Annotated in this window: 50 protein-coding genes (1 of these 50 cut by a window edge); 18 read left to right on the plus strand and 32 right to left on the minus strand. The window is 70.5% G+C overall.

Annotated features, from left to right (window positions below; genetic code table 11):
* Positions 1–1,225: 1,225 nt before the first annotated feature.
* Positions 1,226–1,855, plus strand: a complete 630-nt coding sequence (locus ACFXOM_RS22810; protein WP_384938366.1) for a hypothetical protein — start codon at positions 1,226–1,228, stop codon at positions 1,853–1,855.
* Positions 1,856–2,092: 237 nt separating this feature from the next.
* Here the strand turns inward: ACFXOM_RS22810 and ACFXOM_RS22815 are convergent, their stop codons facing one another.
* From ACFXOM_RS22815 to ACFXOM_RS22825, 3 genes are all read right to left on the minus strand, one after another.
* On the minus strand, positions 2,093–2,713 hold the full coding sequence (locus ACFXOM_RS22815) for a hypothetical protein (protein ID WP_384938365.1): 621 nt from the start codon (positions 2,711–2,713) through the stop codon (positions 2,093–2,095).
* Between the two features lie 105 nt (positions 2,714–2,818).
* On the minus strand, positions 2,819–3,529 hold the full coding sequence (locus ACFXOM_RS22820; RefSeq protein ID WP_384944196.1) for a ribonuclease HII: 711 nt from the start codon (positions 3,527–3,529) through the stop codon (positions 2,819–2,821).
* 74 nt (positions 3,530–3,603) lie between these two features.
* A complete protein-coding gene (locus ACFXOM_RS22825; RefSeq protein WP_384938361.1) occupies positions 3,604–4,230 on the minus strand; it encodes a TetR/AcrR family transcriptional regulator in 627 nt (208 codons plus the stop codon).
* Positions 4,231–4,355: 125 nt separating this feature from the next.
* Between ACFXOM_RS22825 and ACFXOM_RS22830 the strand changes: the two genes are divergently transcribed.
* A complete protein-coding gene (locus ACFXOM_RS22830) occupies positions 4,356–5,909 on the plus strand; it encodes an MFS transporter (RefSeq protein WP_385039008.1) in 1,554 nt (517 codons plus the stop codon).
* A 113-nt stretch (positions 5,910–6,022) separates the two neighbouring features.
* On the opposite strand, the gene ACFXOM_RS22835 is transcribed toward ACFXOM_RS22830, so the two are convergent.
* The 4 genes from ACFXOM_RS22835 to ACFXOM_RS22850 form a co-directional block, all read right to left on the minus strand.
* Entirely contained in the window at positions 6,023–7,807 is a 1,785-nt protein-coding gene (locus ACFXOM_RS22835; RefSeq protein WP_385039011.1) for a DUF4153 domain-containing protein, read from the minus strand.
* Positions 7,808–8,007: 200 nt separating this feature from the next.
* A complete protein-coding gene (locus tag ACFXOM_RS22840; RefSeq protein WP_385039014.1) occupies positions 8,008–8,910 on the minus strand; it encodes an ADP-ribosylglycohydrolase family protein in 903 nt (300 codons plus the stop codon).
* Positions 8,911–8,922: 12 nt separating this feature from the next.
* Positions 8,923–9,582, minus strand: a complete 660-nt coding sequence (locus tag ACFXOM_RS22845; RefSeq protein ID WP_384938353.1) for a histidine phosphatase family protein — start codon at positions 9,580–9,582, stop codon at positions 8,923–8,925.
* A 355-nt stretch (positions 9,583–9,937) separates the two neighbouring features.
* Positions 9,938–10,543, minus strand: coding sequence for a YdbC family protein (locus tag ACFXOM_RS22850; protein ID WP_384938351.1), 606 nt, complete (start codon positions 10,541–10,543; stop codon positions 9,938–9,940).
* Between the two features lie 307 nt (positions 10,544–10,850).
* Here ACFXOM_RS22850 and ACFXOM_RS22855 point away from each other — a divergent pair, with 307 nt between their 5' ends.
* Entirely contained in the window at positions 10,851–11,381 is a 531-nt protein-coding gene (locus ACFXOM_RS22855) for a TerD family protein (protein WP_384938349.1), read from the plus strand.
* A gap of 146 nt (positions 11,382–11,527) precedes the next feature.
* On the opposite strand, the gene ACFXOM_RS22860 is transcribed toward ACFXOM_RS22855, so the two are convergent.
* Together ACFXOM_RS22860 and nrdR are read right to left on the minus strand one after the other, a co-directional pair.
* Entirely contained in the window at positions 11,528–14,425 is a 2,898-nt protein-coding gene (locus tag ACFXOM_RS22860) for a vitamin B12-dependent ribonucleotide reductase (protein ID WP_384938347.1), read from the minus strand.
* A gap of 157 nt (positions 14,426–14,582) precedes the next feature.
* Complete coding sequence (gene nrdR / locus ACFXOM_RS22865; protein WP_384938345.1) at positions 14,583–15,095, minus strand: transcriptional regulator NrdR; 513 nt, start codon at positions 15,093–15,095, stop codon at positions 14,583–14,585.
* 492 nt (positions 15,096–15,587) lie between these two features.
* Between nrdR and lexA the strand changes: the two genes are divergently transcribed.
* Positions 15,588–16,382, plus strand: a complete 795-nt coding sequence (gene lexA / locus ACFXOM_RS22870) for a transcriptional repressor LexA (RefSeq protein WP_384944201.1) — start codon at positions 15,588–15,590, stop codon at positions 16,380–16,382.
* 117 nt (positions 16,383–16,499) lie between these two features.
* On the opposite strand, the gene ACFXOM_RS22875 is transcribed toward lexA, so the two are convergent.
* The 5 genes from ACFXOM_RS22875 to ACFXOM_RS22895 form a co-directional block, all read right to left on the minus strand.
* Positions 16,500–18,470, minus strand: coding sequence for an ATP-dependent DNA helicase (locus tag ACFXOM_RS22875; RefSeq protein ID WP_385039017.1), 1,971 nt, complete (start codon positions 18,468–18,470; stop codon positions 16,500–16,502).
* A 143-nt stretch (positions 18,471–18,613) separates the two neighbouring features.
* Entirely contained in the window at positions 18,614–20,416 is a 1,803-nt protein-coding gene (locus ACFXOM_RS22880) for an IucA/IucC family protein (RefSeq protein ID WP_385039020.1), read from the minus strand.
* Between the two features lie 57 nt (positions 20,417–20,473).
* The gene (locus ACFXOM_RS22885; protein WP_384944205.1) at positions 20,474–21,271 is read right to left on the minus strand and encodes a GNAT family N-acetyltransferase; all 798 of its coding nucleotides are present in this window, start codon (positions 21,269–21,271) and stop codon (positions 20,474–20,476) included.
* Positions 21,272–21,352: 81 nt separating this feature from the next.
* The gene (locus ACFXOM_RS22890) at positions 21,353–23,344 is read right to left on the minus strand and encodes an IucA/IucC family protein (protein WP_385039023.1); all 1,992 of its coding nucleotides are present in this window, start codon (positions 23,342–23,344) and stop codon (positions 21,353–21,355) included.
* Positions 23,341–24,747: a diaminobutyrate--2-oxoglutarate transaminase family protein gene (locus tag ACFXOM_RS22895; RefSeq protein ID WP_384938333.1), complete on the minus strand. Its 1,407-nt coding sequence runs from the start codon at positions 24,745–24,747 to the stop codon at positions 23,341–23,343. Before ACFXOM_RS22895 ends, ACFXOM_RS22890 begins: the two co-directional genes overlap by 4 nt.
* A gap of 295 nt (positions 24,748–25,042) precedes the next feature.
* On the opposite strand from ACFXOM_RS22895, the gene ACFXOM_RS22900 reads away from it, so the two are divergent.
* The gene (locus ACFXOM_RS22900; protein WP_384938331.1) at positions 25,043–26,263 is read left to right on the plus strand and encodes a trypsin-like serine peptidase; all 1,221 of its coding nucleotides are present in this window, start codon (positions 25,043–25,045) and stop codon (positions 26,261–26,263) included.
* A 260-nt stretch (positions 26,264–26,523) separates the two neighbouring features.
* A complete protein-coding gene (locus ACFXOM_RS22905; RefSeq protein ID WP_385039026.1) occupies positions 26,524–27,693 on the plus strand; it encodes a trypsin-like serine peptidase in 1,170 nt (389 codons plus the stop codon).
* 96 nt (positions 27,694–27,789) lie between these two features.
* Here ACFXOM_RS22905 and hflX read toward each other — a convergent pair whose 3' ends face one another.
* The 6 genes from hflX to miaA all read right to left on the minus strand — a co-directional run bounded on the left by hflX (position 27,790) and on the right by miaA (position 35,719).
* Positions 27,790–29,280 (minus strand): GTPase HflX, encoded by a 1,491-nt coding sequence (gene hflX / locus ACFXOM_RS22910; protein ID WP_384938328.1) that lies wholly within the window; start codon positions 29,278–29,280, stop codon positions 27,790–27,792.
* 171 nt (positions 29,281–29,451) lie between these two features.
* Entirely contained in the window at positions 29,452–30,897 is a 1,446-nt protein-coding gene (locus ACFXOM_RS22915; protein WP_385039029.1) for a M1 family metallopeptidase, read from the minus strand.
* 153 nt (positions 30,898–31,050) lie between these two features.
* The gene (locus ACFXOM_RS22920) at positions 31,051–33,135 is read right to left on the minus strand and encodes a RelA/SpoT family protein (protein ID WP_384944210.1); all 2,085 of its coding nucleotides are present in this window, start codon (positions 33,133–33,135) and stop codon (positions 31,051–31,053) included.
* A 180-nt stretch (positions 33,136–33,315) separates the two neighbouring features.
* Entirely contained in the window at positions 33,316–34,197 is an 882-nt protein-coding gene (dapF, locus tag ACFXOM_RS22925; RefSeq protein ID WP_384938323.1) for a diaminopimelate epimerase, read from the minus strand.
* A gap of 24 nt (positions 34,198–34,221) precedes the next feature.
* Positions 34,222–34,674: a hypothetical protein gene (locus ACFXOM_RS22930; protein WP_384938464.1), complete on the minus strand. Its 453-nt coding sequence runs from the start codon at positions 34,672–34,674 to the stop codon at positions 34,222–34,224.
* Between the two features lie 106 nt (positions 34,675–34,780).
* Positions 34,781–35,719 carry a tRNA (adenosine(37)-N6)-dimethylallyltransferase MiaA gene (miaA, locus tag ACFXOM_RS22935; protein WP_384938322.1) on the minus strand — a complete coding sequence of 313 codons (939 nt, stop codon included), beginning with the start codon at positions 35,717–35,719 and terminating at the stop codon, positions 34,781–34,783.
* 181 nt (positions 35,720–35,900) lie between these two features.
* On the opposite strand from miaA, the gene ACFXOM_RS22940 reads away from it, so the two are divergent.
* Together ACFXOM_RS22940 and ACFXOM_RS22945 are read left to right on the plus strand one after the other, a co-directional pair.
* Positions 35,901–36,203 carry a hypothetical protein gene (locus tag ACFXOM_RS22940; RefSeq protein WP_384938320.1) on the plus strand — a complete coding sequence of 101 codons (303 nt, stop codon included), beginning with the start codon at positions 35,901–35,903 and terminating at the stop codon, positions 36,201–36,203.
* 23 nt (positions 36,204–36,226) lie between these two features.
* Positions 36,227–36,508 carry an antitoxin gene (locus ACFXOM_RS22945; protein ID WP_384938319.1) on the plus strand — a complete coding sequence of 94 codons (282 nt, stop codon included), beginning with the start codon at positions 36,227–36,229 and terminating at the stop codon, positions 36,506–36,508.
* Between the two features lie 90 nt (positions 36,509–36,598).
* Here ACFXOM_RS22945 and ACFXOM_RS22950 read toward each other — a convergent pair whose 3' ends face one another.
* Both ACFXOM_RS22950 and miaB read right to left on the minus strand, forming a co-directional pair.
* Positions 36,599–37,312: a hypothetical protein gene (locus tag ACFXOM_RS22950; RefSeq protein ID WP_384938317.1), complete on the minus strand. Its 714-nt coding sequence runs from the start codon at positions 37,310–37,312 to the stop codon at positions 36,599–36,601.
* A 57-nt stretch (positions 37,313–37,369) separates the two neighbouring features.
* Positions 37,370–38,857, minus strand: a complete 1,488-nt coding sequence (gene miaB, locus ACFXOM_RS22955) for a tRNA (N6-isopentenyl adenosine(37)-C2)-methylthiotransferase MiaB (protein WP_384938315.1) — start codon at positions 38,855–38,857, stop codon at positions 37,370–37,372.
* Between the two features lie 95 nt (positions 38,858–38,952).
* Here miaB and ACFXOM_RS22960 point away from each other — a divergent pair, with 95 nt between their 5' ends.
* Positions 38,953–39,945: a TAXI family TRAP transporter solute-binding subunit gene (locus ACFXOM_RS22960; RefSeq protein WP_384938313.1), complete on the plus strand. Its 993-nt coding sequence runs from the start codon at positions 38,953–38,955 to the stop codon at positions 39,943–39,945.
* A 194-nt stretch (positions 39,946–40,139) separates the two neighbouring features.
* On the opposite strand, the gene ACFXOM_RS22965 is transcribed toward ACFXOM_RS22960, so the two are convergent.
* Entirely contained in the window at positions 40,140–41,534 is a 1,395-nt protein-coding gene (locus ACFXOM_RS22965; protein ID WP_384938312.1) for a sensor histidine kinase, read from the minus strand.
* Positions 41,535–41,548: 14 nt separating this feature from the next.
* Positions 41,549–42,250 carry a response regulator transcription factor gene (locus ACFXOM_RS22970; protein WP_384938310.1) on the minus strand — a complete coding sequence of 234 codons (702 nt, stop codon included), beginning with the start codon at positions 42,248–42,250 and terminating at the stop codon, positions 41,549–41,551.
* 251 nt (positions 42,251–42,501) lie between these two features.
* On the opposite strand from ACFXOM_RS22970, the gene ACFXOM_RS22975 reads away from it, so the two are divergent.
* From ACFXOM_RS22975 to ACFXOM_RS22990, 4 genes are all read left to right on the plus strand, one after another.
* Positions 42,502–43,287 (plus strand): amino acid ABC transporter ATP-binding protein, encoded by a 786-nt coding sequence (locus ACFXOM_RS22975; RefSeq protein WP_384938308.1) that lies wholly within the window; start codon positions 42,502–42,504, stop codon positions 43,285–43,287.
* Positions 43,288–43,368: 81 nt separating this feature from the next.
* Positions 43,369–44,217 carry a glutamate ABC transporter substrate-binding protein gene (locus tag ACFXOM_RS22980; RefSeq protein ID WP_385039032.1) on the plus strand — a complete coding sequence of 283 codons (849 nt, stop codon included), beginning with the start codon at positions 43,369–43,371 and terminating at the stop codon, positions 44,215–44,217.
* An 88-nt stretch (positions 44,218–44,305) separates the two neighbouring features.
* Complete coding sequence (locus ACFXOM_RS22985; protein WP_385039034.1) at positions 44,306–44,971, plus strand: amino acid ABC transporter permease; 666 nt, start codon at positions 44,306–44,308, stop codon at positions 44,969–44,971.
* Positions 44,968–45,879 carry an amino acid ABC transporter permease gene (locus tag ACFXOM_RS22990; RefSeq protein ID WP_385039037.1) on the plus strand — a complete coding sequence of 304 codons (912 nt, stop codon included), beginning with the start codon at positions 44,968–44,970 and terminating at the stop codon, positions 45,877–45,879. The genes ACFXOM_RS22985 and ACFXOM_RS22990 overlap by 4 nt, the downstream gene beginning before the upstream one ends.
* A gap of 82 nt (positions 45,880–45,961) precedes the next feature.
* Here ACFXOM_RS22990 and ACFXOM_RS22995 read toward each other — a convergent pair whose 3' ends face one another.
* Positions 45,962–47,098: an IS30 family transposase gene (locus ACFXOM_RS22995; protein WP_385039053.1), complete on the minus strand. Its 1,137-nt coding sequence runs from the start codon at positions 47,096–47,098 to the stop codon at positions 45,962–45,964.
* 654 nt (positions 47,099–47,752) lie between these two features.
* On the opposite strand from ACFXOM_RS22995, the gene ACFXOM_RS23000 reads away from it, so the two are divergent.
* From ACFXOM_RS23000 to ACFXOM_RS23015, 4 genes are all read left to right on the plus strand, one after another.
* Positions 47,753–49,417, plus strand: coding sequence for an FAD-dependent monooxygenase (locus ACFXOM_RS23000; RefSeq protein WP_384938301.1), 1,665 nt, complete (start codon positions 47,753–47,755; stop codon positions 49,415–49,417).
* Positions 49,418–49,464: 47 nt separating this feature from the next.
* A complete protein-coding gene (locus ACFXOM_RS23005) occupies positions 49,465–49,536 on the plus strand; it encodes a putative leader peptide (protein WP_309544753.1) in 72 nt (23 codons plus the stop codon).
* 205 nt (positions 49,537–49,741) lie between these two features.
* Positions 49,742–50,269 (plus strand): cysteine dioxygenase, encoded by a 528-nt coding sequence (locus ACFXOM_RS23010; protein ID WP_384938299.1) that lies wholly within the window; start codon positions 49,742–49,744, stop codon positions 50,267–50,269.
* Complete coding sequence (locus ACFXOM_RS23015) at positions 50,266–50,670, plus strand: rhodanese-like domain-containing protein (RefSeq protein ID WP_384938297.1); 405 nt, start codon at positions 50,266–50,268, stop codon at positions 50,668–50,670. The genes ACFXOM_RS23010 and ACFXOM_RS23015 overlap by 4 nt, the downstream gene beginning before the upstream one ends.
* 377 nt (positions 50,671–51,047) lie before the next feature.
* On the opposite strand, the gene recX is transcribed toward ACFXOM_RS23015, so the two are convergent.
* The 5 genes from recX to ACFXOM_RS23040 all read right to left on the minus strand — a co-directional run bounded on the left by recX (position 51,048) and on the right by ACFXOM_RS23040 (position 55,209).
* Positions 51,048–51,653: a recombination regulator RecX gene (gene recX, locus ACFXOM_RS23020; RefSeq protein ID WP_385039056.1), complete on the minus strand. Its 606-nt coding sequence runs from the start codon at positions 51,651–51,653 to the stop codon at positions 51,048–51,050.
* A complete protein-coding gene (recA, locus tag ACFXOM_RS23025; RefSeq protein ID WP_384938295.1) occupies positions 51,650–52,780 on the minus strand; it encodes a recombinase RecA in 1,131 nt (376 codons plus the stop codon). The genes recX and recA overlap by 4 nt, the downstream gene beginning before the upstream one ends.
* Positions 52,781–53,120: 340 nt before the next feature.
* On the minus strand, positions 53,121–53,315 hold the full coding sequence (locus ACFXOM_RS23030) for a hypothetical protein (protein ID WP_385039040.1): 195 nt from the start codon (positions 53,313–53,315) through the stop codon (positions 53,121–53,123).
* A gap of 276 nt (positions 53,316–53,591) precedes the next feature.
* Positions 53,592–54,734 carry an AI-2E family transporter gene (locus ACFXOM_RS23035; RefSeq protein ID WP_384938459.1) on the minus strand — a complete coding sequence of 381 codons (1,143 nt, stop codon included), beginning with the start codon at positions 54,732–54,734 and terminating at the stop codon, positions 53,592–53,594.
* 280 nt (positions 54,735–55,014) lie between these two features.
* Positions 55,015–55,209 (minus strand): DUF3046 domain-containing protein, encoded by a 195-nt coding sequence (locus ACFXOM_RS23040; protein WP_384938292.1) that lies wholly within the window; start codon positions 55,207–55,209, stop codon positions 55,015–55,017.
* A gap of 79 nt (positions 55,210–55,288) precedes the next feature.
* On the opposite strand from ACFXOM_RS23040, the gene ACFXOM_RS23045 reads away from it, so the two are divergent.
* Entirely contained in the window at positions 55,289–56,194 is a 906-nt protein-coding gene (locus ACFXOM_RS23045; RefSeq protein ID WP_384938291.1) for a hypothetical protein, read from the plus strand.
* Positions 56,195–56,213: 19 nt separating this feature from the next.
* On the opposite strand, the gene ACFXOM_RS23050 is transcribed toward ACFXOM_RS23045, so the two are convergent.
* Together ACFXOM_RS23050 and ACFXOM_RS23055 are read right to left on the minus strand one after the other, a co-directional pair.
* The gene (locus ACFXOM_RS23050) at positions 56,214–57,398 is read right to left on the minus strand and encodes a PucR family transcriptional regulator (RefSeq protein ID WP_384938289.1); all 1,185 of its coding nucleotides are present in this window, start codon (positions 57,396–57,398) and stop codon (positions 56,214–56,216) included.
* A 59-nt stretch (positions 57,399–57,457) separates the two neighbouring features.
* Positions 57,458–57,461: the 3' portion of an AzlD domain-containing protein gene (locus ACFXOM_RS23055; RefSeq protein WP_384938287.1), read on the minus strand. 305 nt of this gene lie beyond the right edge of the window; only the last 4 of its 309 coding nucleotides appear in the window; the start codon falls outside the window, past its right edge; it ends in the stop codon at positions 57,458–57,460.

The raw sequence follows: 57,461 nt of genomic DNA on the forward strand, positions 1-57,461 counted from the left end.
TCTCTCTTTTGCGTAAACAGGAAGAGGAGGAGAGAACGGGGGGAAGGGGAGGCGGGCGGCGCCCGTCCCCCCCCCCCCCCCCCGCCTCCCCCCTCCTCCCCCCCCCCCCCCCCCCGCCATTGGCGGACACGTTCCCCTCCGCCGTATCTCTGAAGGCGCGCGGGAAGGCACGGGGCCCCCACCGTGGTCGGAGGGTGTCGGCCCCACCACTCGCCCCGTACGGAACGCGAGCCGGTCGCGGTCTTCGGCGCGCTGCAGGACACGCGCTGCAGGCTGCGGTGGACGCCGGCCGGCCCCGCGGAGCCCCTGTCCTGCCCGCTCATCGCACGTGCTCCGGGTATCCGGAGACCGGCCGACGCCCTTTCTCCTTGCGTCCACTGAAGTTCTCGGCGACGCAGAGCCCTCCGACGGAGGTGACGTCATGACTCCCTGGTCGCACCCGCGTTCAGCCGATCACCGACCGCTCGCTCGAGTTCGCGAACTGGCGGCCACAAGCCACCGTTTCGCATCGAGTCGCCGAGGTGCCGGGCTTCGTGGCGGACCGGACCGTCGGACCCTGGGCCGGCGTCGGGGCGACGTTCATGTCGAACCCATCAGATTGATGCCGCCGAGTGCCTCGGCGGCGGGACCCGATCCGTGTGGAATCCCTGCCGTAGCACCTCACGAAGTCCGGTGGGCGAGGCCGAACCACACCCAGGCGCCCGCTGCGCTCCTGCACGCCGAGACATCGCCGAAGCCGCGGGCGACACCGAAGAACGTGGCGCGGAGATGACGGCACGACGGTCGGTGAGACGCGCTCCGGTGCAGGCGAGCGGCCCGGAGCCACCCGCGCAACGGAGGGCGCGTCTCGCCGAGCTCACGGGGAGTCATTTTTCCGTCGCCCGACGACCTTCGGCCGGGGTTCCAGCAGACAACAAGCCGACGTCACACACGGGTCCGAGGGCAACGGCCGGCCGCTTCGTCGGGTTCCGAACGCCCGTTTGCCTTGGTCCCCGCTGTTGGCAGGTGAATGGCGCGTAACAACAGGCCCGGAAGGGCAGGGATATGAGCACCATTTCATCTCATTCCAGTCAGCGGTCTCAATTGCTCGTTGCCGCCTGCCCGCCAGCCCGCAAGAATTGAAAGCGCCCCCCGCACGGCCCGGTCGTGGTCACTCAGGGTTGTGCCGCGGTGCGCCCTCACCCGACCCTGCCCGCACTGTGGGCGCGTATGCGAAGGGAGGACCGTGACCTTCGGATTCGCTCCGTCCGCAGCCGCTTCGCTCAACGGACCGGCCGACTCATCCAGCCGCCTCGCCAGGTTGCTCCAGCCCGCCGAGTGGACAGCAGCCGGGATACCGCTGCTGCGCAACCCCCGCGAGGTCGTGAGCGGCCTGCACGTCCGGCACAAACCGACGCCGTCCACGGCCGTGGTCGCTGTGCTCGACCATGAGGAACGGCTGATCGCGAGTGCCTCGTTCCTCCGGCGACCGGTACCCACCGACGGCTGGGAGTTCCGCAACGCGCTGTTGGCACATCTCCGCCGAGTCGTCCCGCACGACCTGCGTCGCCGCACTCCGGTGCGCACGGCCGTACTGCTTTACTGCCGCGAGGGCGACGAACGCTGGACGGACGAGGACGGGGCATGGATGTGGGGGCTCCGCGACGCGTGCACCCTGCACGGCCTGCGCTGTGGTGCGTACATCACCCTCACCCGCGGCGGTTGGCAGGTGTTGGGCGAGGGACGCGGTGGGCGCCGCCCCAACTCGGCGTCACGGCCGGGCACATTCGCGGACATCGTCGCAGATCCCGGTCCGGTACCACTGCGTACCGCAAGCGGTGCCGCCGAAGCGCTCCGCCGCACTGCGGCGCGGTGAGCCGCGGCACGCAACCGCAGCCCCTCCGCCGCTCCGGCAGGCACGCACCGGGCGTGCCTGCCGTGTGACGTACGGGGGCACGGTCAGTCGCCCGCGACACAGGGTCACACGGACAGCACCTCCGGACGCCGTCCCGGGCTCCGCCCGAGGCGGGGCCGTGGCCCGGCCGCGCCTCGGGCACGGAGCCCGGGGCGGCGTCCGGCCGGGGCCGTGTCCTCCGGCGCCGCGCCGTCCGCTTCAGACTGTCGCGCCGAGCACCGCGTTGATGCGTTCCGGGTCACCACACACGATGAGCAGCGCGCTCGCGCGGCTCAGGGCTACGGGCAGGGCCCGGACGGCGCCGTCATCACTGCCGCCGTTGACGGCGACGACGACCACGGGCCGGGCCGTGGCACGACTCACCGCAGCGGCGTCGGCGTAGAAGACGTCGTCCCCCGCGTCGTGCTGTGCCCAGTAGGCGGTCTCGCCGAAGGACAGCTCGTGCGCGGCCCAGGGATGCTGCTCCCCGGTGGTGATGACGAGGATGTCGCCCGGAGCACGACCGGAGTCGAGCAGCAGGTCGACCGCCTCGCCGGCGGCGTCGAGCGCACCCTCCGAAGAGGCGGGGATGAGCTGGATCTGCGGCACGGAACGATTCTCCGGCCGGGACGTCGAGGGTTGCGCAGCGGAGACGGGCACGCGTTGCGCAGGCGGTGCGGGCCGGACCGAACCGGGCCCCGGATGTCCGGGGCGGGGTGCAGCCGCAGTACGCGGACCGGGTACGGGGCGAGGGGTCGGCGCGGTACGGCCGGCGGCCGGAGTGACGCGGGGACCCTGGGCACTCTCGTGAATCTGAGGCTCCTCGGGGATGAGAGGCATGAGTGGATATCTATCAAACGCCGGTGCGGTCGACACCAGCGGGTGGGCACATGAGTACGACCGAGCTCGTCGGGCCGGCATGCGGCGGTGGTCAGCCGACTGCGTTCAGAAATCGAAGCCGAGTTGGCCCCCGCTTTCCAGAGCGCCCGCCTCCGCGGAGACCCGGACCTTCTTCAGGTGCCGCCACCGAGGCAGGGCGTCGAGGTAGGCCCAGGAGAGCCGATGGTACGGAGTGGGGCCGAGTTCCTGAAGCGCCGCTTTGTGCACCGGCGAGGGATAGCCCGCGTTCTCGGCGAACCCGAACGGTTCACAGACCGCTGACTCCCGAGCGAGGTCGGCCATCAGCTCGTCCCTGTGCACCTTGGCGATCACCGAGGCAGCAGCGACAGCAACGCACGACTGGTCCCCCTTGATCACCGTACGGACCGTCCACGGCCCACCCAGGTAGTCGTGCTTCCCGTCGAGGATGACCGCGTCAGGCCGCACCGGTAGCGCGTCGAGCGCACGCACGGCGGCCAGGCGTAGCGCGGCGGTCATTCCGAGATCGTCGATCTCTTCCGGAGAGGCATGACCGAGGGCGTGCGAGGTGACCCACTCCTGCAGCTGCCCCGCGAGCTCCGTGCGGCGCTTGGGACTGATCAGTTTGGAGTCGGTGAGCCCGGTCGGGGGCCTGCGCAGCCCGGTAACGGCGGCGCACACCGTGACCGGCCCGGCCCACGCCCCCCTACCGACCTCGTCGACCCCGGCGATGATCTTGGCACCGGTGGTAGCCCGGAGCGAACGCTCGACGGTGTGGGTGGGTGGTTCGTACGGCATGGCGCCAGACAGGTTACGCCGCTCCGACCGGCGACAACACCCCGGATCCCCGATCTTCGGTCCACCACCCGCCGTCACCCGACCCGGGCACGCACCAGCGGTACCACGACCCGGTCGACCATCTCGGCGATATCCCTCTCCCTCCATTCGCTTCCGCACACCTTGGAGCGGTACATCAGCATCGCCGGGATCACATCGAAAACCATGTCATCCATGGCATCGGACCGCACCTCACCCCGCTCAACACCTTGCTCTAGTACCTTCCGAAAGAGGTCTGCCGAGGGCTCGATGACGCCCCCGACGACCAACGACTGCACTCGCGCGGCGGTGGACGCATCACATTCGTGAAGCACTGAGCGGAGGGCGAACCCGGGCTTCGAGTACATCGCGGCCCGCACCCGCAGACAGAGCTGATAGAGGTCGTCGCGAACGTTCCCGTGATCGGGAGCGTCCCCGAAAGCGGGAAGCCCGGCCTGCAGGGCATCCACGACGAGGTCCTCCTTCGACGGCCAGCGACGGTAGACCGCGGCCTTGCCGGTCTGCGCGCCCGAAGCGACCCCTTCCATCGTGAGGCCGTTCCATCCGACCGTGCTCAGTTGCTCGAGCGCGGCGTCGAGGATCGCGCGCTCCAGCACGGGTCCACGGCGACGCAGGGGCGCCGACTGCGGCCTGGTGGCGGCCGCAGATCGCGAAGTAACCATCAACAACTCTCCATTGCCGCAGTGCGGCAGCTCCAGTGAACGCTTGCGTCCACTGTTGGGGACTCACTACCGTTGACGTCGCAGTGAACGCCTCCGTTCACTAACACACGTGTGGGGGATCCATAGTGACAACCTCTCAGCTGGGAACACCACGTACCTCGGGGGCAGCTCGCCGGGAGGGCCGTCCCGGAATCGCCCTGACCGTCATCGCCGCGTGCCAACTCATGGTGGTACTCGACGCGACGATTGTGAACATCGCGCTGCCGCACATCCAGGACGCGCTGCGCTTCTCCACCACGGACCTCTCGTGGGTCCTGAGCGCGTATACGTTGACGTTCGGCGGGCTCCTGCTGCTCGGTGGCCGCGCGGGGGACATCCTGGGCCGGCGGCGGGTGTTCATGACCGGCATCCTGCTGTTCACCCTCGCCTCGCTCCTCGGCGGCATAGCCCAGGAACCGTGGCAACTGCTGGCGGCACGCGCACTGCAGGGCGTGGGGGGTGCGATCGCTTCGCCGACCTCACTCGCACTGATCACGACGACCTTCCCCGAAGGTCCGGAGCGCAACAGGGCGTTCGGCGTCTTCGCAGCCGTGTCCGCAGGCGGCGGTGCCATCGGCCTGCTGGCCGGCGGCATGCTCACCGAGTGGCTCGACTGGCGCTGGGTGTTCTTCGTGAACGTGCCGATCGGCCTGCTGATCGCGTTCCTCGCCCCGTTGTACATCAACGAGTCGGAACGCCACCCCGGCCGCTTCGACGTCGCCGGAGCCCTCACTTCGACCGCCGGTATGGCCTCGCTCGTCTACGGGTTCATCCGTGCGTCGGAAGAGGGCTGGCGGGACGCTCTCACCCTGGGGTCGTTCGGTGCGGCGGTCGTCCTGCTCGCCGCCTTCGCACTCGTCGAGGCACGGGCCCGCGAACCGATCACGCCGCTCAGGATGTTCGCCGACCGGAACCGGTCGGGCACCTACGTCATCATGCTGAGCCTGGCCGCGGCGATGTTCGGCATGTTCTTCTTCATCGTGCTGTATGTACAGAACGTCCTCGGTTACAGCCCCATCTCCTCCGGTCTGGCGTTCCTCCCGGTCACGGCGGCGATCATCACCGGCGCCGGCATCGCGCAGCGGCTCCTGCCGGTGCTCGGTCCCAAACCGTTCATGGTCGCCGGCTCGGCGTTCACCGGAACGGGGCTCTTCTGGCTGACGCTGATCAGTTCGGACAGTTCCTACGTGAGCGGGATCCTCGGGCCCATGCTGCTGTTCGGCTTCGGCATGGGCCTCAACTTCGTGACGCTGACGCTCACCGCCGTGTCGGGCGTGGCCCAGCACGAAGCGGGCGCAGCCTCCGGGCTGCTCAATGCGACGCAGCAGGTGGGCGGGTCCCTCGGCTTGTCCATCCTGGTCACGGTGTTCGGCACGGCCAGCCGCGACGAGGCCGCGAAGCAGGTGCCGTCGTTCCTGGCGCAGGCGACGCCGGAGCAGCGCGCCGAGTTCGCGAGTACCCGTGAACTGCCGGCGCCCTGGGGTCACGACGTACTGACAGAAGGCATATCCACCTCGTTCGTGGCCGCGGTGGCCATGGTGTGCCTGGCCCTGGTCACGGCCCTGCTGGTGATCCGGGTGCGCAAGAGCGATCTCGAGGCCCTCAGCGGCGCTGCCGGAGCGAGCGGCCCCGTGGCCTGACGCCCGTTCGGCACCGGAGGGACCGGTTGCGCCCCGAACGGGACGGCACACGGGCCCCCTCCGGGGAGTGGTGTGTTCCGTCCCACGGGGGGACGGAACACACCACTCCCCGGTCAGTCCATGCCGGTTCCTGGGTCGTAGTCTCCGGCTCCTGCACCGCCGTCGTGCTCGTCGGAGAGTCCTCCGTGGCGCCCACCCGGCGGGCATGCCGCCGGTCCGTCGACGGCAGGTCGCTCGGCGAGAATCCTCCGGGCTCGCTCCTGTCCCCAACTGGTCGCGTACCACGGCGGCTTCGCATCCCTCAGATCGCGTTGGACGTCTTCCAGGGCACACGAGCGGAGCGGCTCGGGCAGCGTGTCGAGGGCGGGAACGGCGTCCGCGGACAAGCCCTTCAGGTAGCCGATGTCGATCTTCCCGGTGTTCTCGTAGCGCTGGACGTTGCGTTCGGCGACCAGAGCGTCGGGCGACGCGAGGCCGAAGGCCAGTACGGTGGCCGCACAGCTGGCCGCGACGGCACGCGGCAGCCAGCGGCCCCCGAACAGCCCGGCCGCGACGATCAGCACGATCACCATGCCCAGCCAGAGCTCCATGGCCGCCACCGAGATCCGCAGTCGGGTCAGCCCGTAGGCATCGACGTACAGGTCCATCCTGCGGAGCGCGGACGCCACGACGATCAAGGTGAGAACGCACAGCGGGCCGAGCACACCGTGCACCAGGGTGCGGTCGCGAGCACCGTCCCGCGGCGCCCACCGCAGGGCGAGGCCGATCACGACCAGGGTGAGCAGAGTGGCCCACAGGAGCTGCCAGAAGCCCTGGCGTGCGTATTCGGCGTAGGTCAGACCCGTCTCGCGCAGCACCTTGTCGTAGCCACCGAACAGGACGGCGAGCTGCACGGCGATGAAGACGGCGAAGAGCAGGTCGAGGACGATCAGGGGAACGGCCCATTCCATCCGTCCCCTGGCTCGACCGACGGAGAGGCTCAGCCGGTCCCAGCGGAGCGGGGCGGCCGCCGTGTGCGCCGCGGCCAGGGCGCCGGCCAGTCCGAGCAGGAAGAGGAGGACGCGCCACGGGGCGTCGGATGCGGAGACGTCCGGGGTCAGTTCTCCCAGCAGATCGGCGAAGGCGGCATCAGCGCCGGCGAACAGTGCGCCGAACACCAGGAGCAGCACGGCCGCCACCACGACGGTGCGTACGACGCCTCCCCAGCGGCCGCGTGACCCTCCGGTGTGCTCCCGCAACCCTCGAAAGCCCCAGACCGGGCCCGTGACCAGTGAGTCGAGCACGCCCACCGATCCGAACACGATCCCGGACCAGGAGCGGCCACCGTGGAGTGCGAGCGATCCGAGCGCCAGGGAGGAGACGACCGCGAGGAAGGTGGGCCAGCCCGCGTCCCGCAGTGCGGGGACGACCAGGAGCACGAGGCTGCCCGCCACCCAGACCGCCGTCCACGGCCGGAGGCGGCGTCCTGCCCGGGAAGCGGCGGCGTGGGCGGCGCCCGCGACGCCCAGGGCGACGATCAGCAGGTTCGGTCCGAGCCCGTCTCCGAGCAGCCAGGTGCTGAGCAGCGCGGTGCCCAGGGCGCACCAGAGCGTCGCCCAGCGCACGCGTCCGGCGGGCTCGGGGCGTATGGACGCGAGCCAGGGCTGGGGCGCCCGCACGGGCGGGGGCCACGGCTGGTCCGGGTGGGCGTGCGGGTACTGCGCCGACCCCTGTCGCACGTTCGGCACCGGAGGGACCGGTTGCGCCCCGCTCCCCTGAGGCGTCCCGGGACCGGATCCGTCGCCCCCGCCTCGGGCCGCGTCCCCGTCGCCCCGCTGCCCCTGCGGGACACTGTCGGACGGCTCCTGCGGTTCCGGCCCGGTGTCCGGCTCACCCGGTACGGGCGGTATGTCTGGCATGGGCCCCTCCCAGCCGGGACCGTGGGGGCCCGGTGGCCGCACATACGTCCCGGCGCCTCGTCGGCGCGCACCCGTCATGATCAACGCGGCGGCGTGGGCGAGAGGCTAGCCCGCCGGGGCGGGCGTCGATCGGGCGGCAGGTGCTCTGTGGCAGGACCGTGACAGTGGGGAGAGGCTCGGGCTCGAACGGGTCCGACGGGTCAGCGGGTGCGGTCGGGGACCCACTCGGGCAGTGCCTCGGTCCGCTCCAGCCATGCCTCGGGCGGCTGTCCGGCAGCCGCGACCACGCCCCCGGCGATCGCGCAGGTCGTGTCGACATCACCACCGACCTGCGCCGTCGTCCAGAAGACCTGCTCGAAATCCCCCAGCGCCCGGGCAGCTGACCAGAGCGCGAACGGAACCGTGTCCTGAGCGCTCGTCCTGCGACCGCTGCCCAGCACGGCGGCCACCGTTCCCGCGTCGCCGTAGTCGAGCATGTCGCGGGCCCGGCGCAGCCCTGCTCCCACCGCGCTGCGCGGTACGAGGGCGATCACTCCGTCCAGCAGTTGGACGGGCGTCGGCGGCCCCTCCGGGGCGGCGACGAGGGCGGAGGCAGCGGCGACGGCCATGGTCCCCACCACGGCCTCGCGGTGCTGGTGGGTGGTGTACGAGGAGATCTCCGCCTGGTGGGTCGCCTGCTCGGGGTCATCGGCGTACCAGGCACCGAGCGGGGCGATGCGCATGGCGGCCCCGTTGCCCCACGAACCCTGGCCGTTGAAGAGTGCGGAAGCCAGCTCACGCCAGTCACCGCCTTCCCGGATCAGCCGCAGCATCCGGTTCACCGCGGGTCCGTAGCCGCGGTCGAAGTCGTGGTGCTCCGCGAAGGAGCGGGCGAGCGCGTCCTGATCGATCCTGTCGTGGTGGGCGAGCACGGCCAGGACGGAGCAGGCCATCTCGGTGTCGTCGGTCCATTGCCATGGGCCTGGCGGCAGCTCGCGGCGCTTCAGGAGAGGATAGTTGGAGGGGACGAAGAACTGGGAGCCCAGGGCGTCTCCCACGGACAGCCCGCGCAGGCTGGCCAGGGCGCGTTCGAAGCGCCGGTCGAGAGAAGAGTCAGCGGTCATCGCACCGCCACTCTATCCGGTGGGCTCGTCCTCCCCGGGCGTGCGCCAACGCTCGAACGGCCTGTCCAGCCTGTACCGCCCGTCGTCGCCCAGCAGCAGCGTTCTCGTCTCGGCGTTGTCCGGGTTGGACAGGGACTCGAATTCGGCGACCGACCAGTGGAACCAGCGCATGCAGAACAGGCGCATGGTCAGTCCATGGGTGACGAGGAGCACGTTCGGCGGGTGGTCGGGCGCCTCGAAACTGCGGTAGAGGCTCTCCAGGAACGCTCCCACCCTGTCGTACACGTCGGCGCCGGATTCCCCCTGGGCGAAGCGGTAGAAGAAGTGCCCGTAGGCGTCTCGGTAGGTCTTCTGAAGGCGGACGTCCTCCGTGTCCTGCCAGTTCCCCCAGTCCTGCTCGCGCAGGCGCGGTTCCTCCCGCACTCGCACCAGGGCCGGGTCGAGGCGGAGCTCGCGAAAGGTCTCCAGGGTGCGGCGGTAGGGCGAGACGTAGACGCTGACCCGCTCCCGGCCGAACAGCTCACGAAGACGTTCCCCGGTCGCCGCTGCCTGGTCACGCCCGCGTTCGGTCAGTCGCAGTGCGTGGTCGGGCACCCGCTCGTACACCGAGTCGTCGGCGTTCCCTGCCGACTCACCGTGCCGGAGGAGGACGATGCGGCGTGGTCGTGTCACACCACAAACCCTAGATCCGGACGGTCCCGCCCGGGCAGTCGGTCCGCGTCCGGCCGATATGTCCGTCCGGCGGCGCGACACCTCCGGGGCGCGGTCGGAGAGGCGCTCACCACCACACCGGGACTCCTCGGTTGCCCGCCGGGGACCTCCAGGAGACCGGACCCCAGGTGTTCGCGGGGACCACTTGGCCCGGTCTCCCGCACGCCGTGACCCCGACCCGCACGCACGCCGGGGCGCTCCCACTCATCCGTGCTCCCACTCGTCCGTGCTCCCGCCCGCAGCCGAGCGCGGCGGGCGGGTCGACGTAGCGGGGGCCGGGCAGCGCCCTCGCCCCGCGCTCCCCGCGGGACGCCGATCACACCGTCCAGGAGGCTTCGAGGTCCACCACGTCGCCGGCCAGGGCAGCCACGTCGGCCTCGGTCTGCGCACGGAGCGACAGCCGCTCCACCCGCTCCGCCCGGTACTTTCCGTGCTCCGCGGCCGACTGCCACATCGACAGCACCAGGAACTCGTTCCCCGGTGCCTCGCCGAAGATCCCACGCACCATGCCCGGTGATCCTGCCATCGCCGGGTTCCACACCTTGGCCTGCATCAGCGAGAAGTGCTCGACCCGGTGCTCGTGCACCCGGCAGTGCGCCACCCGGACGACATCGGCATCGGTGAAGCGGGGCTCGAAGCCGGTCTTGACGTCGAAGCGGTAGTCGAACAGCTTCACCTGGGTGTTCCTGAACGTGCCCGACTGCGCCCCGGCGAGCCGATCGTGCGAGCGCGCCATGAAGGAGTCGTAGAACGCGCGGGTCTCCCAGAACGCGAAGACGTGCGCGACGTCGCGACGTCCTCTGCTCCACCCACCGCCCTGTCCCCGGAATCCCGGCTCACCCAGCAGCCCCGCCCACTTCCGCTGCCCCCGCTCGAAGCCCCGACGGTCCACGACAGTGCAGCGAATCCACTTGACCAGCACCGCGCCATCGTACGGCGCGGAACGCAACCGGGGCCGCTCTCCGCAGAACGCGATGCCCCCCGATCTCCTTTGGACACGGAATGATCGCCGCAGCCCCACCGGGCGAATCCCCCGTCCGTGCCTCCCGAGCAGGGCCGACACCGGGAACGCCCGGAGCGTCGGACCAGGACGGACCGCACCCACGCAGACCTCCTGACGCCATGACACCATGGCTCCATCCAGGGGGAGTTGGACCGGTGCCCCGGGTGAGCACCGTCGTCCGCCGACAGCTACCCCCGACGGCCGTCCACAAGGAAGGGAAGTTCGGGTGAGCAGTCTCAGCAAGGGGCTCCGCAAGGTCCAGGTGACGCTCCAGTGGGACCCCAGTCCCATCGGTGCCCCGGACCACGACCTCGACATCGTCGCCGCGACCTTCACGGCGGACGCCCCGCACGGCAAGCCCGTCTACCTGGTCCACTTCGGCAGCCGCTCGCCCGACGGGACCATCACCCTGAACAGGGACAGCCGGACCGGTCAGGGCTTCGGCGCGGACGAGGTGATGACCCTGGAGCTCGACCGGCTGGCGGAGGAGTACGCACGGGTCGTGGTGGGCGTGCTCATCCAGCAGCACACGGGGGAGAAGACCTTCGCCGACATCCCGAACACGGGCGTGCGGATAGCCGAAGGGCACACCGAGCTCGCGAGCGACGACCTCTCGGGCGTCCCCGGCGCCACCGCCGCGACGTTCGCGGAGTTCACCCGAGACGGCGCCGGCGCCTGGCAGTTGCGGACCGCGGTCCACGGGTTCAACACCGATCCGGCGGGCTTCGCCGATCTGCTGGGCACCGCCGCCTTCTGACACCGGACACGGTGCACGCAGCCCTGCGCGACGCCCGAGGGCGGGTACCAGTACCGGTACCCGCCCTCGGGTGGCGGGGGGGGGTGGAGCCGAGCGGTCGGCCCCACCTCCTCGACCGGGGAATCACCGCACGGTGACGCCGCGGATCAGCTGCAGCCGCTGGTAGAGCCGCAGCCCTCGCAGATGTAACAGGAGCCGGCACGCTGCATCTTCGTGCCGCACGAGAAGCACAGCGGTGCATCAGCGCTGATACCGAGCTGCATCTCGACGAGCTCGGCGGAGGTGTGCGCCTGCTTCGGGGCGGGCACCTCGGCCTTCGACGGGACCGCCTTCAGCGTCTCCTGCTCGCGCGGGGCGGACTGGGCCAGGCTCTCGATGTCCATGTCGACCTCGTCGTCGAGGGCGGGCTCGTACGAACCGGTCTCGAGGTGGCGCTGACGCTCCTCGGCTGAGTGGATGCCCAGGGCCGAGCGCGTCTCGAAGGGCAGGAAGTCCAGCGCCAGGCGACGGAAGATGTAGTCGACGATCGACTGCGCCATCCGCACGTCCGGGTCGTCCGTCATGCCCGCCGGCTCGAAGCGCATGTTGGTGAACTTCGAGACGTACGTCTCCAGCGGCACGCCGTACTGCAGGCCGACCGAGACGGCGATGGAGAAGGCGTCCATCATGCCCGCGAGCGTCGAGCCCTGCTTGGACATCTTCAGGAAGACCTCGCCGAGGCCGTCGTCCGGGTAGGAGTTGGCGGTCATGTAGCCCTCGGCGCCGCCGACCGTGAAGGAGGTGGTGATCCCGGGACGGCCCTTGGGGAGGCGCTTGCGGACCGGACGGTACTCGACGACCTTCTCGACCGCGGTCCGGATGGTCTCTTCCGCCTTCTCGGCGATCTCCTTCTTCTCTTCCTTCTTCTTGGCGGAGAGCGGCTGGCCGACCTTGCAGTTGTCGCGGTAGATCGCGAGCGCCTTGACGCCCATCTTCCACGCCTCGAAGTAGATCTCCTCGACCTCCTCGACGGTCGCCGACTCCGGCATGTTGACCGTCTTGGACAGTGCGCCGGAGATCCACGGCTGGATCGCGGCCATCATCCGCACGTGGCCCATCGCCGAGATCGAGCGCTCGCCCATGGCGCAGTCGAAGACCTCGTAGTGCTCGGTCTTCAGGCCGGGGGCGTCGACCACGTTCCCGTGCTCCGAGATGTGGGCCACGATCGCCTCGATCTGCTCCTGCTGGTAGCCGAGGCGGCGCAATGCCTGCGGGACGGTCCCGTTGACGATCTGCATGGAGCCGCCACCGACCAGCTTCTTGAACTTGACCAGGGCGAGGTCGGGCTCCAGACCGGTGGTGTCGCAGGACATCGCGAGACCGATGGTGCCGGTCGGGGCGATGACGGAGGCCTGGGAGTTACGGAATCCGTTCTTCTCGCCGAGGCGGATGACGTCCTGCCAGGCCTCGGTCGCAGCGGCCCACACCGGGGTGTCCAGGTCGTCCATGCGGACGGCCCGGGCGTTGGCGTCGGCGTGCTGCTTCATGACCCGCTTGTGCGGCTCGGCGTTCCGGGCGTAGCCGTCGTACGGACCGACGACCGCGGCGAGCTCCGCGGAGCGCCGGTACGACGAGCCCGTCATCAGCGAGGTGATGGCGCCGGCCAGGGCGCGGCCACCGTCCGAGTCGTACGCGTGCCCCGTCGCCATCAGCAGGGCTCCGAGGTTGGCGTAGCCGATGCCGAGCTGGCGGAAGGCACGGGTGTTCTCGCCGATCTTCTGGGTGGGGAAGTCGGCGAAGCAGATGGAGATGTCCATCGCCGTGATGACCAGCTCGACGACCTTGGTGAAGCGCTCGACGTCGAAGGACTGCTTGCCCTGGCCGTCGTCCTTGAGGAACTTCATCAGGTTCAGCGACGCGAGGTTGCACGAGGTGTTGTCCAGGTGCATGTACTCGCTGCACGGGTTCGAGCCGTTGATCCGGCCGGACTCGGGGCAGGTGTGCCAGTGGTTGATGGTGTCGTCGTACTGGATTCCCGGGTCGGCGCACGCCCAGGCGGCCTCGGCCATCTTGCGGAAGAGGGACTTGGCGTCGACCTCCTCGATGACCTCACCGGTCATCCGCGCACGCAGGCCGAACGTCCCGCCGGCCTCGACGGCCTTCATGAACTCGTCGTTCACCCGGACCGAGTTGTTGGCGTTCTGGTACTGGACGGACGTGATGTCGTCGCCGCCCAGGTCCATGTCGAAGCCCGCGTCGCGCAGCGCGCGGATCTTCTCCTCTTCCTTCACCTTGGTCTCGATGAAGTCCTCGATGTCCGGGTGGTCGACATCCAGGATGACCATCTTGGCGGCACGGCGGGTGGCTCCGCCGGACTTGATCGTTCCTGCCGAGGCATCGGCGCCGCGCATGAAGGAGACCGGCCCCGAGGCGTTGCCGCCGGAGGACAGCAGTTCCTTGGACGAACGGATGCGGGAGAGGTTCAGGCCGGCACCGGAGCCGCCCTTGAAGATCATCCCCTCTTCCTTGTACCAGTCGAGGATCGACTCCATGGAGTCGTCGACGGAGAGGATGAAGCAGGCGGAGACCTGCTGCGGCTGGGGCGTGCCGACGTTGAACCACACCGGCGAGTTGAAGCTGAAGATCTGGTGCAGGAGTGCGTACGCCAGCTCGTGCTCGAAGATTTCCGCGTCAGCGGGCGAAGCGAAGTAGCGGTGGTCCTCGCCGGCCTTCCGGTACGTCTTCACGATCCGGTCGATGAGCTGCTTGAGGCTCACCTCGCGCTGCGGAGTGCCGACAGCACCGCGGAAGTACTTGCTGGTGACGATGTTGACCGCGTTCACCGACCAGAACTCGGGGAACTCGACGCCACGCTGCTCGAAGTTGACCGAGCCGTCGCGCCAGTTGGTCATGACGACGTCACGGCGCTCCCAAGCCACCTCGTCGTACGGATGCACGCCGGGGGTGGTGTGGACGCGCTCGATGCGCAGCCCCTGCCGGGCCGCTGCAGCCTTGGACCCCTTGCCTCGGGAGCCTCGTGCCGGGCCGCTCGTCGTCTCTGTCATGCCGCCTCCCATATACGGGCAAAAACGCCCTGAAGTGCCCAGATCTTCCCGGGACACGTGTTTCTGTCTTCGCCTCGGGCGCCGCGCACAGCCCCCGTAGCTGGTCTCCTGCCGCTCTGCGGCCGATCGATGGACCCGTTGAACGGACCCCGGCCGGTCAGTCTGCGGCGCTGGCGGGCACGCGGACCTCCGGGGTCACGCCGGGCCCGCGCTCCTCTGCGGGCGGCCGCTGCTCACGGAGCTCCGTGATGGCGGCCTCGAAGTCTTCGAGCGAGTCGAACGCTCGGTACACGGACGCGAAGCGCAGGTACGCGACGAGGTCGAGTTCCTGCAGGGGGCCGAGTATGGCCAGTCCCACGTCGTGGGTGGTCAGCTCGGCACTGCCGGTGGCGCGCACTGCTTCCTCGACCCGCTGGCCGAGCTGAGCGAGGGCGTCCTCGGTGACCGGCCGCCCCTGGCACGCCTTGCGCACACCAGAGATGACCTTGGTACGGCTGAAGGGTTCCGTCACCCCGCTGCGCTTGATCACCATCAGTGAGGCTGTCTCCACCGTGGTGAACCGACGGGAGCAGTCGGGGCACTGACGGCGACGGCGGATCGACGTGCCGTCATCGGTGGTCCGACTGTCGACGACACGACTGTCGGGGTGCCTGCAGAAGGGGCAGTGCACGGCTCCCAACCCTCCTTCACAGCACGACTGAACAGCCCCGGCAGGGGTGTTCAGACCCCCCTCGAAGCAGCCACAAGCATAGGCGATGGCCGCAGCCTTACCGGACCCGGGACCACAACTTCTGGGCGGCCGGGGCAATCCAACCACTAGATCTGGGGTTTGGTCGCCTTTGCCGCCCCGGCGCGTCCTGCCGGGGCACACACATGCCCACGCAGGGCCGCGGCCGGCCACGAGCGTACGGGAGGCGCGCGGCTCACCGAATTCCGGGGCCACTGGTGACACACTGGGAGTAGGCCCTGCGGTTTCCCGCCCGGCGTCGAACGCTACCGTAACGGCCCGAATCGCCACGACGACCATCAGGCCCGTCCATACACCTGGTCACATACACACGTCAGCCGATCTGCGATTTTTCACTCGAACGTGTGTTTGGCGCAACCTTTCGAAAGCAACTACCGTTGTCCAGCTAGGGAGACCATCTCGAGAGGGGCCGACGTGACCACGACAGCAGACAGTGCCACCATCACTGCCCAGGACCGCTCCCAGAACCGATTCGAGCCGGTGCATGCCATGAACGACGCAGTCACGACCCCGGAGGGGGCCGAGCCATCGCGACCCACGCGCTCGCTGCCCGGTCGCCCTCCAGGCATCCGTGCGGACAGCTCCGGTCTCACGGACCGGCAGCGGCGAGTCATCGAGGTCATCCGCGACTCCGTGCAGCGCCGGGGGTACCCGCCGTCGATGCGCGAGATCGGCCAGGCCGTCGGGCTCTCCAGCACCTCCTCGGTCGCCCACCAGCTGATGGCGCTGGAGCGGAAGGGCTTCCTGCGTCGTGACCCGCACCGGCCCCGCGCCTACGAGGTGCGCGGCTCGGACCAGCCCAGCACCCAGCCGACCGACACGACCGGCAAGCCCGCGGCGTCCTACGTCCCGCTCGTCGGCCGGATCGCCGCGGGTGGCCCGATCCTCGCAGAGGAGTCGGTGGAGGATGTGTTCCCCCTCCCCCGGCAGCTGGTCGGTGACGGCGAGCTGTTCGTCCTGAAGGTCGTCGGTGACTCGATGATCGAGGCCGCGATCTGCGACGGGGACTGGGTCACGGTCCGCCGCCAGCCGGTCGCGGAGAACGGTGACATCGTGGCGGCGATGCTCGACGGCGAGGCCACGGTGAAGCGCTTCAAGCGGGAGGACGGCCACGTCTGGCTACTCCCGCACAATGCGGCCTATCAGCCGATCCCTGGCGACGAGGCGACGATCCTCGGCAAGGTGGTGGCGGTGCTCCGACGGGTGTGAGGACGTCTCGTCGGCTCTGACCGGGCCCCGGGACCCACTGCGCCGGTCCCGGGGCCCAGGGCTATCCCCGTGCTCCCCCGGCCCTGTCGCTCCTGCGCCGCGCACGCACCTGCTCCCTCACTTGCCGTCCTTCCTGGCGGCGGCATCGATCGCGGCGAGCGAGCGGCGCACTTGATTACGGTCCGTCGTGTACCAGAAGTCGGGCAGTGACGCCCGCAGGTAGCTGCCGTACCGCGCCGTGGCGAGCCGCGGGTCGAGCACGGCAACGACCCCACGATCACCCGTGGCACGGACGAGCCTTCCCGCCCCCTGCGCCATGAGCAGGGCCGCGTGCGTGGCGGCTACTGCCATGAATCCGTTGCCCCCGTTTTCCTCCACGGCCTTCTGGCGAGCGCTCATCAGGGGATCGTCAGGTCGCGGGAACGGAACGCGGTCCATCACCACGAGCTGACAGCTCGGCCCGGGCACGTCGACGCCCTGCCACAAGGAGAGCGTGCCGAAGAGGCACGTCTCGGGGTCCGCTGCGAAGCTCTTGATCAGCTCGCCCAGCGTTTCCTCCCCCTGGAGCAGGACGGGCTTGTCGATCCGGCCGCGCAGTGCCTCCGCCGCGGCCTGGGCGGCCCGCATCGACGAGAACAGACCCAGCGTCCGGCCCCCCGCCGCCTCCACCAGCTCGGTAAGCTCGTCGGTCATGTCACCGCGGGTGCCCTCACGGCCCGGTGTGGTCAGATGGCGCGCCACATAGAGGATGCCCTGCTTCGGATAGTCGAAGGGGGAGCCGACGTCGACCCCCTTCCACACCGGCTGCTCCTCCCCTTCCGTGCCCTCCGGCGCCAGCCCCAGAGAGGCACCGACGCCGTTGAAGTCACCGCCGAGCTTCAGCGTCGCCGACGTGAGGACCACCGACCGGTCGGAGAAGAGCTTCTCGCGGAGCAGCCCCGAGACGGAGAGCGGCGCCACCCTCAGCGTCGCCCCGAAGCGGTCGTGCCGCTCGTACCAGACGACGTCGTACTCCGAGCCGTTGGTGATCCGCTCGGCGACGTCGTGCACGGTCTCGACCGACGCGAGGGCCTGCTTGCGCACCACGTCCTCGTCCTGGACGGACTTGTCGCGCGTGCTGCCGAGCGCGGAGATGACCGTGCGCGCGGCATCGCGCAGTGCCATCAAGGCGTATCCGAGGTCCTCCGGGATCTCTTCGAGGCGCCCTGGCAGCGCCAGCTCCATGAGCCGCTCGAAGCCCTCGGCAGCGGTCTGGAGCTGGTCGGCCGCCTTCTCGTTGACCAGCTTCGACGCCCGCCGTACAGCGCGGTTGACCTGGCTGGGGGTGAGCTCGCCGGTGGCGACGCCGGTGACCCGGGAGACCAGTTCGTGGGCTTCGTCGACGATCAGCACCTCGTGCTGCGGGAGCACGGGAGCGCCCTCGATGGCGTCGATGGCGAGCAGGGCGTGGTTCGTGACCACGACCTCGGCCAGCTTGGCGCGCTCCCTGGCCATCTCGGCGAAGCACTCAGCCCCGTAGGCACACTTCGAGGCGCCGAGGCACTCCCGCGACGACACGGACACCTGGGACCAGGCCCGGTCGGAGACGCCGGGGGTGAGGTCGTCGCGGTCGCCGGTGTCCGTCTCGTCCGACCAGTCGCGCAACCGGAGCAGGTCCTGTCCGAGCTTGCTGGTCGGCGCGGCCGCCTCGAACGGGTCGAAGAGCCCCTCCTCCTCTTCCTGCGGGACCCCCTCGTGGAGGCGGTGCAGACAGAGGTAGTTCGACCGGCCCTTCAGCATGGCGAACTCGGGGCGGCGGCGCAGCAGCGGGTGCAGCGCGTCGACCGTCCGGGGCAGGTCGCGCTCCACGAGCTGGCGCTGGAGCGCGAGCGTCGCGGTCGCGATCACCACGGGCTCCCCGTGCGCCAGTGCGGGCACGAGGTAGCCGAGGGACTTTCCAGTGCCCGTGCCGGCCTGGACGAGCAGGTGGGACCCGCCGTCGATCGCGGCGGCCACGGATTCGGCCATGGTGACCTGGCCGGGACGTTCCACCCCGCCGACGGCGGTGACTGCGGCGTGGAGGAGGTCGGAGAGGGATGCCTTCGTCATAGGCGGTCCACCCTAGTCCGTCGCCCTGACAGTGCAGGAGACGATGACCGTACGTGGGCCCGTTCGAGGGGTCCGGCAGACCGCGGGGCGTCCTCCCGTTCCGTTCCCCTCACCGTCCCGCGGCGTCCCGTCCCGCGCGGCGGTCAGACGGTGGCCAGTGGATTGGGCACGGTGCCGTGGACGGCGGCGTGCGGACGCTCGGCACGGTCGCGGTAGCCGTCGAGGTGCAGCCGGTTGCGGTTCAGGCAGAGACGCTCGATGCGGGGGGCGAACAGGTCGAACAGCTCGTAGCGGTTCTTGAGCTCCGGGAATCGGGCGTGGTGCCGCAGGATCTCCGCACGTACGAGTGACCAGAACGTGGCCTCCGGCACGCCCAGTTGCTCCTCGCACAGCGGGGCCAGGTAGCGGAAGACCCCGATGAAGAGTCCTGCGTGGATGAACTGGGTGAGGAAGCCGGGCTCCTCGGTGAGCAGGACCTCCCGCACCTCGCTGGGCATGCCCTCGTGCTCGGGCAGCGACCGGGCGCTGACGTTCACGTCGTCGACGAAGTCCTTGATCGCCAGGCGCACCGGCACGTCGTGGTCGTCGAAGACGACGATGGCGTTCTCACCGTGTGGGGAGAAGACGGTGCCGTAGCGGTAGAGGAAGCGCAGCAGAGGGGGGAGCAGTGCGGCGAAGAGGCGTTGCAGCCAGACGGAGGGGGCGAGCCCGGAGCGCTCGACCAGCTCCGCGGTGAAGGCCCGCCCGTCGGGATCGGTGTGCAGCAGCGCGGCGAGGGTGCGGGCCCGTTCCCCCGGGGCCAGTCGTAGCGGCTCACGCCAGATCGCGCCGAGCAGTTCCCTGTACTGGTAGGGGACCTCTGGCAGGCCGTCGTACAGGGGGTGTGCGACGGTGACGGACGCGACCTCGCCGAGCAGGATCACCCTGCATTCGTCCCGCAGGAACGGGTCGGCGTCCCGGAGCCCGTGCACCCAGGCCGTGACGGCGGGTGCGGCGAGTGTCCGTTCGGTGGGCAGTCCGCGCCAGACGAGCGTGTTGAGGACGGAGAGCGGGAGCTTGACGGTGTGCCGGTCGGGGCGGGTGGTGTTGAGGAAGGTCCGGATGGACTGCTGCGGCAGGCGCAGATCGCCGTCCGCGCCCAGCGGGACGATCTCGCCCCGGGCGACGGAAGGTGCGTAGAGGGGAAGGAGGACCTGCTCCCACTGCCAGGGGTGCACGGGCAGGAAGAGGAAGTCAGCGGGATCCACGCCGTGGGAGCGGAGCTCTGCGGTGAACGCGTCGCGCACGGGGGGGTCGAGCTCCCCCTCATAGAGACGGTCCGGCGCGGCGAGGGCGGGAATGGCCCGGTAGGCGGCGAGACGCGTGCTGACCGCGATCCACGGGAGCGGGGACGGGGTGCGTGCCTCCGGGGCCCAGCGGACGGTGTCCCGGGCCGAGAACCCCAGGCGACCCTTGTTGGGAACGAGCCAGGGGTGGCCGGTCTGGTGGCCCTCGAGGGCGGAGTAGTCGAGATCGGCGAGCCGGGCCGCGGGGAGGGCGGTGTGGTCGAGCCGGCAGTCGGCGACGAGCGTCGTGTTCAGCTCGCGTACGAGGTGGCCGAGCGTGGCGCCGTCGAGGGTGAGGAGACAGCGGGCGGCGACGATGAAGCGGAGCGGATCGGTGAAGGGCGCTCCCCCGCTCTCGATCGAGCCCTCGGCGACGCGCCAGCTGCCGTAGGCCCCGCGCCGGGCGCGGAAGGTGAGGGTCTCGCCGTCGTCGAGGGAGAGGGCGTAGCGGCCGCCCGATCCCTGGGCGAACGGCTCGATGATCTCTTCATAGGCGAATTCGCCGATCATCTTGGCGAGGAGACGGCGACATGCCCGGTACCAGGCGTCGGGGTTCAGCTCTGCGGGGGTGAGAAGGGCGGGCGTTTCGACGGAGTCTGGGGTGGCAGGGGACTTCGGCACGGGACTCCTCCAGGGGACCGATGCGGGTCGAGCGGTGTGGGCAACTCGTCAGGTCGTTCACAGCACATGGCTCAGGGCTCGGTCGCGGACCATGAGGGCGGCGCGCTTCGCGGGCAGTTCGAGCTCCGCGGAGAAACGGAAGCCCGCACTCAGGAAGGCGGCCACCGACGGGGTGTTGCGCAGGTCGGGCTCCGCGACGACGCGGGCGCAGCGGGGCCGGTGGGCCAGGACGAGATCGGCGACCGCTCGTAGCAGAGCGGTGCCGACGCCGCGGCCCCGGTCGGCGACGCCGCCGATCAGGAGGTGGACGCCGGTGTCGTGGGGGCGGGCTGGATAGTGCCGGGCGAGCGGGTCCAGGTCGGCGCGGTAGATCTCGAAGTAGCTCATCGGCACGCCGTCGAGCACGCCGATGCAGGGGACGCTCCGGCCGTCACCGGAGAGTTGGGCGCGCAGATGGGCCTCCGTGACCGCGCCGGATCCCGCCAGCTCCCAGAACGCGGCGACGGCCGGGTCGTTCATCCAGCGGCTGATCAAGGACAGGTCGCGCTCGACGCGCACGGGGACGAGTCGGAAGGAGCCGATCGGCGTGCGGGTCGCGCACCAGTCGGCGGGGGCGTCCAGGAGGTCCTCGTCGGCGAACCCACCGGACGCGGGGCGTCCGGCAGAGGTGTCGCCACCGGCCACCGTGCCGAAGGCCCGCGCGTCGGCGTCGTGCGGTTCCTCGTCGTTCCCCTCGGGCCCGAGCAGGGCACCGAGTTCGTCGGGGACCTGAAGCTCCAGGGTGTCCTCGGCCCCCTCACCCGGGCTCGTGGCGTCGGCCGCCGCACTGTCGGCGCTTGTTTCGGCGGGAGGCATCGGGCGCTCTCCTGTCTGCGGTTCGGGGGTACGGAGGCCGGTCGGGCGGTCCGGTGCCGGATCCACCGCGGTGTCGTGGCCTCAGGGATGGAGGGGGTTGGCGATGGTGACGTACACGGACTGGGTGTCGACCGGGCCGACGAGCTCGTCGAGGCCGTGGAGCCGGGTGAGGAGGTTGGCCTTGCACCGCAGGGTGGGGTTCTCCAGCAGGTGCACCGGCAGGGGCGAGCCGAGGTCTGCGGTCGCGACCAGGAAACGCCGGAAGGCGTCGATCAGTACCCGCTCGTCGGCGAGGGCCTGCGAACCGAAGGCCCCGATGAGACCGAGGACGTTGTTGATGCCGAGGTAGTAGGCGAAACGTTCGTCCGCGACGCCGTCGGGGACGAAGGTGTCACTGGCGGCGCCGATCCCCGGGAGCCGTCGTTCGAGGGCAGTGCGGTGGGACTCCCGGAAGTAGTAGCCCTGGTTGTCCCGGTAGCGGCCGCCGACCGGCCAACCGTCGGGGTCGAGGATCACCAGGGTGTTCTGCTGGTGTGCTTCCAGTGCGACCCCCGCCATGGCGTCCAGCCACAGCACCGGGCGTACGACGTGGTCGAGGTAGTGCAGGAACCACTCGACGGCGACCTCTCCGGGCGGCCGGCCGGTGCGCTCGGTGAGCCGACCGATGGCCTCCGCGAGGCGCGAGTACATGCGGGTGCGCCCCGGCCAGGGCCGTGGTGCGGTGAGCCCGGCGATGCAGACGGCGTCGTCGCCGGATGCGAAGGGGTTGTGGCGAACCATGACGTCGAGTCCCGGTACGGGGGTCCCATCGGGCGTGTCGACCGCGAGCCAGGCAGGATCCCGGACGATGTCGAAGCGCGGGTGTACGGCGTGCCACTGGTCGGCCAGGCCGCTGCGGAGCAGCCGGTGCACCTCCACTCCCCGGTGGAGTTCCTTGCGGAGGTTCTCGCGGCGGGAGTTGGTGATGCGTACCCCGAGGGAGAGCTTGAGCATGGTGGGGGCGTCGGGCCGGTGGACCGTGCGGACCGATGAGGTGGGGTGCCACACCGGCCCGCGGGTACCGAGATCGTGGAGGAGCCCCGCCTCCAGGAGTGCGGAGACGTCCGGACGGTGCGCGAGCTCCCGGGCCTGCCAGGGGTGGAGCGGCAGCGCGCAGGAACCGGTTGGCAACCGGAGGTCACCGCTGAGTCGGCGGATGAGCAGATCGGCGGGGACGACCCGGCCGTCCTCCGTCCAGGCCGAGTCCGAAGCGAGGACGGTGCGGTCTACGGCGAGCCAGTGCAGCGGGAAGGAGCCGGACAACTCGGGTGAGTAGAGGCGGGCTTCCGCCTCCGAGAGTCCTTCACGGCTCTTGGGAGTGGGGTGCAGGGGATGTCCGAGGAGCAGGGACTGCTCGGCGGTGAGGAACAGGTCGGCGTCGGGATGCGGAGCGGGCCGCCGACGGCGGTGTGCGATGAAGTCCGCAGTGCGCCGGACGGAGTCGGCGACACGTCCGACGAGGTCGGCCGCCTCGCAGCGGCTGGCAGCGGTGTCCGGTCGGCCGGGGGGTGTGCGGCCCGGAACTCCGGCGGGGCGTGCCGTCTCCCGGGTGAGGAGGGAAGCGACGGTGACGGCGTCGACCGGGGGGGCGTCCGCCGGCGCGCCGGCCAGTCCCGGTGGACCGAAACGGTGCCAGCCCGTCGGGGACCAGTGGTTCACGGGGACCAGGAGGGCCGTGCTGCTGGCGTCGAGGGTGATGCGGAGGGTGGCGCCCTCGGGCTGCCCGATGTCGTTCTCGCGGACCCAGCAGCGGAGCAGGTTCTCGACGGCGGCGGCGTCCGCGGCCGTGAACGGGTCGGGGTGGTCGAGCAGGTCTTCGCCCACGGTGGCGTGGGGTGCGTCGGCACGGTGGACCGTGACGGTGTCGGCGGGGCCGCGGCTGGTCCGGTCATCTGCGGACGCCGGGGTCTGCCGCGGAACGGGTGCCGACTCGACCGCGAGGCCTGGTCGGGCCGTGTCGGGAGTGGCTGCTTCGCCGCACCGCTTGGCGTAGGCGGTGTCGGCAGGGCCGTCGGGCGCGGGGGTGGGGTTCATGGACACTTCCTCGTGGTGTCGTCCGGGAAGTGGGACGGCCCGGCGTGGTTTCGGCGGAGTGGCGAGCGTTCGGCCGCTGCCAGTGCGTCGGCGAAGCGGTCGAGGACGGCGATGGCCTGTTCGTCGGTGAGCGTGAGCGGCGGGAGGAGGCGGACGACGCAGTCGTGGCGGCCGCCGAGTTCGACGATGAGACCGCGGTCGAGACATTCCTGTCGTACCGCGGCTGCCAGCGCGGGGTCAGCCGGGGGGACGTCGGCATACGGATCGTCGGCGTCGGGGTCGACCAACTCCACGCCGATCATCAGGCCACGACCGCGTACGTCCCCGATGCAGCGGTGCGTCGCGGCGAGCCCCTGCAGGCTGCCGAGCATGCGGGCGCCGAGGGTGGCGGCGCGATCGGCGAGTCCGTTCTCGCGCACGTAGGCGAGGGTCGCTGCGCCGGCCGCCATGGCGAGCTGGTTGCCCCGGAAGGTGCCGGCGTGCGCACCGGGTTCCCAGGCGTCCAGGTCGGAGCGGTAGACGATGACGGCCAGGGGGAGCGAGCCGCCGATGGCCTTGGACATCACCATCACGTCGGGAACGATCCCGCTGTGTTCGACCGCCCAGAACGTTCCTGTGCGGCCGACGCCGGTCTGCACCTCGTCGGCGATCAGCGGGATGGACCGGGACGAGGTGATGTCCCGCATCCGGCGGAGCCAGGTGTCCGGGGCGGGGATGACGCCGCCCTCGCCCTGCACGGGTTCGAGGATCATCCCGGCCGGAGCGGGCACGCCGCCCTTGGGATCGTCGAGCAGGTTCTCGGCCCAGCGTGCAGCGAGTTCGGCGCCCCGCTCCCCGCCGATCCCGAAGGGACAACGGTAGTCCTGCGGGTAGGGGAGCCGGGCCACGCGGACGGCGGTGGCGCCACCCGAGGCGTCGAGCGCCCCCGCGGTCATCCCGTGGTAGGCGCCGGTGAACGCCAGGAGCCCTCGGCGGCCGGTCGCCGTGCGCACCAGCTTCAGGGCTGCTTCCACGGCGTCCGTGCCGGCCGGACCGCAGAACTGGACGCGGGCGTGCTCGGCGAGCGCTCGCGGCAGGGTGCCGAACAGCTCGGTGGTGAAGGCGTCCTTGACGGGGGTCGCCAGATCGAGCACGTGCAGCGGGGCACCCGAGTCGAGGACCTTCCGGATCGCTTCGAGGACGACGGGGTGGTTGTGGCCGAGGGCCAACGTGCCCGCGCCGGACAGGCAGTCCAGGTACCGGCGCCCGTCGGCGCCTTCGATCGTCAGCCCCCGAGCGCGCACGGGGACGATGGGCAGGGAGCGCGCATACGTCCGGGCCGCGGATTCGCGAAGCGACTGCCGACGCAGGATCCCCTCGTGCGCACCGGGCGGTGCACCCGGGGCGGGTTCGGTCACGGGCACGGCTCTTGGTCCTCCTGCTGTCACAGTTGCGTTGCACGTCGGTACGGCGGTCGTCCGCCGGCCCTCGGAGGTGAACGCTGACCTTGGTCCCCCGTCCGTACCAACGACGCCGGGAGCGGAGGATCACGGTCAAAACGGAAGATCGTTGCGGCGGGGAACCACGGCCCTGCCGGAGGCCGTCCCCATCGGCACCGGCATAGTGGGGGGCTGCACCCGGCCCCGGACGGCAACGCCGGGGTGCGGGCGAGCAGTTCGTTCACGTACGTAACTCATGAAGTCCCAGGGGGATCACGACATGCGACTCAACCGCCCGGCCTTCGCCGTACGCCGCGGGAGGAGCGTCCGTCGCAACGCGTCGGTGGTCGCGGCTGCGGCCGTCACCACGGTGCTCGCGCTCACGGCCACGGCCTGCGGGCCCGGCGAGGACGACGCGGGCGGCAAGCCCAGTGCCCCGGCCGTTGACACGTCCTCCGACGGGAAGATCACGATTCCGGACGACCTCAAGGACAGGCTCAAGGAACACGGGATAGACCTGGACAAGTGGCGGAACGGCGAATGGAAGAACTGGGACAAGGACACGTGGCTCCGTGAGGCCAAGGACTTCGTCAACCCGATCATCGAGGACCTCTGGGACCCGGACCGCATGAGGGACGCCGGGCAGCCCGACAAGCCCGTGGAGGACGAGGACATCTCCGGTGACGAGGGCGTCACCGACCCGACGCCGAAGCCGGTCACGGCCGCGGCGGTGGATGCGCCGTACCACGGGAGCGCCCCCGAGGCGGGCAAGGTCTTCTTCGACGGCCCGAAGGGGTCGATGGTCTGCTCGGCGACCGTCGTGAAGGACCCGGCCCACCCGGGCAAGTCCAACATGGTGTGGACCGCGGGCCATTGCGTGCACGCGGGCATGGAGGGCGGCTGGTACCGCAACATCGCCTTCGTCCCCTCGTACAACGACAAGGGCACGTCCCCTTCCGGGAAGAAGCCTTCGAGGGAGGAGATCGCTCCCTACGGCGTCTGGTGGGGCGACTGGGCGCAGACCTCCGAACAGTGGATCTCCCAAGGGGGGCAGACCGGGGGCCACGGCGCGCCGTACGACTTCGCCGTGATCCACGTGACCCCCGAGAAGGGCGGCACAGGCAAGTCCCTGGAGGAGGTCGTCGGTTCGGCACTGCCGGTGGACTTCAACGCCCCGGCCGTGCCGAAGATCCGCACGATGACGGCGACCGGCTACCCGGCAGCGCCGCCGTTCGACGGCGAGCGGCTGTTCCAGTGCGAGGACAAGCCGGGCCGACTGTCCCTGGAGACGAAAGAGCCCACGATGTACCGCATCGGCTGCACGATGACCGGTGGTTCGTCCGGCGGCGGCTGGGTCGCTGCGGGCAGGGACGGCAAGCCGGCGCTCGTGTCGAACACGTCCATCGGTCCGGTGACGGCCGGTTGGCTGGCCGGTCCGCGCCTCGGCGAGGAGGCCAAGGGCGTCTACGACGCCGTGAGCGGGAAGTTCGCGGGGCGCTAGCCGCAGGCGGTCTGGCGCCCCGCCCGCTGCACGGGCGAGGCGGGCCTCCGGCGCACGGTCCGGAGGCCCGCTGCTCGTCCGGCGACTGCCTGCACCGCCGGGGTGGAGACTCCGTGCAGGTGGCCGCGCGGGCCAACGGGCACGTTCAGTACAGGACTAGAGTGGGCAAACACTGCGGGCGGTCCACCGGGAGACCGCCCTTTCGCATGCCGCTACACGTGACACGTTCATGGCAATTGATACCAGGGGGACCCCTTTCCATGCGATCCATACGTCCGCTACTGGCCGCCGCCGGCCTGGCCGCGGCCCTCTCGCTGACGGCCACCGCCTGCGGTCCTGCCGAGGAGAAAGCAGCCGGTGGGCCCACCGCGTCGACCTCCGCCGGGGACACCGCAGGGGACGCCCTCCCCGGGGACCTGGCCGACAAGCTCAGGGAGCACGGCGTCGACCCTGACACGTGGAAGGACGGAGCGTGGAAGAACTGGAACAAGGACAAGTGGCTCCGTGAAGCCAAGGACTTCGTCAACCCCATGATCGAAGGTCTCTGGAAGCCCGAACGGATGAAGGACGCGAAGTCCCCCCGGAAGACGATGGCCTCCGGGGACATCAACGGCGACCGGGGCGTCACGGATCCGGAGCCGCAGCCGGTCCGGGCCCAGCGTGAGAAGAACCCGTACACCCAGCACGGCGCCCCCATCGGCAAGGTCTTCTTCGACGCCCCCCAGGGCACGATGGTCTGCTCTGCCACCGTGATCAAGGACCCCAAGGCCCCCGGCAGGTCCAACCTCGTGTGGACCGCGGGCCATTGCGTGCACGCGGGTCAGGAGGGTGGCTGGTACCGCAACATCGCCTTCGTCCCCGCCTACAACGACCTGGGCAAGTCTGCCGCCCAGCTCGACGACGCCAAGCCCGAGGAGATCGCCCCCTACGGCGTCTTCTGGGCCGACTGGGTGTCGACCTCCGGCGAGTGGATCTCCCAGGGCGGCCCGACGGGCGGCGGCGGCGCCCCCTACGACTACGCCGTCATGCACGTGAGGCCCGAGAAGGGCACCAAGTCCCTCGAGGAGACCGTGGGCGTGGCCCTCGACGTCGACTTCGCCGCGCCCGAGGCGAAGGACATCCCGGCCATGGGCGCCTGGGGCTACCCGGCCGCCCCGCCCTACGACGGGCTGATCATGCACAAGTGCGTCGACCGGCCCGGAAGGCTGTCCGTCAGCCCAGGGACGCCGACGATGTGGCGCATCGGCTGCACCATGACCGGCGGCTCCTCCGGCGGCGGCTGGTTCGCCAGGCAGCCGAACGGCAAGCTGGCGCTGGTGTCCAACACCTCCATCGGCCCGGTGACGGCCGGTTGGCTGGCCGGACCGCGGCTGGGTGAGGGTGCCGAGGCGATCTACACGGCGATGAGCGACAAGTTCGCCCGCCGTTAGCCGCCGACGAGGCCGTGCACCCACGCCGAAGGCCCGTCCTCCCGATGCGGGGAGGGACGGGCCTTCGGACTCGCTGTGGACGGATGGGCCGCCCGATCAGTGCGCCGCCGGGACGTACGGTCCGAGCGCCGCGGCCAACTCCTCGTGGACACGCGCCTTGAGCCGCGTGCCCTCGATGGTGTGGTCCTCGGACAGCACCTCTCCCTCGGCGTGCACCCGCGACACGAGGGCTCCCTGCGTGTACGGCAGCAGGACGTCGACCTCGACCTGCGGCCGCGGCAGTTCGGCGTCGATGAGGCCGAGGAGCTCCTGCACACCGGCACCGGTACGCGCCGAGACCGCGATCGCGCGCCGCTCGATGCGCAGCAGGCGCTGCAGCACCAGCGGGTCGGCGGCGTCCGCCTTGTTGATCACCACGATCTCCGGTACGTCCACCGCGCCGACGTCGCGGATCACCTCGCGCACGGCGGCGAGCTGCTCCTCCGGGGCGGGATGCGATCCGTCCACGACGTGCAGGATGAGATCTGACTGGCCGACCTCCTCCATGGTCGACCGGAAGGCCTCGACCAGATGGTGCGGAAGATGCCGGACGAAGCCGACCGTGTCCGCCAGCGTGTAGAGCCTGCCGCTCGGGGTCTCGGCGCGGCGGACCGTCGGGTCCAAGGTGGCGAACAGGGCGTTCTCCACCAGGACGCCGGCGCCGGTGAGCCGATTGAGCAACGAGGACTTGCCCGCGTTGGTGTAGCCGGCGATGGCGACCGACGGGACCTTGTTCCGGCGGCGCTCCTGGCGTTTGATCTCACGGCCGGTCTTCATCTCCGCGATCTCCCGGCGCATCTTCGCCATCTTCTCGCGGATCCGTCGCCGGTCCGTCTCGATCTTGGTCTCACCGGGGCCTCGAGTGGCCATGCCACCGCTACCGCCGCCCATCTGCCGCGACAACGACTGGCCCCAGCCGCGCAGCCGGGGCAGCATGTACTGCATCTGCGCCAGCGCCACCTGGGCCTTGCCCTCACGGGACTTCGCGTGCTGCGCGAAGATGTCGAGGATGAGGGCGGTCCTGTCGACCACCTTGACCTTGACGACGTCCTCGAGGTGGATCAGCTGGCCCGGGCTGAGTTCACCGTCGCAGATGACGGTGTCGGCACCGGTCTCGAGCACGATGTCGCGCAGCTCCGTCGCCTTGCCCGACCCGATGTACGTGGCCGGGTCCGGCTTGTCGCGGCGCTGGATGACACCGTCCAGCACGACGGCGCCCGCGGTCTCGGCGAGCGCCGCGAGCTCCGCGAGCGAATTCTCGGTGTCCTGGACGGTCCCGGAGGTCCAGACACCGACCAGCACGACGCGCTCCAGGCGCAGCTGCCGGTACTCGACCTCGGTGACGTCCTCCAACTCGGTGGAGAGACCCGCCACGCGACGCAGGGCTGCACGGTCGGAGCGGTCGTACTGCTCGCCGTCCCGATCCCCGTCGATCTCGTAGCTCCAGGCGACGTCCTCTTCCATCAGGGCATCGGCTCGAAGGCTCTCGGTGCGGTTGGTCTCCGCGAAGCTCTGTGCGTCCTGGGAAGGGGATGAAGAGGAGGTCATTGGATCCTTACGTCGATGGAAATACGGAACGTACGATACGTTGCTCACAACGCGTGACGGCTGCGGAACATTCCCGGCCGTTCCGGCGGCCCCGTCCCGCGGCGTTGCCGACCCGTCGATGGTCGCACGCGGCCGCCGCGCCCGTCATCCCGGTTTGGGGTCGTGTCAGGCTCACGTCGCCGGCGGCGCCACGCTGTGCCAGTCCGGATGACCGGGCATCCGCGGCGTCCTCTCCCCGTACAGCCATGCCCTGAAGAACCCGGAGAGGTCGCGCCCGGAGAGTCGCGAAGCCAACGCAGTGTAGTCGTCGGTGGTCGCGGTGCGGTCCTTGTTCTCGGTCACCCACGCCCGCTCCACCCGCTCGAACGCCTGCTGCCCGATCTCCTGGCGCAGGGCGTAGAGCACCAGCGCGCTGCCGCCGTACACCACGGGCCGGAACAGTCCGAGCTGATCGCCCGGCGCCGCCTTCTTGGGGGCCGCGGGAGGACCGCCCGCCGCCCGCCAGGCGTCCGACTTCGTGTAAGCGTCGCGCATCCGGTTCTCCAGGGACTTCTGCGCGTGTTCCTCGGCGTAGAGGGCCTCGTACCAGCTGGCGTGGCCCTCGTTGAGCCAGAGATCCGACCAGCGGTGGGGCGAGACGCTGTCACCGAACCACTGGTGTGACAGCTCGTGCACCATGACCGACTCGACGTACCACTGGGGGAGGTCGGTGCGGGTGAACAGCGACCCCTCGAACAGCGACAGCGTCTGCGTCTCCAGCTCGAATCCCGTGTCGGCCTTCGCGATCAACAGGCCGTAGGTCTCGAGCGGATACCGACCGACCTTGCCCTCCATCCAGGCGATCTGCCCGGGGGTCTTCGCCAGCCACGGTTCGAGCGCCTCGGCTTCGGTCGTCGGTACGACGTCGCGCAGCTGCAGCCCGTGCGGTCCCTTGCGGTGGACGACGGTCGACGCGCCGATCGACACCTGGGCGAGCTCCGTGGCCATGGGGTGTGCGGTGGCGTAGCGCCAGGTCGTCCGACCTCCGGTACGGAACCAGGCCAGCCGGACGCCGTTGGCCACGGCCGTGAGCTCGGCGGGCGTGGTGATCCGGAACGTGAACATCGCCTTGTCGGCCGGATGGTCGTTGCACGGGAACACGCGGTGGGCCGAGTCCGGCTGGCCGGCCATCACCAAACCGTCGGACGTGCGCACCCAGCCACCGCGCCTTCCGTTCGGGTCGCTGGTGTGGGTGATGGTGATGCGCAGCGCACCACCCTCGTCCACCGCGTGCCGGGGCGTGACCACCAGGTCCTCCCCGCTGGTCGTGAAGTCCGCTCGCCGGCCGTTCACCTCGACCTTCCGAACGGTGCCCTGGGTGAAGTCGAGGTTGATCCGCTCCAGCCGCCCGGTCGCCGTCGCCATGATCTTCGTGACGGCGTCCAGTGGCTCGGTGTTCGAGCCACGGTAGGCGAGGGCGACGTCGTAGCCGAGGACGTCGTACCCGGGGTTGCCGAGGTACGGGAAGAGGGGGTCGCCGATACCGAGCGGTTCGGCCGCGGGGAGTGCGGCGGCGACCAGCGTGGCCGAGGCGGCGACGAGCAGGGCGGCTCGCAGGCGTCGAGGGGTGCGCAGCATGGACCACCGCTACCAGCGCCGGGATCGTCCAGCGGGGCGGCACGCTCCGCGCCCACCCGAACGGAGTCGACCGGTGCACCGCCGATCGCACACGGGTGCCATCCGCGGGGATCGGTGCGCACGGCGGGTCGGGGAGCACCGGCTCGCCTGCGGTCAGGTGGTGGTCGCGGGGTGCTGGGCCCGGCTGACGTCGTACACCCCGGCCACGTCGCGCATCGCCCTGATGAGGGCGGGAAGCCCCGCGGCATCGGGGAGCCGGAGCGTGTACGTGTGCCGCACGCGTTGTTCGCTGGGGGGTTCCACGGTGGCGGAGGCGATCGCCGCCCCCGCCGTCGCGATGGCCTCCGTGAGGTCCGCCAGCAGATGAGCCCGGCCGAACGACTCGGCGACGAGGGTGACCCTGCATTCGGCGGCGTCACCCCAGCACGCCTCCACGGGCGTCCGTCCCAGGGCCCGCATCCGGCCCACGGCCGGGCACCGGTCGCGGTGCACCGTGACCGTCCCGCCGCGCACGGCGAAGCCGACGATCTCGTCGGCGGGGACCGGGGTGCAGCAGCCGGCGAGGCGCACAGGGGTGCCGGGAAGCTCGGGAAGGGCGACGGCGTCGCCGGCGGCCGGACGGCCGCTGGTGAACGCGACCGGGGCACGCGCGGCGGCGAGGGGCTTCGCGCCCTCGGGGTGCTTGCTGAGCCAGGTGGTGATCGCGATGCGCGCGGCGGGGGTCCGTGCGTGGTCCAGCCAGTCCGGGGACGGTCCGGAAGCCGCGTCCTGGGCGAGGAGCACGTGCACGGTGTCGCCGTCGCCGAGACGGGTCCCCAGGGTGGCGAGGCGGCCGTTGACCCGGGCGCCGATACAGGCGTGCGCGGCCTCTCCGTACTGCGCGTACGCGGCGTCCACGCAGCTCGCCCCGGCCGGGAGTCCCAGGGGACCGCCGTCGGCGCGGAAGACGGTGATCTCGCGGTCCTCGGCCAGGTCTGCGCGCAGCGACGACCAGAACGTGTCGGGGTCGGGGGTGGACTCCTGCCACTCCAGCAGTCGGGAGAGCCAGCCGGGCCGGGTCGGGTCGGCCCGTTCGCCCTCTGCGGCGTCGGCTGTCGTGCCGGCGTCCGCGTACGGGTTGCCGAGGGCGACGACGCCAGCCTCCGCGACGCGGTGCATCCGGGGCGTCCTGATGAGGACTTCCGCGACGGCTCCCGTGGAGTCCGCGACCGCCGTGTGCAGCGACTGGTAGAGGTTGAACTTGGGTGCGGCGATGAAGTCCTTGAACTCCGAGATCAACGGGGTGAAGCAGGTGTGGAGTTCACCGAGGACGGCGTAGCAGTCGGCGTCTTCGCCGACGAGGACCAGGAGCCGCCCGAAGTCCGTCCCGCGCAGTTCGCCCCGCTTGAGCCGCACGCGGTGGACGGAGACGAAGTGCCTCGGCCGGACCAGGACCTCGGCCTGGATGCCCGCGTCGTGGAGCACCTTCCGCACGTCGTCGGCGATGGCGGCGAGTGCGTCCCCGGCGTCGGCGTCGTCCGCGATGAGGACGCGGGTGCGTTCGTACTCCTCCGGGTGGAGGATCGCGAAGACGAGGTCCTCCAGCTCGGTCTTGAGTGCCTGGACGCCGAGCCGTTCGGCGAGGGGGATGAGCACGTCGCGGGTGACCTTGGCGATGCGGGCCTGTTTCTCGGGCCGCATCACGCCGAGCGTACGCATGTTGTGCAGCCGGTCCGCGAGCTTGATGGACATGACCCGGACGTCGTTCCCGGTGGCGACGAGCATCTTGCGGAAGGTCTCCGGCTCGGCGGCCGCTCCGTAGTCGACCTTCTCCAGTTTGGTGACGCCGTCCACCAGGTAGCAGACTTCTTCGCCGAACTGCGCGCGGACCTGATCGAGCGTCAGGTCGGTGTCCTCGACGGTGTCGTGGAGCAGGGCGGCGGTCAAAGTGGTCGTTTCCGCACCCAGTTCGGCGAGGATCAGCGTCACCGCGAGCGGGTGCGTGATGTAGGGGTCGCCGCTCTTGCGGAACTGGCCACGGTGGGAGGACTCGGCCAGGACGTACGCCCGGCGGAGGATGGCGAGGTCGGCTTGCGGGTGGTGGGCTCGGTGGGCTTCGGCGACGTGGCCGATCGCATCCGGAAGCCGGTCCCTGGCGGTGGGACCGAGTAGTGCGGCCCTACCCAGCCGACGCAGGTCGATCCTGGGAAGGCCGCGTCGGCGACCGGGAGCATCAGGGTTGGTGGCCTCTGCACTCATGGGGCACCTCCGGCAGCGTCCGACCGGCGCTGGGGAGGCGGCACCCCTCCCTGCCGGTGCTTGATGCTACCGAGCCCACCACGTGGCGGAGTCCACCTCTCGCTCAGCGTGAAACGGATCACCCATTCGAGCGAAGGTTCAGGTGGTGGCCGTTTCAGTCGGTGAGCGCCGCTGCCGCGGTCACGCGGGGAGGGCCGCGAGCCAGGACCCGTCGATCAGCCCCTCGGCGACGATCACGGCCGGGCCGGTCATCTCGATCTCGCCGTCGGGATGCTCGGTGATCACCAGGCGGCCACCGGGGAGGTCCACAGCGTAGGTCACCGGGGCGCCGGTGACGGCCGGGTCGGCACCGTCCCTGCGCGCCGCGGCGACGGCGACGGCGCAGGCACCCGTGCCGCACGAGCGGGTTTCGCCGGAACCACGCTCGTGGACGCGCATGGCCACGTGGTGCGGGCCACGGTCGACGACGAACTCGACGTTGGCCCCTTCGGGGTACGCGGAGGACGGGCTGAAGGGCGGGGCGGACAGGAGGTCGCCCGCGTGCGCCAGGTCCTCGACGAAGGCGACGGCGTGCGGGTTGCCCATGTTCACGTTGCGCGCGGGCCAGCTGCGACCACCGACGCTGACCGTTACCCCGCCCTCGGGCAGGACGGCACGGCCCATGCCGACCGTGATGTCTCCGTCCTTGGCGATGTGCACCCGCTTGGTCCCGCCCCGCGTGGCGACCGCTACGTCGCCGGCGCCGGTGTGACCGGCGCGCTGCAGGTAGTGCGCGAACACCCGGACACCGTTGCCGCACATCTCGGCGATCGAGCCGTCGGCGTTGCGGTAGTCCATGAACCACTCGGCCTCGCCGGCCTGTGCGCGCGCCTCCGGGTGGGCGGCGGACCGCACCACGTGCAGCAGCCCGTCACCACCGATGCCTGCGCGGCGGTCACAGAGTCGGGCGACGGCGGCCGCGGACAGCGGGATGTCGTTGTCCGGGTCCGGGACGATCACGAAGTCGTTCTCGGTGCCGTGGCCCTTGAGGAAGGGGATCGGTGTCGTCTCGGAGAAGGTCACGCGGCCAATCGTACGGGTGCGCCGTCAGCGCAGCCGCGCCACCCGCCACACGGCCAGCCCCACCAGAGCCACGGCCATCGCCGTGTACAGGGCGAGGACGCGCCAGTCGGGGCGCTCCCCGGAGCCCCGCTCGGGCAGTCCGGGCCAGGTGTACCCGACACGGCGGGCGGCCATCATTCCCCAGCCCGCGGCGCAGCAGCTGATCAGCAACCCCAGCATGGCGACGACGGCGCCACCGTCGCCGGTGCCGAAGGCGAGAGGGAACGCGAACATGAGAGAGCCGACCGCGGCCAGCCCCACGATGGGAGCGAGCTGCCAGATCCGCAGCCGGCGCTGCGGGCGGAGCTCGACCTCCACCTCGACGTCACCTACGGCGTCCACCGCGAGGACGTCCTGCGTCTCATCAGGACCGTCGGGGCTCAGATCGTTCGCGTCTTCCCGTGTTTGCTGTTCTCTGTCGCGAGGGCCGGCCTCCATCGCCACGCGCCCTCCCAACTCGGACTCACTTGTCGATCGATGCTCGATGATGGCACGGTCCCGGGGTCCGGGATGACGGGCGGCGCGTCCCGATGCCATCACGTGATCAGGCTGTAACACCTCGTTCGACCAACGCGAGGGCCCGGTGCGGCAGTTCCGCCCGGTCTGCGACTCCGCCGCTGAGCCAGTGGACCCGCGGGTCCCGCCGGAACCAGGAATCCTGTCGGCGCGCGAAGCGTTTGGTGGCGCGCACGGTCTCGGCACGCGCCTCGTCCTCCGTACATTCCCCGGCGAGCGCGCCCAGCACCTGCTGGTACCCGAGAGCACGGGACGCGGTGCGCCCCGCGCGCAGCCCCCGGGCCTCCAGGGTGCGCACCTCCTCCACGAGCCCCGCCTCCCACATGCGGTCCACCCGCAGCGCGATGCGCTCGTCGAGCTCGGGCCGGGCGACGTCGACGCCGATCTGGACGGTGTCGTACACGGCGTCGTGTCCGGGGAGGTTCGCGGTGAACGGCTTGCCCGTGATCTCGATGACCTCCAGCGCACGGACGATGCGGCGGCCGTTGCTGGGCAGGATCACCCGGGCCGCGTCCGGGTCGGCGGCGGTCAGCCGGGCGTGCAGGACGCCGGAGCCGCGCTCCTGCAGCTCCGCCTCCAGCCGGGCCCGCACCGCCGGGTCGGTACCGGGGAACTCGAGCACGTCGATCGCCCCCTTCACGTAGAGCCCCGAACCGCCGACCAACACGGGAGTGCGTCCCGCGGCGAGCAGTCGGTCGATGTGCGCACGGGCGAGCCGCTGGTACTCGGCGACGCTCGCCGCCTCAGTGACGTCCCAGATGTCCAGCAGGTGGTGCGGGATCCCGCCGCGCTCCTCCTGGGTCAGCTTCGCGGTACCGATGTCCATTCCGCGGTAGAGCTGCATCGAGTCGGCGTTGACCACCTCCCCGCCGAGCTCTCGGGCGAGATGGACGCCGAGGTCCGACTTTCCGGCCGCGGTGGGGCCGACGACGGCGATGACTTTGGGAGCGGGAGCTGCACTTCTCACCGCCCCAGTTTCGCAAACCGTGCGAGTGTCCCCGAACGAGTTACGTAACGGCCCACCTGCGGGGTCGTTGCCTGTTGCGAGGTTCCAGCCGCCGGTTTCCGAGCCGGCGCACCCGGGCGGCGCCGTGTTCCGCCCCGGGCGGGGCGGAATTCCGCACGCACGAGTACGCTATGGAGTAAATATGGGCGTTTTTGCAATGTTTCGCCGGAAGAGTAAGGAAGCTGCCGGAACGTCAACCGAGGCCGTTGCGGTCGACACCCCGACGGCCGAGTCCGGGGAGGGCGCAGCGGACGTCTCCGCGGACACGGCGGACGCCACGAAGGAGGCCGAGGCCGTCGCCGAGGCCGGGTCCGAAGCCGGCACGGACGGGCCGAACGGCACGGAAGCGTCCGGTGCGTCCGACCCGGAGAGCGTGGAGATCCCCAAGCAGCAGTCCCCGGAGAAGGCTGCGGACAACGGGGCCGGCGAGGGCGCCCGCCAGTAGATCCGTAGGAGCGAAGGTGACCCATGAGCATCCTGGACACGCTGAAGGCCAAGATCGCCCCGGCCAGGGACAAGGTCTCTGACTTCACGCACCAGCACGGCGAGAAGATCGAGCACGGCCTGGAGAAGGTCGAGCACGGCCTGGAGCGGGCCGCACAGTCGGTCGACCACCGGACCAAGGGCAAGTACAGCGACAAGATCGAGTCGGGCACCGGCAAGGCCAAGGAAGCCCTGGGGCGACTCGCCCCGAAGGAAGACGGCGCGCCGAAGGACGACAGCGTCCCGCCGCCGCCGACGGCGTCCTGACACCAGCACGGCGGACGGCCGCGCGGGCACGGAGCTCCGCGACCGTCCGCCGTGCTGCCGGGCGTTCCACCGTGGACGCCCGGCCGTGCCTCAGGACCAGGTCGCGACGAAGTACCCGACGCCGTACGGAGCGTCCTCGTACAGCAGCTCCCCCGCCAGACCCGCGCCTTCCGCCGCGCCCGCGAGCACCTGCCAGGGGGCGCGGCCGGCCGCCTTCAGCTCGTACGCCAAGGACACGTCGAGCGCCTTGAGCGCGGCCGTGTCCGCCGCGGCCAGGGCGCCGGCCACCCCCGCGTCGAACGAGGCAGCGCGTTCGTCCAGGTAGCCCGGGGCCTTCAAGGTGCGGCAGGCACTGCCGTCGGCCATCACCAACAGGGCGGTGCGGCCGGCACGGGCGGCGAGCTCGCGACCGGTATGCGCACAGCGCTCCGGGGACAGCCGCTCGTCGACACCGAGACCCTCCACCGGGGCGTCGGCCCACCGCACGCGGTCCAACAGCCAGGCGGCGACGGACAGCGAAGGAGGAAGGACCCTTGCCGGTCGCGCACCACCTGCCGTCCCCAGACGCACGTCGACGTCCACACCGAAACCACGGAAGGAACCCGGTGCCCCCTCGGGATAGGCGCCCGACCCGCCCGATCCCGCGGCCCCCACCACGACCAGCCGGTCGGGGCGGGCAGCCGCGAGGACGCCCAGTGCGTCGGCGCAGGCGGTCCTGGCCGCGTCGAGCTCGTGGGCCGCGCCGGCGGCCACCTCGGCCACCAGGAGCGGGGGGCAGGGACACACGGCGGCGGCGACAAGCATGATCGCAGCCTAGTCCCGTACGCCTCGCCGGGCCGCCGCAGCCCGCACCGCCCGGAATCAGCCGAGAGCCGAGCAGCCGCCCGTCGGCGCGGGGAGCGGCGCCGGCACACCCACGGTGGGGAGCCCGAGCATCACGCCGGGCTGCTGCGGTGCCGCGTTGCGCTTCTCCCAGGCGTCGCCCGCACGGGTGCGACGGACCGCCGTCGTCTCCCCCTCGGCGAGGAGGTGGTGCGGAGCAGCGTAGGTGATCTCGACCGTCACCACGTCGCCGGGGCGAACCTCCGCGGCGGGCTTGGTGAAGTGGACCAGGCGGTTGTCGGGGGCGCGCCCGGACAGTCGGTGCGTCGCACCGTCCTTGCGGCCCTCCCCCTCGGCGACCATGACCTCGAGGACGCGACCGACCTGCTTCTTGTTCTCCTCCCAGGAGATCTCCTCCTGGAGCGCGACCAGCCGCTCGTAGCGCGCCTGGACGACTTCCTTCGGGATCTGCCCGTCCATCTCGGCGGCCGGGGTGCCGGGCCTCTTGGAGTACTGGAACGTGAAGGCCTGTGCGAAACGCGCCTCCCGCACGACGTGCAGCGTCTGCTCGAAGTCCTCCTCGGTCTCGCCCGGGAAGCCCACGATGATGTCGGTGGAGATCGCGGCGTGCGGGATCGCGGCACGGACCTTCTCGATGATGCCGAGGTAGCGCTCCTGACGGTACGAGCGGCGCATCGCCTTCAGTACCGTGTCCGAACCGGACTGCAGCGGCATGTGCAGCTGCGGCATCACGTTCGGCGTCTCGGCCATCGCGGCGATGACGTCGTCGGTGAAGTCGCGCGGGTGCGGCGACGTGAAGCGGACGCGCTCCAGGCCCTCGATCTTCCCGCAGGCGCGGAGGAGCTTCGAGAAGGCCTCGCGGTCGCCGATGTCGGAACCGTAGGCGTTGACGTTCTGGCCGAGCAGGGTGATCTCGCAGACGCCCTCGGCGACCAGCGCCTCGACCTCGGCGAGGATGTCTCCGGGACGGCGGTCCTTCTCCTTGCCGCGCAGGGCCGGGACGATGCAGAACGTGCAGGTGTTGTTGCACCCGACGGAGATGGAGACCCAGGCCGCATACGCGCTCTCACGGCGCGTGGGCAGGGTCGAGGGGAAGGCTTCCAGCGACTCCGCGATCTCGACCTGCGCCTCCTCCTGGATGCGTGCGCGCTCCAGCAGGACGGGCAGTTTCCCGATGTTGTGCGTGCCGAAGACGACGTCCACCCAGGGCGCCTTCTTGACGATGGTGTCGCGGTCCTTCTGCGCGAGGCAGCCGCCGACAGCGATCTGCATCCCCGGCCGCCTGGCCTTCATCGGCGCCAGGCGGCCTAGATTGCCGTAGAGCCTGTTGTCGGCGTTCTCCCGCACCGCACAGGTGTTGAAGACGACGACGTCGGCCTCGCCCTCACCCGTGCCCTCGGGCGCCCGGACATAGCCCGCGTCCTCCAGCAAACCGGAAAGCCGCTCGGAGTCGTGGACGTTCATCTGGCACCCGTAGGTGCGCACCTCGTAAGTCTTCGCGCTCATCTCGCACACCAGGGTACGGGGTCGCAACGGGGCGCCGCCCCCGTGTTCCCGGGCAGGCCTGGCCATCACGGGGAGCGAACTGGCAGGATCGCGCCATGCCCCGGGTCGTGTCCAGAACCGTTCGGCGTCGCGTCCTCCAGGGATCCGCGGCGCTCGCGGTGGTGTGCGGACTGCTGCTGTGGTGGCTGCTCCCCCTGGGCGGGAGCTCACCGGGCGGGACCCTCACCATCAGCACCGGCGTGAACACCGGCGTCTACCAGAGGTACGGGGATCTGCTTCAGGGAGCGCTGGCCAAGGACCTGCCTCGGGTCTCGATAGTTCTGCGGGCGAGCGAGGGATCCCAGCAGAACCTCGACCGGCTGGTGAGGGGCGAGGCCGACTACGCCATCGCGACCGCGGACGCCGTGGCGAAATACCGGCAGGACGCCAAACCGGGTGCCGACCGGCTACGGGCCTGCGCCCGGCTGTTCGACGACTACGTGCAGCTGATCGTGCCGAAGGGATCGTCGGTCCGGACGCCGGCGGACCTCCGCGGCAAACGCGTGGGCGTGGGGCAGGAAGGGTCCGGCGTCCGCATCATCGCGGACCGGGTCCTGGCGGCCGCCGGTGCCGAGCACCACGTCACGGCGGTCGCGGCCGGGATCGACACCATGCCCCAGCTGCTGGAGAAGGGCGAGCTCGACGCGTTCTTCTGGTCGGGCGGACTGCCCACCGGCGCGGTGCAGACCCTCGCGGGACGCTTCCCGATCCGGCTGGTCCCGGTCGAGGACGGGCTCATCAGCAAGGTCCAGGGCTCGGGCGAAGCCACGCGCTACTACCACGGGGCGGTCCTCCCCACCGACGCCTACCCGAAGATGGCCTCCAAGGAGCCCGTGAAGACGGTCGCCGTGGCGAACCTCCTGGTCACCACGGACCGAGCGGACCCCGAGCTGGCGGAGCGGATCACCCGGACCGTGATCAACAGCCGGGACCGCATCGGGCACGAGGTCCATCCGGCGCAGCTGGTGGACCTTCGGACGGCGATCTACACCGATCCGCTGCCGCTGCACGAAGGAGCCAGGCGCTACTACCGCTCGGTGAAGCCCTGACCCGTTCCGGCACGCGCTCCCCTCCCCCACCCGGAGGCCGGCGTCGCTGCCGAGACCTCGGGACCGGAACCCCTCCCGGTGCCGTCCGGTCCGAGAGGCTCCCGTTCGGAAGACCTTCCGTTCCCGAGCCGTCGACCGGGGCGCCATGCCCCGGCTCCCGGGAACCGGACGGGACGGACACCCCGGGAGGCGGTTCAGTCCGGCGCAGCGGTGCGCGGGACCGAGACCGTCACCTTCAGACCGTGCGGCTCGTGGTGCGCGTAACTGATCGACCCCCCGCCGGCCGCGAGCAGCGCCCGGGTGATGGAGAGCCCGAGGCCCGACCCCTTCACGTTCTGGTGGCGTCCGCTGCGCCAGAAGCGGTCGCCGACGCGGGGAAGCTCCTCTTCCGAGAGGCCCGGCCCGCGGTCGGCCACCACGATCGTGGAGGCTTCTCCGTCCGCCGAGGCGGTCACCGTGACCTCCTCGCCCGCCGGCGTGAACTTGAGGGCGTTGTCGATGACCGCGTCGAGGGCGCTGGAGAGCGCGACCGGGTCCGCCCAAGCGGTGACCGCCACGCCCTTGCCGGTGAGCCGGACGCCCTTCTCCTCGGCGAGCGGGCGCCAGGCGGCGACCCGCTCGGCGGCCAGCGCACCGATGTCCGTGACGCGCATGTCGGCCGAGGCGTGTTCGGCGAGCGCCAGGTCGAGCAGGTCGTCCAGGACCTGGGCAAGGCGCTTGCCTTCGGTCTGCACGGACGCGATCTCCTCGTTCCCCTCGGGAAGTTCGAGAGCAAGGAGTTCGATCCGCAACAGCAGGGCCGCGAGGGGATTGCGCAGCTGGTGGGAGGCATCCGCGACGAACGCGCGCTGCTGCTCGAGGACTTCCTCGACGTTGTCCGCCATCTCGTTGAACGAGTGCGCCAGACGGCGGAGTTCGGGTGGACCGCCGGCGGCTGCCACCCTCGAGTTCATCCTGCCCGTCGCGATGTCGTGCGTGGCGGCGTCGAGCACCCGCACGGGCCTCAGTACCCAGCCCGTCAGCCGGAACGCGGCACCCACGGCGAGGAGCATCGCGGCGGACTCCCCGGCCGCTATCAGCAGCCAACCCCGGAGGATGCGCGAACGCAGCTGGCCCGTGGGCGAGTCGGTGACGACGACGGCGACGACGTCCCCGTCGCGCACCACCGGCGAGGCGATGGCGATCCGGGCACCCGGCTGCCAGGGCCACACCTGAGGCGGATCGTGACTGCGCCGTCCGAGCAGTGCCTCCTCGAACGCGCGCCTTTCCTCTCCTGATTCGGGGAGTTCCCAGTCGCGGGGCGCGCGGGCCATGGGGGTGTCGTTGCGGTAGAAGACGCCTGCCCTCATTCCGTACACGTCGTTGTAGCGGGTCAGTTCGTCCACGAGAGCCCCGCGGCGCGCGTCCCGCCCCGGGACGCCGTCGGTGACGAACTGGGCCTGGGCGGCGAAGCGCGCGGTGTCGTCGAGGCGGTCCACCACGACCTGCTGCTGCTCCGCCGCGGCGCGGCTCACGGCGAGCGGGAAGCCGAGGGCGAGCAGGACCCCGGCCATCAGGACGATGAGCAGCGGGAGCAGGCGGGTACGCAAGGGGAGCGGCTGCCTTACGCGGCGGGTGCGACCAGGCGATAGCCGACGCCGCGCACGGTTTCGATGAGGGCGGGCATACGGAGCTTGGAACGCAGGGACGCGACGTGCACTTCGAGCGTCCGCCCGGTGCCCTCCCAGTTGGTGCGCCACACCTCACTAATGATCTGTTCGCGACGGAAGACGACGCCGGGGCGCTGTGCCAGCAGCGCCAGCAGGTCGAACTCCTTGCGGGTCAGGGACACGACCGCGCCGTCGACGCTGACGCGACGCGTGGGCAGTTCGATGGTGACGGCCCCCAGCCTGAGGGAGCTGTCGGCACCCGCCCCCGCGTCCTCGCCCGCGAGGGAGCGCCGGCTGACCGCGTGGATGCGCGCGAGGAGTTCCCCCGTGTCGTACGGCTTGACCACGTAGTCGTCGGCCCCCAGGTTGAGGCCGTGGATCCGGGACCGCACGTCGGACCGCGCGGTGACCATGATCACCGGGATCGATGTGAGCTTCCGGATCCTTCCGCAGACCTGGTAGCCGTCCTGGTCGGGCAGCCCGAGGTCGAGCAGCACGACCCCGAAGGGCGGCTTGTCACCTGCCGCCGCGGGCAGGACCGCCTGAAGGGCCTCCTCGCCGTTGCGTGCGTGGGTGACCTGGAAGCCGTGTTTGGCCAGCACGGCCGACAGGGCGGCCGCGACGTGGTCGTCGTCCTCGACGAGTAGAAGTCTCATGTGGCCCCCCTCCGGGCGTAGCTCTCGCGTTCCTATCAGGGCATATAGTCCGATGCCCACACCGCGAGTCAAGGCGGTTCCCCCCACCTCCGGGCTTCGTTATCCACCCGGTACGACCGCACAGATGCCCCTCACCCTCAGTATCCGGCCGAAGCCGTATCGTTATGCTCAATTTCCGCTCAGATGTAATGACTCTGCTCTCATCACGTCACTACTGTCCTCCCAACCGAGGAGGACGGAGCAACAAGCCGATGAGCGGAGTATCAGTGACCAAGGGTGCGGAGGACGCCGTTCCGACCACGTCGGACCTGGTCGTACTGAGCAACGTCAACAAGCACTTCGGCGCACTGCATGTGCTCCAGGACATCGACCTGAAGATCAGCCGAGGCGAGGTCGTGGTCGTGATCGGGCCCTCCGGGTCCGGCAAGTCCACGCTGTGCCGCACGATCAACCGGCTGGAGACCATCGACTCCGGCACGATCACGATCGACGGGAAGCCGCTGCCCCAGGAGGGCAAGGAGCTGGCCCGGCTGCGCGCCGACGTCGGCATGGTCTTCCAGTCGTTCAACCTCTTCGCGCACAAGACGGTGCTCGAGAACGTCGTGCTGGGCCAGGTCAAGGTCCGCAAGACGGAGAAGAAGGCCGCAGAGGACAAGGCGCGCGAGCTGCTCGACCGGGTCGGCGTCGGCACCCAGGCCGACAAGTACCCGGCGCAGCTCTCCGGCGGTCAGCAGCAGCGTGTCGCGATCGCCCGGGCGCTGGCGATGAACCCCAAGGTCATGCTGTTCGACGAGCCCACGTCCGCACTCGACCCCGAGATGATCAACGAGGTTCTCGAGGTCATGCAGCAGCTCGCACGCGACGGAATGACGATGGTCGTCGTCACCCACGAGATGGGCTTCGCGCGCTCCGCTGCCAACAGGGTCGTGTTCATGGCAGACGGCAAGATCGTCGAAGAGGCCACGCCCGACGAGTTCTTCAGCAATCCGCGCAGCGACCGGGCCAAGGACTTCCTTTCGAAGATCCTCCACCACTGAACCCAGCCCGTCCTGGGCATGTTTCGCCCCGGGCGAGCTCTGCTGATCGCTCACACCACGTCTAATCAAGGGAAGTTCACCATGAAGCTCCGCAAGGCCTCCGCCGCAGCCGTCGTCGTCGCGCTCGCCCTGACCGCCACCGCCTGTGGCTCCGGCAAGAAGAACGACGACTCCGCCGGTGGCTCCTCGGACAAGGGCGGCAAGATCACGGTCGGCATCAAGTTCGACCAGCCGGGCATCGGTCTGAAGACGCCGGACGGCAAGTTCACCGGCTTCGACGTCGACGTGGCCAAGTACGTCGCCAAGGAACTCGGTTACGCCGAGGACAACATCGTCTTCAAGGAGACGAAGAGCGCCGACCGCGAGACCGCGATCGAGCGCGGCGACGTCAAGTTCATCGTGGCCTCGTACTCGATCAACGACAAGCGCCTGGCGAAGGTCGACTTCGCGGGTCCGTACCTGCTGGCCCACCAGGACATCCTGGTCCGGGCCGACGACAACTCCATCACCAAGCCCGAGGAACTGAACAACAAGAAGCTCTGCTCGGTCACCGGCTCGACGTCCGCGACGAACGTCAAGGAGAAGCTCGCCCCCAAGGCCCAGCTGCAGACCTACGGCGGCTATTCCGAGTGCCTCACCGGCCTGGAGAACAAGGTCATCGATGCCTTGACGACCGACGACTCCATCCTCGCCGGCTACGCCGCGCAGGACGCCTTCAAGGGCAAGTTCAAGCTCGCCGGCTTCAAGATGAGCAACGAGAACTACGGCATCGGCCTGAAGAAGGGCGACACCGAGCTCAAGGGCAAGATCGACGCGGCTCTGGAGAAGATGGTCCAGGACGGCTCCTGGAAGAAGGCCGTGGAGGCCAACTTCGGCCCGGCCAACTACAAGTACGAGCCCGCGCCGAAGATCGGCAACATCGTCAAGTGACTCCACGGGGCTGACGGGGCGCGCCGCCGCTGACGGCGGTGGCGCGCCCCGGCCCTTCCCACACGCACACGCGGAAGCGCGGGAGATCGTGTTCGACTTTCTTGATATGGACAAGCTGCTGGGGGCCTTCGGGGTGACGGTGCAGCTCACCGTCCTCTCTGCCCTCGGCTCCCTGATATGGGGAACGCTGCTGGCCGGCATGCGGGTCAGCCCAGTGCCCCTGATGCGCGGTTTCGGAACCACCTATGTGAACGTGGTCCGCAACATCCCGCTCACCGTCGTCATCGTCTTCACCTCGCTGGGCCTCTTCTCGACGCTCGGTGTCACCTTGGGGGCGGATGACTTCGATGTGATCAACTTCAGGCTGGCGGTGCTCGGTCTGATCGCCTACACGTCCGCCTTCGTGTGCGAGGCACTGCGGTCCGGCATCAACACAGTGCCCGTCGGGCAGGCGGAGGCCGCGCGTGCGCTGGGACTGAGCTTCACGCAGGTGCTGCGTCTGATCATCCTGCCGCAGGCCTTCCGTTCTGTCGTCAATCCGCTGGCCAACGTGCTGATCGCGCTGACCAAGAACACGACCGTGGCCTCGGCCATCGGCGTCGCCGAAGCAGCCCTGCTGATGAAGGAGTGGATCGAGGAGTACGCCGCCCTGCTTCCGATCGTCGGCATCTTCGCGCTCGGCTTCATCTGCCTCACGCTGCCGACCGGACTGATCCTCGGCTGGGTGAGCAAGAAGGTGGCGGTGAAGCGATGAGCTCCGTTCTCTACGACGCCCAGGGGCCCCGTGCCAAGCGGCGCAACATCCTGTACACGGCGCTGTTCGTGGTGGCGCTCGCCGCCGTCGGGTGGTGGGTCTACGACAGCCTCAGCTCCAAGGGCCAACTGGACTGGATCAAGTGGGAGCCGTTCTTCACGAGCTCCCAGCCGTACACCACCTACATCTGGCCGGGCCTGCAGAACACGCTGATCGCCGCCTCCCTCTCGCTGGTCATCGCGCTGCCGCTGGGTGCGATCTTCGGTATCGCCCGGCTCTCCGACCACGCCTGGGTCCGGGGAATCGCGGGCACGCTGGTGGAGTTCTTCCGCGCCATCCCGGTGCTGATCCTCATGCTGTTCGCCAACCAGGCCTACTCCGACTTCACCGACGTCAGCAGCGAGGTCCGCCCCCTCTACGCGGTGGTCACCGGACTGGTGCTCTACAACGCCTCGGTGCTGGCCGAGATCGTCCGGGCCGGTATCCTCGCGCTGCCCCGCGGACAGACCGACGCCGCCAAGGCGATCGGCATGCGCAAGGGCCAGACGATGACGTATGTGCTGCTGCCGCAGTCGGTGACGGCCATGCTCCCGGCGATCGTCAGCCAGATGGTCGTCATCGTGAAGGACACCGCCCTCGGCGGCGCGATGCTCAGCTTCTCCGAACTGCTGTCGTCTGTACGCCCCATGAGCGCCAACTACGGCGCGAACACCATCGCCAGCTTCACCATCGTCGCGGTCATCTTCGTCGCGCTGAACTTCGCCCTCACGACGGCCGCCAGTTGGCTTGAGCGCAAGCTGCGGCGCGGCAAGAAGAGCACGGGCGCGGTGGTGCACGCGAGCCCCGGCGGTGGTCTGGAGACCGTCGACGCCGAGGCAGCGACGGCCGACCACGACCGGACCGGATGACCACCCGGCTGGATCAGGCACGGTGAGGGGCGGCGGCCGGAAGGCGGTTTCTAGGGATCGTCGCAACACGTGGTTGGTTTGATCAGGCCGCGAGTAGTTTATGCAGGCGCTCGGCTGGGGTTTCCCAGCCGAGCGTTTTGCGTGGGCGGCCGTTGAGTTCGGCAGCGACGGCGGTGAGGTGCTCGCGGGTGTGGACCGAGAGGTCGGTGCCTTTGGGAAAGTACTGGCGCAGCAGGCCGTTGGTGTTCTCGTTGGAGCCGCGCTGCCAGGGGCTGGCCGGGTCGCAGAAGTAGACCGGGACGTCGGTGGTGACGGTGAAGGAGCCGTGGGCGGCCATCTCTGATCCCTGGTCCCAGGTCAGGGATCGCCTGAGGTGGGCGGGCAGGGTCTGGACCGTGGTGACCAGTGCGTCCCGGACGCTTTCGGCGCCGTGGTCTGCGGGCAGGTGCAGCAGCATGACGTAGCGGGTGGCGCGCTCGACGAGGGTGCCGATGGCCGACTTGCCGTCCTTGCCGATGATCAGGTCGCCCTCCCAGTGGCCGGGCACGGCCCGGTCCTCGGCTTCGGCTGGACGCTCGCTGATCATGACCATGGGGGTGGCGAACCTGGGCTGCCGCTGCTGGGCCTGGCGGCGGGGTTTGCGCCGGGCGTGGCCCGATCGCAGGGCGCGGGCCAGTTCGCGGCGCAGCTCTCCGCGGCCCTGGACGTAGAGGGCCTGGTAGACCGTTTCGTGGACCATGTGCATCTCCGGCCGCAGGGGGAACTGTGCACGCAGAGCCTGGCAGATCTGCTCCGGGCTCCACCGTATGTCCAGGCGGGCCTGGATGAAGTCCCGCAGTTCGGGGTTCTGGCCGATCTTGCCGGTCTTGGGCCGGGGCTGGCGGGCATCGGCACGGGCCTGGGCCGCGTACGGGCGGTACTGGCCGTTGACCGGGTGGCGGTTGCGGCGGATCTCCCGGCTGATGGTGGACGGGCTGCGGCCCAGCTCCGCGGCGATCGCCCGCACGGTCGCCTTCTCCCGCAGCCGGTCGGCGATGTGGATGCGGTCGGCCTCGCGCAGGTACCGCGACGTGCCGGAAGGCTCTGCCACCGCGCCGAGCGGCAGCAGAGCCTTCCTCTGCTTCCCGGTGAGCTTGCGCCCGTTACGCCACTTCTGGCCGGTCCGTTCGTCGATCCCGACGACCCGGCAGGCCTCCTTGTTGCTGTAGCCCTGCTGCATGAGACGGGAGTATTCCTCCCGCTCACGCGTCAGCTTCCGAGGGCCCTGAGGCGTCCGGTCCCTGCGGATCTCAAAGTCCATTGCATCCCCTGAACTGGGATGTTGCAACGACTCCTAGAACCCAAGGAAGGCCGCCGCCCCTCACTGCTCGTGTGTCACCTGCACCCGCTTGCCTGTGCGCGCGGCTCCGTACCCGCCGGTGCCGCGGATGTCCGGCCGTTCTCCTGGAGTGCGCGCCCGGCCCGGCGGACGGGCCACACCTGACGATCCGTCGTGCACCGGCGCCGACGTGTCCGTCTGCGCCAGCCGGGAGCGGGCACCTCCGGACACGGCAGTCCGTTCGGACACGGCAGCCCCGCTCGTCCGGACACCACACGGCCCGACACCGGGTGAGCAACGACCGGGCTCCTCTTCACGTGGAGAGGGACGCGCCGATGGCTCTCCTGCGCCCTCCTTCCTCTCTTCCGGGACACCAGAGGTGGGTGAGCACCGGTCCGGACACCGACGGACCGCGAGACGCCCGCCATGCGGCTGCAATCGCTGCTTGACGGGGGCACCGGCAGTAGGTTGCATACGTTCTGTGATCGTGCACCGGGCTGCGGCCAGCCCTTTCCCGCTGTTCCCTCCGTCCCGGCAGGCCACAGGAGCAGTGCTGTGGACCCGGTGATCGTCGGCGGCGCAGGCCCGGTGGGACTGGCGCTGTCGCTCGCCCTGGCCGCACAGGGCGTGCCATCGGTCGTACTCGACGAGGGCGCTGGTAAGGACGAGCCTCGCGCCGCCCGGTCGGTGGTGCTGCGCGCCGACACCGCCGCGCTGGTGGAGCGGCTCGGCTGCACCACGATCCGTGACGAGGGGACGCGTTGGTCCGGCTGGCGGTCCCTGCGACGCAAGCAAGAGGTGCGTGCGGTCCGGCTCGGCGGGGACCGGCTCCAGGCTCCCGTGCACATTCCGCAGCATGCGCTGGTGCGCGGACTCCGAGACGCCATCGCCGCGCAGGACCTGGTGCAAGTCGCCACCCACAGCAGGCTGGACGCTCTGGAACAGGACGGCAGCGGTGTCACGGTGCACACCCGCGAGCCGGAGGCAACGTGGTGGCGCGGCAGCTACCTGGTCGGCTGCGACGGCGCCCGGTCGACCGTCAGGAAACTCCTCGGCATCCGGTTCCCCGGGCGCACCGCCGTGGAACGCCACGCCGTCGCGGCGCTGCGCACCGAACTGCCCTGGCCCGGCGAGGGCGTGTTGCACCGGCTGCCGCCGTGGCGCGCGGGCTGCGAGGAAGTCACGGCCAGACCGCTGCCGGACGGTGCCTGGCGGCTGGACTGGCTCCTGCCAGCCCGCGGTGAACTCGTCACTCCGGACGCCCTGGTGTCCCGGGTCCGTGACACCCTGTCGGGTTGGTGCGACGGAGCAGCGCAGTACGACCTCATCGACACGGGCGTCTACACCCTGCACCACCGGCTCGCCCGCCGCTGGCGGGTGGACCGCGCCTTCCTCGCCGGTGACGCCGCCCATCTGCTCGGTGCGGTCGGCACCCAGGCACTCGACGAGGGTCTGCGGGACGTCGACAACCTCGCGTGGAAGCTGTCGCACGCTTGGCACTACGGGGCGTCGGACCTGCTGCTCGACAGCTACCAGGCGGAACGGCGCACGGCCGTGGCCGCCCGGCTGCGCGCCGCTGACCAATCGCTGCCGATACTGCGCGGCAGCGGAGGTCTGCGCACCTACCTCCCGGGAGCGGTGCGAGGGCACGACACCCTCCTCACCGATGGGCACCTGGGGCTCGGCCCGCTCGGCGCGCCCCCCGCATATCCGCACTCTCCCCTCGCCCCCCGGCACGCCGAGTCGCACGCCCCCGTCGGCACTCCGATCGGCGCACCGGTCTCCGACGTCCAGGTCACGGCACCCGACGGCACGACGGTGCGGCTCCGGGACCGGCTGGGGCAGGGACGACTGCTGGTGGTGCTGGTCGCACCGGGCACGGGTGTCTGGGACCGGCGGCACTGGATGACCGCTGGGGTGATGCCCCAGCTGGCCCGCGCCGTCACGGAACTTCCGGCGCGGGCTGAACTGCTGGTCACCGAGGGCTATCCGGGGACGTCGGCGCACACGGTGCTGCTGGTGCGGCCGGACGGGCACCTCGCCACGGCCTTCAGCGGCGTGCGCCCGGCCGAGTTGTACGCAGCGGCGGACGCGGTGCGCGGCGGCGCGCCAACGTCCGTCCCCGGCCAAGCTGCCGGCCCTGACGTCGATCGTGGTGCCGACCGCCCCCTCGATCACGGCGCCGACCACACCGCTGACCGGACTGCGGACGTCAATTGACCGGCGCAGGCGCGCATGGTGTACTCCGGAACGTGACCGACACCGATGTGCGCCTGTGGCGGAGGGTCCATATGGACCTGGTCCGCTATGCGGGCTGCGTGTGTCGTCCGTCCTGCTGATTCGCCTTGCTTACCCACCCGCGCCGTCATGGTCCTCGATGACCGGGCTGCGCGGAATCAGCGACTTCCAGGACGGTTTCCCGTGTCCCAGCCATCCCGCACTGCTTCCCCCTCCGAACCCGTGCACACGTCGCACGGCGGCCCCCGTATTGGGGCTCCATCGTCCGGCAGCACGACATTCGTCTCGCCGGTTCCCGCCGGGCCGGTGGATGCCGCTCCCACCGCGCACGGGAGGACGGCCCCACCCTCCGCGGCGGAGCTTCTCGACTTCGCCCTGCGCACCGCCTCCGATGCGGAGCTGATCGCTTCCTTGCCGCTCGACCCCGAAGGCCGCACCTGGATCCGGTTGAAGGGGCCGGGCGGCAGTGAGGCCTGGTTGATCGGCTGGCCTCCGGGGACGGGAACGGGCTGGCACGACCACGCCGAATCGATCGGTGCCTTCGCCACGGCTTCGGGCGAACTCAAGGAACAGTCGCTCGCCGTACGGCTCCCGGCCGGCGGGTGGAAGACCTTGGAGCTGGCCGAAGGCGTGGACCGCGAACGCCGCGTGGGTACCGGACAGGGGCGGGCGTTCGGCCGGCACCACGTGCACGAGGTGCTCAACGAGTCACCGACCGGCCACGCGGTCTCGGTCCACGCGTACTATCCGCCGTTGCCGCTGCTGCGACGGTTCAGCAGGAGCGGTCCGGTGCTCAGGCTCGAGCAGGTGGAGCGTCCGGAGGACTGGCAGTGAGCGAACGACGCGTCGGGATCGACGAGCTCCTGGAACGGGTGCGGCGCGGGCTGGACCGGGTGGGCCCGCGCGAGGCGTTCGAGGCGTCTGCGGCCGGAGCACTGCTGGTGGACATCCGCTACGCGGCGCTGCGCGACAGGGACGGCTTGATCCCCGGGGCGCTGGTGGTCGAACGCAACGAGTTGGAATGGCGGCTCGACCCGCTGGGAAGCCACCGTGCGCCGGAGGCCACCAGCCACGACCTTCAGGTCGTGGTGGTGTGCAACGAGGGATACGCGTCATCGCTGGCGGCCGCTTCCCTCAAACAACTGGGGCTGCACCGCGCCACCGATCTGGTGGGCGGCTTCCAGGCATGGCGGGCGGATGGCCTGCCGGTGTGGGTACCTCGGGCTGCGGGCTAGCTGCGGATCCGGGCTCCACGGTGCAGCCGCTGGGCCGTGCCCTGTCGGGCACGGCATGCGGCTCGCCGTCGGCCTGCCGCCCGGGTTGTAGGGGGAGCCCGCACGGACGTCGGGCACCCGTCTGCGTCCGCCATCAGCCGCCGGCCATGTTCCGCTCGCCCGGACGAGCGGCCAGATACCGGCTGACTGACTGACGCCTTCTCCCCGCACGGCACAGATCGTGGGGCGCGGAAGAGGGGCGGCCGGTCGGTGAGCGGCCTACGACCACCACCAGGGGCGCTCGGGCACGGCTCAGCGCAGGCGTCTGGGGCTGGCTCGGACGGCTGCCTGCCCAGGCCGAAGGGGTGCGGCCGCTCCGGCGGCACGGTCCCCGCGGACTAGGGGAGGCCGAGGTCGAGGCCGTCCAAGCCCTCGGTGTCTTCGCCCTCCTCATCCAGGGCACGGCGTACCACCCGCAAGGCCATGCCCTCCGGGTATCCCTTGCGGGCGAGCATGCTCGCCATGCGCCGGAGTCGGCGGTCCCGGTCAAGGCCACGGGTTGCCCGGAGCTTCCGCGCCACCAACTCGCGGGCCGTCTGCTCCTCTTGGTCCGAGTCCAGCTGTGCGACAGCTTCGTCGATCAGTGCCGCGTCGACGCCCTTGGTGCGCAGTTCGCGGGCGAGTGCGCGGCGGGCCAGGCCCCGGCCATGGTGCCGGGACTCCACCCACGCGTCCGCGAACGCCGCGTCGTCGACGAGGCCGACATCCTCGAAACGGGACAGCACTTCCTCGGCGACCTCGTCCGAGACATCACGTGTGCGCAGGGCATCGGCGAGCTGCTTGCGGGTGCGCGGTGTGCCGGTGAGCAGACGCAGGCAGATGGCCCGCGCCCGCTCGACCGGGTCTTGGGACGGCAACTCCTTGTCGGCCCTCGACGACTCAGAGCTGCCGCCCGGCCATTCCGCGGTGCGCCGCGTGCTCGGGTCGGGCACCGGGCCGGTCAGCTCTTGGCCGCCGCGGCCTTGGTGGCCTTGCCCGCCTTGGTGGCCGGCGCGGGGACCGACTTCGCCTGGTCATCGGCGGAGGTCGCCGTACCGGCAGCGTCCGCTCCCGGCTCACCCGCGGGGGCCTCGGTGCTCACACCGACACCGAGCTTCTCCTTGATCTTCTTCTCGATCTCGTTGGCGAGGTCCGGGTTGTCCTTGAGGAAGTTCCGCGCGTTCTCCTTGCCCTGACCGAGCTGGTCGCCCTCGTACGTGTACCAGGCGCCGGCCTTGCGGACGAACCCGTGCTCCACGCCCATGTCGATCAGGCCGCCTTCACGGCTGATCCCCTGGCCGTAGAGGATGTCGAACTCGGCCTGCTTGAAGGGCGGCGCGACCTTGTTCTTGACGACCTTGCAGCGGGTGCGGTTGCCGACGGCCTCGGTACCGTCCTTCAGGGTCTCGATACGGCGGATGTCGATCCGCACCGAGGCGTAGAACTTGAGCGCGCGGCCACCGGTCGTGGTCTCCGGCGAGCCGAACATCACGCCGATCTTCTCGCGGAGCTGGTTGATGAAGATGGCCGTGGTCTTGGACTGGTTGAGTGCACTGGTGATCTTCCGGAGCGCCTGGCTCATCAGCCTCGCCTGGAGACCCACGTGCGAGTCGCCCATCTCTCCCTCGATCTCCGCACGCGGCACGAGGGCTGCCACGGAGTCGATGACGATGAGGTCGAGCGCACCGGAGCGGACCAGCATGTCGACGATCTCGAGGGCCTGCTCGCCGTTGTCCGGCTGGGAAAGGATCAGATTGTCGATGTCGACACCGAGCTTCTTCGCGTACTCGGGGTCGAGGGCATGCTCCGCGTCGACGAAGGCGACCTGACCGCCGGCCTTCTGCGCGTTGGCCACGGCGTGGAGGGTCAGGGTCGTCTTGCCGGAGGACTCCGGGCCGTAGATCTCCACCACACGGCCGCGCGGCAGGCCACCGACACCGAGCGCGACGTCGAGTGCGGTCGAACCGGTCGGGATGACCTCGATGGGCTCCTTCGACCGCTCGCCCATGCGCATCACGGCGCCCTTGCCGAACTGTCGTTCAATCTGTGCGAGCGCGGCGTCGAGCGCCTTCTCGCGGTCGGTTCCTGCCATGGGTTCCACCCGGGTTGCTTGAGTCGATCGCTTCACGTCAAAGACGCTATCCCCTGCCACTGACAATGCGCCCCGACGTCCCTCCAGCCTGTGGAAAACTCGGTGCAACCCCGGGGTTCCCAAGGACCAGAACCCCCATAAGAATGGATGTTCGATTTTAGTGTCAAGCGCACCACTCACCTCTCCTGCACGGTATGCCCAGGCCGTACGCACCTGCTGAGGAGAGGGAGCCGTACCTTCGCACCGATCCCCACTCGACGCGCAGCGCGACGCCCTCTCGATCGGCACGGCACGGCGCGGCCCCGAGTGGTCGAGCCGCTCGGGGCGCGATTCCCCGCGGTCAGCGGATCAGACGGACGGTGAGGTACGTCTGGCCGCCGCGGACGTTGACCACGTGGATCGAACCACGGGCCGTACGGTAGGACCCGGTGCCTCCGGTGATCGCGAAGTCGATGTCGCCGTGCCGCGCGGACGGGACGGTGAAGCGGCCCTGTGCGGTGAAGTGACCCCACGGCGGAAGGGAGAGCGTGGCCACGCACTGGAGATCGAACTCCCTGCCTCGGACGGTCCCCGTCACCGTGCAGACATCGCCGTAGGTACCGACCCGAGCCCCGCGACTTCCTCTCTTCCCGAGCCCGACCCGTGCACCCTGCCCGAGCCCGACCCGCTGCCGTTACCGGTGGCCGCCGCTCAGGCCAACACGCTTGAAGTGACACCGGCCGCCGGTAGCGGCCCGGGCCGTCAGCGTGATCACGTGCGACAGCCGCCGCCAGCGCTGATCCGTCCGGAGGACTCGGCCGGACCAGCAGCGTCAGCTGCCGCCGTCCCCCGGCGCGGGGCCTTCGTCCCGCCTGCTGCGCAGTGCTCGCTGCACGCGCGCCAGCACCACCTCGCCGTGCCGCCGGTGTCCGTGGACCCGCGGGTCGTCCGTCACGGCGTACCGCTTCACATAGGCGCCGAGGAAGGCTTGCAACGTCGCGATCGCGGGAATCGCGATCAGCGCGCCGACCGCCCCCAGAAGGGCGGTGCCCGCGATGACCGAGCCGAACGCCACGGCAGGGTGGATGTCGACCGTCTTGGAAGTGAGCTTGGGCTGGAGGACGTAGTTCTCGAACTGCTGGTAGATCACGACGAAGCCGAGCACCCACACCGAATACCAGGGGTTGACGGTGAAGGCGATCAGCATGGGCAGGGCACCCGCGAGATAGGTCCCGATGGTCGGGATGAACTGCGACACCAGCCCCACCCAGACCGCCAGGGCCGGTGCGTAGGGCACGCCCAGCAGCGCGAACAGCACGTAGTGCGCGACACCTGAGATCAGCGCCATCAGCCCGCGCGAGTAGAGGTAGCCGCCCGTCTTGTCGACGGCGATCTCCCAGGCGCGCAGCACCTCGGTCTGCCGCGCCGGAGGCAACACGGAGCACAGCGCGCGGCGCAGCCTCGGCCCGTCGGCCGCGAAGTAGAAGGAAAAGAGGAAGATCGTCAACAGCCTGAACAAGCCGCCGAGCACCGTCGCGGACACGTCGAGCACGCCGGTGGCACTGTTCTGCACGTACTTCTGCAGCCAGTCGGAGTGCAGCAGGCTGTCCTGGACCGCCACACGGGACAGCTCGGTGTGGAACGTCTCGTTGATCCAGTTGATCACCTGATCGAGGTACTTGGGGAAGTCGGCGAACATGTCGACGATCTGGCCCGCCAGCATCGAGCCGAGCAGCACGACGAAGCCGGCACCGGCGATCAGTACGCCGAAGAAGACCAGGAAGGTGGCGAGCCCCCGCCGCATGCCGCGTGCCGCCATCCGGCCCACCGCGGGCTCGACCGCCAACGCCAGGAAGAAGGCGATCAGGATGTTGATCAGCAGCCCGATGAGCTGGTGGAAGGCCCAGCTGCCCAACTGGAAGCAGCCGTAGAGAGCGAGCGCCAACACCATGGCGCGCGGCAGCCAGCGCGGCATGCGCGCGGCAGGCCCCGCCGGGGTGGACGCACCGGCGCCCGACCCCCCGTCCGGTGCCGTGGCGAGCGTGTCGGTGTCGGGCTCGGCCGCCGCCGGCGCGGGAACCATGGCGTGCCCCTCGGCTCCGCGGGGCAGGCGCACGGCGTCGCTCAGTGGCCCGGCCGCCGGGGGCCGGGCGGTCGGGCGGTTCTCATCCTGGGCGGTCTCGTCAGTCGATGCCACGGGGCAAGTCTCGCCTACCAGGGCAACAACTGCTGCGACCTGTGGAAAACCCCGGGTCTCACCGCTTGTCGGCCGGGACGCCCACAGCTGCGCAGACCCCTCGCCAGACGTCCTTCGCCTCCCAGCCGGCGGCGAGGGCCTCGTACACCGTTCGGCCACCCAGCTCGGACATCACGTGGTCGCGCGCGAAGGAGTCGGCGTACCCCGCGCCGAAGTACTCCTCCATGCGCTCCCAGAAAATCGTCAACCGCATGCCACCAGTATCCCGCTCCTGAGAGTGCAGCCTGGTCCGTCCTCCGTTCCGAAAGCCCTTTCCGCCCTACCGTCGGAGCATGGCTGGAACACTCCTGGCGCGGGCCGAGCACTTCATCTGGCTGACCGCGCGCGTGCTCGAACAGCGGCGGTTCGCGTACCACTTCCTGGGCGCCGGAGCGGACCCGGTCGAGGCCGCCCTGACCGCTTACCTGAACGAGGACGGCGGCTACGGCCACGCCCTCGAACCCGATCTGCGCGGCCCCGTGAGCCAGCCGCTCCACACGGTCCACGCGCTGCGCGTCCTGGACTCCATCGGGCGCTGCGGCGGCCTGAGGGTGGAGCGGTTGTGTCGCTACCTCACCGCCGTGGCCACCCGGGACGGGGCACTGCCCGCGGTCCACCCGTCGCAGCGCGGCTACCCGGCGGCACCCTTCATCCCGGTCGTGGCAGACCCCCCGAGCGAGCTGCTGACCACGGGTCCGGTGGTCGGCTTGTTGCACCGGAACCAGGTGTGGCACGCGTGGCTCTTCCGCGCGACCGACTTCTGCTGGGCCACGGTCGAGGCACTGGACAAGTCGCACCCGTACGAGGTCGAAGCCGCGGTCGCCTTCCTGGACGGTGTCCCGGACCGCGCCCGCGCCGAGGCCGCCTCGGACCGGCTGGGACGGCTCGTGCGCGAGCAGCGGCTCGTGGTGCTGGACCCGGGCAGGCTCGACGCGTACCCCGTCGCGGACGGCTACGCCCCGGGCGAGCACCACTTCCCGCACGACTACGCACGCGTGCCGGACTCGCTCGCGCGGCGCTGGTTCACGGACGAGGAGATGGAACGATCGCTCAATCACCTCGCGGAGCAGCAGCAGGACGACGGCGGCTGGCCCGTCCGGTGGCGACAGTGGGCGCCGGGCACCGCCCTGGAGGCGCGTCCGATCGTGACGGTCGAGGCACTGCGAACCCTTCGGGCACACGGTCGGCCCCTTCGCTGATGCCGAGCCCCGGCCCCGCTCAGCGGAGCAGCAGCGCAGCGAGGGCGAGGGCGGTGCCGCGCGGCGAGGAGAGGTCGAGGCCCGTTCGCTGGGCGATCTTGGCGAGACGGTTGTCCACGGTGTTCGGGTGCAGGCCGAGGGCTGCAGCCGTCGCCCGGCGGTCCTGACGGTGTTCCAGGTGCGTACGCAGCGTCTCCACGAGCTCCGGCCGGTCCCCGACCGGGTCGAGCAGCGCGGCGATCCGGTCCCCGCTGGGGCCCGGCCGGGACAGGTGGAACTCCAGCAGGACGTCGTCGAGCCGGTGCGTCCCCGCGGGCAGCCCACAGGCCCTGGCAATCCTCAGGACCTCCGTCGCGGTGCGGGCCGCCTCGGGCACGGCGCCGAGGTCCCCGGCCGGCACGGCGGCGACCCTGACCTCCCGTCCGCAGGCCGTCGACAGGCGCTGCGAGAGGTCCTCCGGGGGCTCGCAGTCCGCGGGCACCACGGCGCGACCGGAGTCGGCTGCCCCTTCGGGGCCGGCATCGAGCAGTGTCAGGACCTCGGTGCCGAAGGTCTTGTCGAGGACCGTCTGGATGCGGCGGAGCCTGCGCCGGACCACCACCGGGCCCTCCGGTGCGCAGGGCCGGCCGATGTCGATCGCGAGGACGAGCAGGGGCCCTTCGAGGCTCAGTCGGTCCAGCGACGCGTGGCCCGGCGGCAGCATGCCGTCGAGCAGCCCGCGCACGACAGCCCGGCGCTGGGCCCGGCGTTCCGCCTCGATCGCGGAGCGCTCGTCGAGGTAGGTCTCGGCCACGGCGCCCACGACGCCGTGGTGGTGCTGGAGCAGGAGGTCGACCAGTTCGACGAGTGCCGCTTCCTCCCCCGGGCCGGCCTCCTCACGGAGGGCTTGCCACAGTACGTACATGCCGAGCGCATGGGTGCGCAGCAGCAGGTGCAGCGGCATGCCCTCCTCGGCCCGCTGTGCGGCGCGCTCGCGGAAGAGCCGGTAGCCGCCGTGGCCGGAGCGCGGATCGGCGACCCTGCGCAGGAAGAGGCGTACTCCGTGCCGCGCGGTGGTCGCGATTTCCAGGTCCTTGACGTCCGCGGGCAGTTCGGCGTAGCCGGGCAGTGCCTCGAAGGACTCGTGGGCCATGCGCCGTGCGAGTTCGCCTGCCCTGCGTTCACAACGCAGCGCGAGTGCCCTCGCGGCGGCGGACACCGGCATGGACGCTCACTCCCCGGACGGCTCGACAGGACCGCACGGCCACCTTACGCACCGGAGCGTCAG

It is taken from the genome of Streptomyces sp. NPDC059169, from assembly GCF_042755225.1.
Taxonomy (GTDB): Bacteria; Actinomycetota; Actinomycetes; order Streptomycetales; family Streptomycetaceae; genus Streptomyces.

Bases quoted from the DNA above. Each gene is read 5' to 3' on its own strand.
- ACFXOM_RS22905 (WP_385039026.1), top strand. From the start codon at position 26,524: ATGCGATCCATACGTCCGCTACTGGCCGCCGCCGGCCTGGCCGCGGCC.
- ACFXOM_RS22950 (WP_384938317.1), bottom strand. From the start codon at position 37,312: ATGCTTGTCGCCGCCGCCGTGTGTCCCTGCCCCCCGCTCCTGGTGGCC.
- ACFXOM_RS22860 (WP_384938347.1), bottom strand. From the start codon at position 14,425: ATGACAGAGACGACGAGCGGCCCGGCACGAGGCTCCCGAGGCAAGGGG.
- ACFXOM_RS22945 (WP_384938319.1), top strand. From the start codon at position 36,227: ATGAGCATCCTGGACACGCTGAAGGCCAAGATCGCCCCGGCCAGGGAC.
- ACFXOM_RS22820 (WP_384944196.1), bottom strand. From the start codon at position 3,529: ATGCCGTACGAACCACCCACCCACACCGTCGAGCGTTCGCTCCGGGCT.
- ACFXOM_RS22900 (WP_384938331.1), top strand. From the start codon at position 25,043: ATGCGACTCAACCGCCCGGCCTTCGCCGTACGCCGCGGGAGGAGCGTC.
- ACFXOM_RS22815 (WP_384938365.1), bottom strand. From the start codon at position 2,713: ATGCCTCTCATCCCCGAGGAGCCTCAGATTCACGAGAGTGCCCAGGGT.
- ACFXOM_RS22975 (WP_384938308.1), top strand. From the start codon at position 42,502: ATGAGCGGAGTATCAGTGACCAAGGGTGCGGAGGACGCCGTTCCGACC.
- ACFXOM_RS23035 (WP_384938459.1), bottom strand. From the start codon at position 54,734: ATGCCGCGCTGGCTGCCGCGCGCCATGGTGTTGGCGCTCGCTCTCTAC.
- ACFXOM_RS22875 (WP_385039017.1), bottom strand. From the start codon at position 18,470: ATGACGAAGGCATCCCTCTCCGACCTCCTCCACGCCGCAGTCACCGCC.
- ACFXOM_RS22980 (WP_385039032.1), top strand. From the start codon at position 43,369: ATGAAGCTCCGCAAGGCCTCCGCCGCAGCCGTCGTCGTCGCGCTCGCC.
- ACFXOM_RS22825 (WP_384938361.1), bottom strand. From the start codon at position 4,230: ATGGTTACTTCGCGATCTGCGGCCGCCACCAGGCCGCAGTCGGCGCCC.
- ACFXOM_RS22890 (WP_385039023.1), bottom strand. From the start codon at position 23,344: ATGAACCCCACCCCCGCGCCCGACGGCCCTGCCGACACCGCCTACGCC.
- ACFXOM_RS23045 (WP_384938291.1), top strand. From the start codon at position 55,289: ATGGCTGGAACACTCCTGGCGCGGGCCGAGCACTTCATCTGGCTGACC.
- ACFXOM_RS22885 (WP_384944205.1), bottom strand. From the start codon at position 21,271: ATGCCTCCCGCCGAAACAAGCGCCGACAGTGCGGCGGCCGACGCCACG.
- ACFXOM_RS22960 (WP_384938313.1), top strand. From the start codon at position 38,953: ATGCCCCGGGTCGTGTCCAGAACCGTTCGGCGTCGCGTCCTCCAGGGA.
- recA (WP_384938295.1), bottom strand. From the start codon at position 52,780: ATGGCAGGAACCGACCGCGAGAAGGCGCTCGACGCCGCGCTCGCACAG.
- ACFXOM_RS22915 (WP_385039029.1), bottom strand. From the start codon at position 30,897: ATGCTGCGCACCCCTCGACGCCTGCGAGCCGCCCTGCTCGTCGCCGCC.
- miaB (WP_384938315.1), bottom strand. From the start codon at position 38,857: ATGAGCGCGAAGACTTACGAGGTGCGCACCTACGGGTGCCAGATGAAC.
- ACFXOM_RS22995 (WP_385039053.1), bottom strand. From the start codon at position 47,098: ATGCAGCAGGGCTACAGCAACAAGGAGGCCTGCCGGGTCGTCGGGATC.
- ACFXOM_RS22840 (WP_385039014.1), bottom strand. From the start codon at position 8,910: ATGACCGCTGACTCTTCTCTCGACCGGCGCTTCGAACGCGCCCTGGCC.
- ACFXOM_RS22920 (WP_384944210.1), bottom strand. From the start codon at position 33,135: ATGAGTGCAGAGGCCACCAACCCTGATGCTCCCGGTCGCCGACGCGGC.
- ACFXOM_RS22930 (WP_384938464.1), bottom strand. From the start codon at position 34,674: ATGGAGGCCGGCCCTCGCGACAGAGAACAGCAAACACGGGAAGACGCG.
- ACFXOM_RS22990 (WP_385039037.1), top strand. From the start codon at position 44,968: ATGAGCTCCGTTCTCTACGACGCCCAGGGGCCCCGTGCCAAGCGGCGC.
- hflX (WP_384938328.1), bottom strand. From the start codon at position 29,280: ATGACCTCCTCTTCATCCCCTTCCCAGGACGCACAGAGCTTCGCGGAG.
- ACFXOM_RS22970 (WP_384938310.1), bottom strand. From the start codon at position 42,250: ATGAGACTTCTACTCGTCGAGGACGACGACCACGTCGCGGCCGCCCTG.
- ACFXOM_RS22940 (WP_384938320.1), top strand. From the start codon at position 35,901: ATGGGCGTTTTTGCAATGTTTCGCCGGAAGAGTAAGGAAGCTGCCGGA.
- ACFXOM_RS22835 (WP_385039011.1), bottom strand. From the start codon at position 7,807: ATGCCAGACATACCGCCCGTACCGGGTGAGCCGGACACCGGGCCGGAA.
- ACFXOM_RS23040 (WP_384938292.1), bottom strand. From the start codon at position 55,209: ATGCGGTTGACGATTTTCTGGGAGCGCATGGAGGAGTACTTCGGCGCG.
- ACFXOM_RS23050 (WP_384938289.1), bottom strand. From the start codon at position 57,398: ATGCCGGTGTCCGCCGCCGCGAGGGCACTCGCGCTGCGTTGTGAACGC.